The organism is Acidobacteriota bacterium (assembly GCA_016196035.1).
Lineage (GTDB): Bacteria > Acidobacteriota > Blastocatellia > RBC074 > RBC074 > JACPYM01.
In genome coordinates this window covers 115343-173013 of record JACPYM010000057.1, presented here as the reverse complement: position 1 = coordinate 173013, position 57671 = coordinate 115343, and the positions used below count along the sequence as shown (strand labels likewise).

At 57.7% G+C, this 57671-nt stretch carries 49 protein-coding genes (1 of these 49 cut by a window edge); 33 read left to right on the top strand and 16 right to left on the bottom strand.

What is annotated here, in order from left to right:
• Window positions 1–83: the 5' portion of a hypothetical protein gene (locus tag HY011_17520; protein ID MBI3424737.1), read on the bottom strand. 721 nt of this gene lie to the left of the window's left edge; only the first 83 of its 804 coding nucleotides appear in the window; it begins with the start codon at window positions 81–83; its stop codon lies off the left edge, out of view.
• Between the two features lie 381 nt (window positions 84–464).
• Between HY011_17520 and HY011_17515 the strand changes: the two genes are divergently transcribed.
• The 23 genes from HY011_17515 (at window position 465) to ettA (ending at window position 25493) form a co-directional block, all read left to right on the top strand.
• Window positions 465–701, top strand: coding sequence for a cbb3-type cytochrome oxidase assembly protein (locus HY011_17515; GenBank protein MBI3424736.1), 237 nt, complete (start codon window positions 465–467; stop codon window positions 699–701).
• Window positions 688–1182, top strand: coding sequence for a Rieske (2Fe-2S) protein (locus HY011_17510; GenBank protein MBI3424735.1), 495 nt, complete (start codon window positions 688–690; stop codon window positions 1180–1182). The genes HY011_17515 and HY011_17510 overlap by 14 nt, the downstream gene beginning before the upstream one ends.
• 7 nt (window positions 1183–1189) lie before the next feature.
• Window positions 1190–2581 (top strand): cytochrome b N-terminal domain-containing protein, encoded by a 1392-nt coding sequence (locus HY011_17505; protein ID MBI3424734.1) that lies wholly within the window; start codon window positions 1190–1192, stop codon window positions 2579–2581.
• Window positions 2582–2752: 171 nt separating this feature from the next.
• Window positions 2753–4603, top strand: coding sequence for a c-type cytochrome (locus HY011_17500; GenBank protein MBI3424733.1), 1851 nt, complete (start codon window positions 2753–2755; stop codon window positions 4601–4603).
• 256 nt (window positions 4604–4859) lie between these two features.
• Window positions 4860–6284, top strand: a complete 1425-nt coding sequence (locus tag HY011_17495) for a cbb3-type cytochrome c oxidase subunit I (GenBank protein ID MBI3424732.1) — start codon at window positions 4860–4862, stop codon at window positions 6282–6284.
• Window positions 6285–6357: 73 nt separating this feature from the next.
• Window positions 6358–7593, top strand: a complete 1236-nt coding sequence (locus tag HY011_17490; protein ID MBI3424731.1) for an FAD-dependent monooxygenase — start codon at window positions 6358–6360, stop codon at window positions 7591–7593.
• Window positions 7594–7641: 48 nt separating this feature from the next.
• A complete protein-coding gene (locus HY011_17485) occupies window positions 7642–8211 on the top strand; it encodes a cbb3-type cytochrome c oxidase subunit II (GenBank protein ID MBI3424730.1) in 570 nt (189 codons plus the stop codon).
• 153 nt (window positions 8212–8364) lie between these two features.
• Window positions 8365–8583, top strand: coding sequence for a hypothetical protein (locus HY011_17480; protein MBI3424729.1), 219 nt, complete (start codon window positions 8365–8367; stop codon window positions 8581–8583).
• Between the two features lie 140 nt (window positions 8584–8723).
• The gene (locus HY011_17475) at window positions 8724–9632 is read left to right on the top strand and encodes a DUF3034 family protein (protein MBI3424728.1); all 909 of its coding nucleotides are present in this window, start codon (window positions 8724–8726) and stop codon (window positions 9630–9632) included.
• Between the two features lie 135 nt (window positions 9633–9767).
• Entirely contained in the window at window positions 9768–10067 is a 300-nt protein-coding gene (locus HY011_17470; protein MBI3424727.1) for a hypothetical protein, read from the top strand.
• A 12-nt stretch (window positions 10068–10079) separates the two neighbouring features.
• Window positions 10080–10544: a hypothetical protein gene (locus HY011_17465; GenBank protein MBI3424726.1), complete on the top strand. Its 465-nt coding sequence runs from the start codon at window positions 10080–10082 to the stop codon at window positions 10542–10544.
• Between the two features lie 149 nt (window positions 10545–10693).
• Window positions 10694–11491, top strand: coding sequence for a polyphosphate kinase 2 (gene ppk2, locus HY011_17460; GenBank protein MBI3424725.1), 798 nt, complete (start codon window positions 10694–10696; stop codon window positions 11489–11491).
• A gap of 16 nt (window positions 11492–11507) precedes the next feature.
• Window positions 11508–12440, top strand: coding sequence for a DUF1566 domain-containing protein (locus tag HY011_17455; protein MBI3424724.1), 933 nt, complete (start codon window positions 11508–11510; stop codon window positions 12438–12440).
• Window positions 12441–12543: 103 nt separating this feature from the next.
• The gene (locus HY011_17450; GenBank protein ID MBI3424723.1) at window positions 12544–12990 is read left to right on the top strand and encodes a hypothetical protein; all 447 of its coding nucleotides are present in this window, start codon (window positions 12544–12546) and stop codon (window positions 12988–12990) included.
• Window positions 12977–14482, top strand: coding sequence for an FAD-dependent oxidoreductase (locus tag HY011_17445; protein MBI3424722.1), 1506 nt, complete (start codon window positions 12977–12979; stop codon window positions 14480–14482). The genes HY011_17450 and HY011_17445 overlap by 14 nt, the downstream gene beginning before the upstream one ends.
• 154 nt (window positions 14483–14636) lie before the next feature.
• The gene (locus HY011_17440) at window positions 14637–15392 is read left to right on the top strand and encodes a sulfite exporter TauE/SafE family protein (protein MBI3424721.1); all 756 of its coding nucleotides are present in this window, start codon (window positions 14637–14639) and stop codon (window positions 15390–15392) included.
• A gap of 111 nt (window positions 15393–15503) precedes the next feature.
• Window positions 15504–16817: a 4Fe-4S binding protein gene (locus tag HY011_17435; protein MBI3424720.1), complete on the top strand. Its 1314-nt coding sequence runs from the start codon at window positions 15504–15506 to the stop codon at window positions 16815–16817.
• Window positions 16818–16953: 136 nt separating this feature from the next.
• A complete protein-coding gene (locus HY011_17430; GenBank protein MBI3424719.1) occupies window positions 16954–17154 on the top strand; it encodes a hypothetical protein in 201 nt (66 codons plus the stop codon).
• A gap of 13 nt (window positions 17155–17167) precedes the next feature.
• Window positions 17168–19756: a heavy metal translocating P-type ATPase gene (locus HY011_17425; protein ID MBI3424718.1), complete on the top strand. Its 2589-nt coding sequence runs from the start codon at window positions 17168–17170 to the stop codon at window positions 19754–19756.
• Window positions 19757–19888: 132 nt separating this feature from the next.
• Complete coding sequence (locus HY011_17420) at window positions 19889–21151, top strand: Gfo/Idh/MocA family oxidoreductase (protein MBI3424717.1); 1263 nt, start codon at window positions 19889–19891, stop codon at window positions 21149–21151.
• Window positions 21152–21267: 116 nt separating this feature from the next.
• Window positions 21268–22665, top strand: a complete 1398-nt coding sequence (locus HY011_17415; protein ID MBI3424716.1) for a sulfatase-like hydrolase/transferase — start codon at window positions 21268–21270, stop codon at window positions 22663–22665.
• A 216-nt stretch (window positions 22666–22881) separates the two neighbouring features.
• Window positions 22882–23613 carry a TrmJ/YjtD family RNA methyltransferase gene (locus tag HY011_17410; protein ID MBI3424715.1) on the top strand — a complete coding sequence of 244 codons (732 nt, stop codon included), beginning with the start codon at window positions 22882–22884 and terminating at the stop codon, window positions 23611–23613.
• Between the two features lie 158 nt (window positions 23614–23771).
• Window positions 23772–25493 (top strand): energy-dependent translational throttle protein EttA, encoded by a 1722-nt coding sequence (gene ettA, locus HY011_17405; GenBank protein MBI3424714.1) that lies wholly within the window; start codon window positions 23772–23774, stop codon window positions 25491–25493.
• On the opposite strand, the gene HY011_17400 is transcribed toward ettA, so the two are convergent.
• The 7 genes from HY011_17400 to HY011_17370 form a co-directional block, all read right to left on the bottom strand.
• On the bottom strand, window positions 25486–26754 hold the full coding sequence (locus HY011_17400; protein ID MBI3424713.1) for a hypothetical protein: 1269 nt from the start codon (window positions 26752–26754) through the stop codon (window positions 25486–25488). The two genes, ettA and HY011_17400, sit on opposite strands and share 8 nt — an antisense overlap.
• Before the next feature lie 147 nt (window positions 26755–26901).
• A complete protein-coding gene (locus tag HY011_17395) occupies window positions 26902–29247 on the bottom strand; it encodes a hypothetical protein (GenBank protein MBI3424712.1) in 2346 nt (781 codons plus the stop codon).
• 100 nt (window positions 29248–29347) lie between these two features.
• Window positions 29348–30118, bottom strand: coding sequence for a hypothetical protein (locus tag HY011_17390; GenBank protein ID MBI3424711.1), 771 nt, complete (start codon window positions 30116–30118; stop codon window positions 29348–29350).
• Window positions 30119–30127: 9 nt separating this feature from the next.
• Window positions 30128–30568, bottom strand: a complete 441-nt coding sequence (locus HY011_17385) for a hypothetical protein (protein ID MBI3424710.1) — start codon at window positions 30566–30568, stop codon at window positions 30128–30130.
• A gap of 27 nt (window positions 30569–30595) precedes the next feature.
• Window positions 30596–31012: a hypothetical protein gene (locus tag HY011_17380; protein MBI3424709.1), complete on the bottom strand. Its 417-nt coding sequence runs from the start codon at window positions 31010–31012 to the stop codon at window positions 30596–30598.
• 63 nt (window positions 31013–31075) lie between these two features.
• Window positions 31076–31528, bottom strand: a complete 453-nt coding sequence (locus HY011_17375) for a hypothetical protein (GenBank protein ID MBI3424708.1) — start codon at window positions 31526–31528, stop codon at window positions 31076–31078.
• A gap of 81 nt (window positions 31529–31609) precedes the next feature.
• The gene (locus HY011_17370) at window positions 31610–32239 is read right to left on the bottom strand and encodes a hypothetical protein (GenBank protein MBI3424707.1); all 630 of its coding nucleotides are present in this window, start codon (window positions 32237–32239) and stop codon (window positions 31610–31612) included.
• 316 nt (window positions 32240–32555) lie between these two features.
• Here HY011_17370 and sulP point away from each other — a divergent pair, with 316 nt between their 5' ends.
• Window positions 32556–34232, top strand: coding sequence for a sulfate permease (gene sulP / locus HY011_17365; GenBank protein ID MBI3424706.1), 1677 nt, complete (start codon window positions 32556–32558; stop codon window positions 34230–34232).
• Here sulP and HY011_17360 read toward each other — a convergent pair.
• Window positions 34213–35427: an acyltransferase gene (locus tag HY011_17360; protein ID MBI3424705.1), complete on the bottom strand. Its 1215-nt coding sequence runs from the start codon at window positions 35425–35427 to the stop codon at window positions 34213–34215. The genes sulP and HY011_17360 overlap by 20 nt on opposite strands.
• Before the next feature lie 595 nt (window positions 35428–36022).
• Between HY011_17360 and HY011_17355 the strand changes: the two genes are divergently transcribed.
• Complete coding sequence (locus tag HY011_17355) at window positions 36023–36223, top strand: hypothetical protein (GenBank protein MBI3424704.1); 201 nt, start codon at window positions 36023–36025, stop codon at window positions 36221–36223.
• Window positions 36224–36230: 7 nt separating this feature from the next.
• Here HY011_17355 and HY011_17350 read toward each other — a convergent pair whose 3' ends face one another.
• The 7 genes from HY011_17350 to HY011_17320 all read right to left on the bottom strand — a co-directional run bounded on the left by HY011_17350 (window position 36231) and on the right by HY011_17320 (window position 44101).
• Window positions 36231–37061: a polyphosphate kinase 2 family protein gene (locus tag HY011_17350; GenBank protein ID MBI3424703.1), complete on the bottom strand. Its 831-nt coding sequence runs from the start codon at window positions 37059–37061 to the stop codon at window positions 36231–36233.
• A 77-nt stretch (window positions 37062–37138) separates the two neighbouring features.
• Window positions 37139–37996, bottom strand: a complete 858-nt coding sequence (locus HY011_17345) for a dienelactone hydrolase family protein (protein ID MBI3424702.1) — start codon at window positions 37994–37996, stop codon at window positions 37139–37141.
• An 82-nt stretch (window positions 37997–38078) separates the two neighbouring features.
• Window positions 38079–39401, bottom strand: coding sequence for a M20/M25/M40 family metallo-hydrolase (locus HY011_17340; GenBank protein ID MBI3424701.1), 1323 nt, complete (start codon window positions 39399–39401; stop codon window positions 38079–38081).
• A gap of 281 nt (window positions 39402–39682) precedes the next feature.
• Window positions 39683–41071 (bottom strand): hypothetical protein, encoded by a 1389-nt coding sequence (locus HY011_17335; GenBank protein MBI3424700.1) that lies wholly within the window; start codon window positions 41069–41071, stop codon window positions 39683–39685.
• 17 nt (window positions 41072–41088) lie between these two features.
• Window positions 41089–42039: an alpha/beta hydrolase gene (locus tag HY011_17330; GenBank protein ID MBI3424699.1), complete on the bottom strand. Its 951-nt coding sequence runs from the start codon at window positions 42037–42039 to the stop codon at window positions 41089–41091.
• Between the two features lie 130 nt (window positions 42040–42169).
• On the bottom strand, window positions 42170–42796 hold the full coding sequence (locus HY011_17325; GenBank protein MBI3424698.1) for a zinc ribbon domain-containing protein: 627 nt from the start codon (window positions 42794–42796) through the stop codon (window positions 42170–42172).
• 105 nt (window positions 42797–42901) lie between these two features.
• Window positions 42902–44101, bottom strand: coding sequence for an alanine--glyoxylate aminotransferase family protein (locus HY011_17320; GenBank protein ID MBI3424697.1), 1200 nt, complete (start codon window positions 44099–44101; stop codon window positions 42902–42904).
• 582 nt (window positions 44102–44683) lie between these two features.
• Between HY011_17320 and HY011_17315 the strand changes: the two genes are divergently transcribed.
• The 8 genes from HY011_17315 to HY011_17280 all read left to right on the top strand — a co-directional run bounded on the left by HY011_17315 (window position 44684) and on the right by HY011_17280 (window position 57556).
• Entirely contained in the window at window positions 44684–49369 is a 4686-nt protein-coding gene (locus tag HY011_17315; GenBank protein MBI3424696.1) for a response regulator, read from the top strand.
• 21 nt (window positions 49370–49390) lie between these two features.
• Entirely contained in the window at window positions 49391–50584 is a 1194-nt protein-coding gene (locus HY011_17310; GenBank protein ID MBI3424695.1) for a hypothetical protein, read from the top strand.
• A gap of 45 nt (window positions 50585–50629) precedes the next feature.
• Window positions 50630–50857, top strand: a complete 228-nt coding sequence (locus HY011_17305; protein MBI3424694.1) for a type II toxin-antitoxin system HicB family antitoxin — start codon at window positions 50630–50632, stop codon at window positions 50855–50857.
• On the top strand, window positions 50850–51071 hold the full coding sequence (locus HY011_17300; protein MBI3424693.1) for a type II toxin-antitoxin system HicA family toxin: 222 nt from the start codon (window positions 50850–50852) through the stop codon (window positions 51069–51071). The genes HY011_17305 and HY011_17300 overlap by 8 nt, the downstream gene beginning before the upstream one ends.
• A gap of 24 nt (window positions 51072–51095) precedes the next feature.
• Window positions 51096–51311 carry an addiction module protein gene (locus HY011_17295; protein MBI3424692.1) on the top strand — a complete coding sequence of 72 codons (216 nt, stop codon included), beginning with the start codon at window positions 51096–51098 and terminating at the stop codon, window positions 51309–51311.
• 624 nt (window positions 51312–51935) lie between these two features.
• Window positions 51936–53411, top strand: a complete 1476-nt coding sequence (locus HY011_17290) for a S8 family serine peptidase (protein MBI3424691.1) — start codon at window positions 51936–51938, stop codon at window positions 53409–53411.
• Between the two features lie 90 nt (window positions 53412–53501).
• The gene (locus HY011_17285; GenBank protein MBI3424690.1) at window positions 53502–56225 is read left to right on the top strand and encodes a glucosidase; all 2724 of its coding nucleotides are present in this window, start codon (window positions 53502–53504) and stop codon (window positions 56223–56225) included.
• A 263-nt stretch (window positions 56226–56488) separates the two neighbouring features.
• Window positions 56489–57556, top strand: a complete 1068-nt coding sequence (locus tag HY011_17280) for a hypothetical protein (protein ID MBI3424689.1) — start codon at window positions 56489–56491, stop codon at window positions 57554–57556.
• The last annotated feature ends 115 nt before the right edge of the window (window positions 57557–57671 follow it).

Below are 57671 nucleotides of genomic sequence, written 5' to 3'. Positions count from 1 at the left end.
GCGTGCGTGGATTTGGTGCGCAACGGCCAAGCATAAGCCAGCACAAAGAAGAATGCGGCCAGGCAAACCAAACGTTTTGTCATAAAGCACCTCCGTCTATCTGGAAAGGCGATTGAAATTGCGGAAACTTTCCGCCTTCCTTTCGCGCTAGTTCCCGTTGCGCTTTGAAGCAAAGCCTACGCCAGCCGCCCTCGCTGCAAAGTCGAGAAATTTCCCCAGTGCCCGTGGGTGCTTTTCCGCAAACTGTTGGTTAGGAGTAAAGGTGCGGCTACGGATACGCCCGGATTCTACGCAATTTGCCGCAGTGAAGGCCCGATTCTGCTTGGCATCGGAGTTGCTGAACGGTGGGGCAAGTGAGAAATAAGCTGCATTTCTCCTTGCTCGTTTTGCTGTTCTTCTAAGCCCATTCCCATCGGTCAGGCCGGTATATCACGGCTATGCATTGACCGAGTAACGGAGCCGTTATGATGTCAATGAGCCTGACGTGGATCGCAATCATCGCCAGCTTGCTGATGGGAGTGGGCGCTCTTTTGATCTTCATTCTCGCAGTCAAAAAAGATTATTTCCGCGATCTGGAGGAGACGAAATACCAGGTCTTCTGGTCCGACATCGAAGACTTGGTTGAGTCCGTAGAGCCGCAGTCTGCCCGGCCATCCGTACCAGAGCGTTTGTTACAGGAGGATCACGATGGCAGTGGGTAAGCCCGCCAAACACGCGGTCGAGGAATTGACCGAAGGCCAACAGAATAGACGCCGCATGCTGGCTTGGCTGAGCAGCGTGGGTCTCTTTGGTTCGGCCATCATCAGCGCAATCTCAAATCTCGTTTTCATCAAACCACGCGCCACCTACGGCGCACCCAATCGGTTCGGCATCGGCAAGCCGGATGATTTCCCGTCGGGCACGCGCATCGCGTTGGGCGAACACCGGGTGTGCATCGTGCGCGAAGGCGACAAACTGTGCGCCATCTCGACGACGTGCACGCATCTGGGCTGCATCATCGCGCCATCCGAAACAGGTTTTGCCTGTCCGTGCCACGGTTCGCGCTTCGATCAGGACGGCAATGTGACGGGCGGGCCTGCGCCGAAACCGCTGCCGTGGTATGCGCTGAGCCTCGCGCCGAATGGCGAATTGGAAGTGGACAAGGGCACCGAAGTGGGCGCCGGAACCTATCTGAAGGTGTAGGGCAACTATGAGCCAAGCGACGAAATTGCCGAAACCCGGCTTGCTGACGACGTTGAAAGAATTTCCCGGCAACGTATGGAGTTCAATCTTCCGCCATTCGTTGCCGAATAGCGATCTGGGTCGTTCGCAAACCAGTTTCACGAACTTCTTCCTGCACATCCACCCCGTCAAGGTCAATCGGAATACGCTCAAACCCTGGTACACGCTGGGGCTGGGGCTGATGTCCTTCTTCCTCTTCGTGATTTTGACGGTGAGCGGCATCCTGCTGATGTTCTATTACGTGCCTGCCACGACGCAGGCCTATGACCGTATGCTAGACCTGCGCGGCTCGGTCGCGTTCGGCACCTTCCTGCGCAACATGCACCGCTGGGGCGCGCATTTCATGGTGGCCATTGTTTTCCTGCACATGTGCCGCGTCTTCTTTACCGGCTCTTACAAGAAGCCCCGCGAATTCAATTGGGTCGTGGGCGTGATGCTGTTTTTGCTGACGCTGTTTTCCAGCTTCACCGGCTATTTGTTGCCGTGGGATCAACTGGCTTTTTGGGCGATTACGGTGGGCACGGCCATCGCCGGTTACGCGCCGGTTGTCGGGCAGGACATGAGATTCCTGCTGCTCGGTGATTACACCGTGGGGCAAGAGGCGCTGCTGCGTTTTTACGTGCTGCATATTGCGGTGTTGCCACTGCTGGTGACGGTGCTGGTTTCCATCCATTTCTGGCGCATCCGCAAAGACGGCGGTCTCTCGCGCCCAGCCGATGCCGATGCGCCGCCACAACCGGAAATTCCTAAGAAAGAAAACTTGGCGGAATGGCCGCGCGAATTGGAGCCGGTTGCCGTGACGGCTAGCGCTGCTCCCGCTGTCAACGGAGTCCCCGCGTTGGCCGTGGCCGCCAAGACGGTGGCGCCTGTCCTGCCCATTGAAAAGAAGCATTACGGCATTCAGGGCTTGGTGCGCGGGCCATTCACCAAAGTGGGCAACGTGCCGGAGAACTCGGTTTTCAGTTGGCCGAATTTGTTTATGGCGGAGTTATTCGTCCTCGTGCTGACGATTGCGGGTGTGTTGGTGGTGTCGCTGCTGTTTAACGCGCCGCTGGAAGAACCCGTCAATGTGTTGCATCCGCCCAATCCGGCCAAAGCGCCCTGGTACTTTCTGGGCTTGCAGGAGCAGGTGAGCTATTCGGCATTCTGGGGCGGAGTTGGCGTGCCTGGCTTGGAAGTTTTGATCCTGTTGCTCGCGCCCTATCTGGATCGCAGTAACAAAGGTGTGGGCAAGTGGTTTGCCAAAGAGCGGCTGTTGCCAAACACGCTCTTCCTGATTTTTGTGATCGTCAATATCGTGCTCATTATCATTGGCACTTTCTTCCGTGGGCCGAACTGGGAGTTCGTTTCACCGTGGTAAGAAGAAATAGTCAGTAGTCAGTAGTCAGTAATCAGTAGTCAGTAGTCAGTAGATTGTGGCGGGAATAGTTCTCGATCAGTTTGACTCTGACTAAGCAAGAAAATTGAAGGCAAATTTGGTTACTGACTACTGACTACTGACTACCGATTACCGATTACCGAGGATTGCATCATGCGACTGGCACTGGCCATTGCAGCGTTCGTTATTCTGATTATTCACGGCTTGGTCTTTTACGACCAGTTCTTCCACAAATGGGAGAGCTATCAAACCGCCTATTTCGATCAGGCGCGCGCGCTGGCCAAGACGGACACGGAACGCGCTGCTGTCAGCGGACGCAAACCGCGTATCGAGCAAACCATCGTCACCACTTTTGGCGAAAACCGCGTGGATCGTTGTTTGACTTGTCACATCGGCAGCGATGATCCGCGCTTCAAGGAGCACGCCCAGCCGTTGCGGTCGCATCCGTTTTCTGAAGCGTTGGGCGACCGCCTGCTCAATGGCAAGTGGGAGCGGCGGCATAAATTTTCTGACTTTGGCTGCACGGTCTGTCACGACGGGCAAGGGCGTGGCTTGGAAACCTTCTACGCGCATGGCGAAGACCATTACTGGAACGACCCGCTCTTGGGTTATGTGACGCAACACGACTGGCGGGCGGAGTTCAAAGACAAACTCAAAAGCACTGAGTTCATGCAAGCCAACTGCGCGCAGTGCCACACCGAAGAGAATTTCAAGAGTACGCCGCTGGTCGCCCAGGGCCGTCAACTCTTCTTCCGGAAAAACTGTTATGGCTGCCATCGCATTGAAGGGTTGTCGAGCGGCACGCTCGGCCCTGATTTGAGCGAAGTCGGCAAGAAATTCAAGCTGGATTATCTGTGGGAATCTATCGTTGATCCGCGCGCCAACAGCAAGACTTCGGTGATGCCGCAGTTCAAACTGAGTGAGGCCGAAATCCGCGCCTTGGTCACTTTTCTAAAGAGTCGCCGTGGGATCAATTACTCAGAGACCTCGCTCGACCGGTATCGCGCCACTTTGGCCGGTAAAAGTACCGTTGGCAAAGTGGCCCAACCAGGTCAACCGGGGGCTGCGGCCACGTCCGTTGCGACTGCTTCGTCCGTGGTTGCAACGGTCCCCACCGCAGCCCTGGGCGAAAAGCTCATCAACGACAAATCCTGTCTGGCTTGCCACAAGCTAGGCAATCAGGATGGCGGCGTGGCGCCGGACTTGTCCTTTGCCGGCTTGGTGCGCGACGAGCAATGGTTCATGGAGCATTTCCGCGATCCGCGCGCGCGCGTGGCCGATTCGATCATGCCCTCGTTTGGTTTCCCGGAGACCGACTTTCTGTCCATCACGGCTTACTTGAAGAGCCTGACGACTCCGCCGCCGTTCACCTCGCCCGCCGAGTTTTTCAAAGGGACGTGTGCGCGTTGCCACGGCGAAAAGGGCGACGGCAAAGGCGCCATCGCGGTTTATCTCGAGCCGTATCCGCGCGACCTGACCAAAGCCGGTTTCATGAACAGCAAGTCGGATGAACGGCTCATCACTTCGATCAAAGAAGGTGTCGCGGGGACTTCGATGGCGCCGTGGGGGCACGTGCTGAATGACGAGCAGGTGCGCAGTTTGTTGGCTTACATCCGGCAAACGTATGTGAAAGACAAGCAACGCCCACTGAAAGAGCGCGATGTCCCGAATACCAATCCGATTGCAATGTCGGCGGAATCGGTGACGCGGGGCGATCAAATCTTCCAGCAACGTTGCACGGGCTGTCACGGGAAGAAGGCGGATGGCAAGGGGCCGAACTCGCTCGACATCCTGCCGCGCCCGCGCAATCTGCACAATGCTGATTTCCTGAACGCCACGACCGACCGCCGTTTATTCGAATCCATTCTCTACGGCGTGCAGGGTACTGCGATGCCGCCGTGGGTTGATTACGGCTTGACCAAGAACGATGTGGGGAATCTGGTCAATTATCTGAGGAGCTTGAACCAAAATGCCCAAACTACAAAGACTGGAAACAAGCACTAGCCTAACCGTTTTCTTTCTCTTCTTCGGCATCGCGGCAATTGATGCTGTGGTAACGCGGAATTGGTTGCACATTCTTTTCTGGCTGGCAATCGGCATTGCTTTTGTGTGGTTAAGCCGTAGCAGGAAGAACGTTCCAACTCATCACCAATAATTTATGTACAGCAGGCTGGTAGCCTGCTGACAATTTCGGATTGCTTCAATGAGGAAGCCAGACAGCAGGCTGCCAGCCTGCCGTACATTTATCTGAGGAGACTTTATGCAAGCACAAGCCAGCATTGGCGCTGCGCCCATTTCCCAAGCGGTGCGGCACAACGAATCGCTGCACGAAGACACGACCGCAAAACTATTTCTCATCAGTTCGATTTCCTATTTCTTTATCGTGGGCATTATTGCGTTGGTCATTGCGGCCAAGTTTGTCTGGCCCGGGTTGATGGGGACGATCCCGTTGCTGACCTACGGGCGGCTGCGCCCTTTGCACGTCAACGGTATGCTGTTCGGCTGGCTGCTGGCGGCGGATATGGGGCTGATGTATTACGTCATCCCGCGTTTGTGCGGCGTCAAACTGTGGAGCGAGAAACTCGGCGCGGCGACGGCGGCGCTCTGGAATTTCATCATTCTAAGTGCCGTGGTGGTGTTGCTGTTGGGGTTCAATCAGGGACTGGAATACGCCGAACTGCCGACCTGGCTGGATGTGCTGGTAGTCGTGGCCTGGATTATGTTCGGCACGAATATCTTCATGACCGTCGCCACCCGCAAGTATCTACAAATGTACGTCACCATCTGGTATTGCCTGGGCACCATCTTGTGGACGGCGTTTGTTTACTTGGTTGGCAACTTCGCGACGCTCTTCACCACGGGCGTCAACCAGGCCAACCTGAACTGGATGTATGTGCACAACGCGGTCGGCTTGATCTTTACGCCGGTCGGCCTGGCCATCGCCTATTACTTCATTCCCAAAACCGCGAACACGCCGCTGCATAGCCACAAACTTTCGATGATCGGCTTCTGGTCGCTGGCATTTGTCTATGTCTGGACGGGCGCGCATCACATGCTTCACGGGCCGATTTCGCAATGGCTGCAAACGATCACGATTGCCTTTTCGGTGATGCTGCTGATTCCGGTGTGGGTCGTGGTCTACAACTTCTTTGCGACGATGAAGGGCCAGTGGCATCAACTGCGCGACAATGTGCCGCTGAAGTTCTTGATGTCGGGCGTGGTGTTTTACCTGCTGACCTGTTTCCAAGGGCCGATGCATAGTCTGCGCACGGTCAATGCCATCGTTTCCAAGACCGACTGGATTCCAGGCCACGCGCATATGGCCGTGCTGGGCGCGTTTTCGTTCTTCGCGATTGCCGGCTGCTATTACGTCGTGCCGCGCGCTTTCAAAACCAGCCTCTATTCCGAGGCGCTGGCCAATTGGAGTTTTTGGCTCTTCCTGATTGGCGGTCTGGGCTTCTTTGTGACGTTATGGCTGGGCGGATTCTGGCAAGGCTGGCAATGGAATAACCCGGCGATTCCGTTCATTGATACGGTTGTCGCCTTGCAACCGGTCTGGCTGGTGCGCTTCTTCTCTGGCATCTTGATGTTCGGCGGCATCACGACCTTTGCCTACAACATTCTGGCGACGATGATGAACAGCGGCGGCGAAGAGACGCGCCCGGCTATAGCCGCAGCCGCGTAGACGGAGAGGCGGGGAGCAGGGAAGCTCAGAGTTCGCTCAGTCCCTAACCCCTAGCCCCTTCCGAAGAGAAACCATGTCAATCATCGAAACCGACATCTTGATTGTGGGTGGCGGCGTGGCTGGTGCGGCGCTGGCCTGTGCATTACGGCATCAGAATTACCGCATCACGCTGGTGGAGCAACGCAAGGAGAAACTCGACACCGCGCGGGGCGACCACTTTCAACCGTACACGGTCGAGTTGCTGGCGCGTTGGGGTGTGCTGGACAAGTTTTTTGCGCGCGGCGCGGGCAAGCGCATTGCGCACGAGTTTCGCACCGCTGCGGGCGAGACTTTGCTGGCGGTGAAATATGATGAATTGCCGATTTCGTATCCGTACTTTTTGGTCTTTCATCACGACTTGATCGCCGAGTTGTTTCTGGAACTGGCGGCAGAGAATCCGAATTTTGTGAAGTTGCAGCCGGTCGTCGCGCGCCAGTTCGAGGCCGATGACAAAGGCATTCACGCGTTGACGGTGACGCTGCCCAATGGCGAGACCGCCACGATCAAGCCGCACCTCGTCATCGGCGCGGATGGGGCCAGTTCAAGCGTGCGCGCGGCGTTGCATTTCACGGCGCTTGAACATGCCTATCAACATCCGATGGTGGCGTTATTCGGGACACGCCCGGCGACGTTGAAACCGGATGATTATTTCTTTCGCTACGCCGGTCGCACCGGCATGCTGGTGATTCAACAACGCATGGATAACCGCATCAAGGTTACGTTGCCGGTGGGCGCTGAGGGCATCAGTTGGTGGAAGAAATCCACGCCGGCGGAACGCGCCCAGGTGTTGTCGGAACGGGCGCACATCCTGCGCGACTTCGACTCAGAGATTGCCGGGTTTTATCCCGTCAAGATGGTGCATTGCCACGAATATGTGAAAGGCAATGTGGCCTTGATCGGCGATGCCGCGCACGCCATTCACCCGGCGCGCGGACAGGGGCTGAACATGGGTTTGCAGAGCTTGCCCAAGTTGATCGAAGCGCTGCCGGCGCCGACCAAGATAGGCCATCCCGACATCTTGCGTTGGGATTTGCAGCTCTATCAAAACTTTCAGAAGCCGCTTTACGACCGCATCATCGCGCGCAACCACGAGGCGGCGCTGGCGATGGACGCTTCGGCGGAAGGCGATGTGGCCGCTTTGATGCGGCAGCAGGATGAACAGATTCGCCAGATTCACACGCAGCCTGAGTTGCGGCGGCTGCATTTGCTCGAAACGACTGGCTACCCGTTCGGCATTCCGGGCAAAGAGGAAATTGATTATCAGGCTTGAGCAATCAGGACACAGGTCCATTCGCAGTGCTTACTTTAGGAGAACGTCATGCTACATAAAGCTGATTACAGCGCAGTTGCTTTCGTCGTGGCCGCCTTGGGGCTGTTTTTCATCGGTGGCTTGCTGACGACCGTCGTGCCGCCCATTGTGGACAAAAGCTGGGCCAAGCCGTTTGAGAACAGTGATCCCAGCAAAGGCGTCACTGGCAAGCTCGAACCTTACACCGCTCAGCAGTTGAAAGGCCGCGCGGTTTATGTGCGCGAAGGTTGCTGGTATTGCCATACGCAACAGACGCGCACATTGCTGGCTGACACCAAACGTTCAGGGTGGAAAGGCGTAGATTCGCCGGTTTCGACGCCGGATGAATTCGTCTATGACAGTCCGCATCTGTTCGGCACCAAGCGTACAGGGCCTGATCTCTCGCGCGTGGGCGGCAAATACGATGAGCAATGGCATCGCACGCACTTCCGCAATCCGCGCGATCTGGTGCCGGGTTCGATCATGCCGCCCTTCCCCTGGATCGTGAATAACGAAGAAGAATTCCAGGCCCTGGTGACCTATTTGCAAACACTCGGACGCGCCAAGAATTGGCGGCCTGATAATGATTATGAGAAATAGGAGAAGCAGTAGTCAGTAGTCAGTAGTTGAATTCATTCTCAGTTTTCTTGCTGGTCATGTTTTCGTGACGGGCTGCTTAACTGCACAGCTACAATCTACTGACTACTGACTACCGACTACCGACTACCGACTACCGACTACCGACTACTTGTTATGCGCGATTACGTTTATCCCAGCGTCTTTCTTGCTTATTTCTTTTTCTTTCTCTGTCTTTGCGTGGCCCTCTATTTCTTTTTCCGTTCGTGGAGAGATGGTTATTGGGGGGATGATGCCGAAGAGGCGAAATACCGCATGCTGGAGCAGGGTGACGAGTCATTCAATTGGTCTGGCAACAGGCCAAGCAATTCGCAACTTAAGAAGGAGGGCAACTAACACGCATATAGTTTCTGTTCTGCGCCGGCTGTAACAAGCGGCGCTCCCTGTCCCGCCAACTGTCAGTTGGTGGCCGACAATACAACGACCCTAGCAATGAGCAGTTGGCCGGACGCTTCTCTCTAACGTGGAGGATCGTTATGAACCACAAAGCAAGCATTACCATGCCTGGTTCGGTCAGCTTACGCGCGCTGTTTTCAATTCTTTCTTTATTCATACCGCTCTTTGCCTTTACCAGCAGCGCGGCGGGCCAGGGGCTGAATTGGGAAGGCCAAACGGGTGCCTTCATTACACCGTTTGCCTATACCAGCAAATCATCAAACGACAACATTGGGCACCCGCAAGTCGCGTTTCACTTTCTCAACACGGGCAGCGTGATTGGCAACAACATGCAGGCTTCGATCACGGTTGGGTTTTTGGGACATGCCGAATTCGGTTATACCCGCTCATTCAACGCGGCGGGCAAAACGGCGGGGCTAAGCCCGCTGTTTGAGGGCGGCTTCAACACGGTGCACGGCAAGTTCAATTTCGTCCCCGAAAATGCCGCGAAGACGAAATGGGTGCCGGGCTTGGCGGCGGGCTTCGTGGCCCGCACGCAAGTGCGCCACGTGGGCGCGGTATTGAAAGCCAAAGACACCGCCAACGGTGATCTTTACCTGGTCGCCACCAAAACCGTGACGCAGGTCAAGGGGCTGCCGTTCCTGCTGAACTTCGGCGTCAAAGCGACCAACGCTTCGGTCTTTGGCATCGCGGGCAATGCGCCCGATTGGCAAGCCCGCGCGTTTGGCGCCGCCGCCATCGTGGTCAAAGGGCCGTCGAAGAGCACGTTGATTTTCGGTTCCGAATTCGCCCAGCAACCGCATTTCATCAAGGATCTGCCGGGCGCAACGGTGCCGACCACGCTGACCTATTTTGTGCGCATCGTGCCCAACGGCGAGGTGCCGTTCAATCTGGATTTCGGCGTGGCACAAGCGGTGGGCAAGATTGCTCCCGGTGTGGACCTCAAAGCCCGGAATCAACTTGCGATGGGCCTGAGCTATCGCTTCTGACACAGCATTGCTGTAACAAAGACGCAAGCTGTCACTTTCGGCGGGCGGTAGGGAAGACGCCTTGCCGCCCGTTTTTATAATGCCCTTGACTAAACTCAACGGAGGAGGCGGCGGCCTCGCGTTTTAGGAATCGTTATGAGTCAGAACAAAGAAGAGATCAAAGAATATGCCGAGGGGTGGATTACCGAACGCAAAGGCACCGACGTGCCGACCTTTCTCAGATTCGCCTATATCATCATCGCCGGTGGTTGCGCGGCTTATTTGGTGTTGTATATGAATGGCGAGACGGGACATGCCGAGCGCGGCCCCTTAGTGCAGGCGTTCAATAAGGTCTCCCAATCGGCCAACGGCTTGATGTATTGCATCGCGGCCCTGGTTGTCGTTTACGCCATCATTGTGGTCGGCTTCGCGTTCAAGAAATTCCGCGAAGACTAGCGGAGGTGGGCGATGGATAGACCCGCAGGGAAAGCCGGCCTCGCTGTGCCTGCCGCACACGCTTTCAATCATCAAGGTTGGGCGTGGTTGGCATTGGCTGGCGCTTTGACCGTGCATGTGGCGGATGAGGCGTTGACCGGCTTTCTGTCGGTTTACAACCCAACGGTTCTCGCGCTACGCGAGCGCTTGCTATATTTGCCTTTGCCCACGTTTCGCTTTGAGGTTTGGTTGAGGGGACTGATCGCAGGGAGCGCGTTGCTCTGGCTGGCGGCGCCTGCTGCTTTTGCCCAGCGCCGTTGGCTGACGCTTTTTTCGTATCCGTTTGCAGTGCTGATGTGCGGCAATGGTTTGCTGCATATCGCCGGTACGATTTATCAAGGGCGGCGGCTGCCAGGTGTTTATTCAGCCCCCTTGCTGCTAGCCGCGGCGGGTTATTTGCTCTGGGCTTTGCGTCACATCGAGCGAGGGTTGCATTGATGAACGGAAAAGTCAGGCGCACGGCTAAAACGCAATTACACGAAGTCCCCGCGCCTGCGACTGCTACGGCCCAGATTCTTGAATTCAAGCCTGAGAGCGAGCCTTTGCTGACGCGGGCTGACCTGCTTGATGTTCATGGGCCGAAGGCGATGCTGGAAGCGCTGCGGACGAAGCAATTCGATGTTCGCCGCTTCAAACAGGTCGTGAACTATGAGGCGGAACTCGAAAAGTTGCAGATCGAGTTGGTCAAGCTGCAACGCTGGGTGCAGGAGCGCCAACGCCGTCTCGCGATCATCTTTGAAGGCCGCGATGCCGCGGGCAAAGGCGGCACGATTCGCCGCTTCACCGAGCATCTGAACCCGCGCGCCATGCGCGTCGTCGCGTTGCCCAAACCCAGCGATGAAGAGATGGGGCAATGGTACTTTCAGCGTTACATGAAACAACTGCCGAACAAAGGCGAAATCGTGTTCTTTGACCGCAGTTGGTACAACCGCGCCGTCGTTGAGCCGGTCAATGGCTTTTGCTCGCACGAACAGTATGATCGCTTTATGCGTCAGGTGCCGGAGTTCGAGCACATGCTTTACGAAGACGGGATTTCCATCATCAAGTTTTGGTTTTCGATTTCCAAAGCCGAGCAACTCAAACGCTTCAAATCCCGCGACAAAAACCCCCTCAAACAATGGAAGCTCTCGCCCATTGATGCCAAAGCCCAGGAATTGTGGGAACCCTACACCAAATACAAAGAGTTGATGTTCAGCAAGACGCACACGTCGTTCAGCCCGTGGATCATCGTCAAGGCGAATAACAAGATGAAAGCGCGGCTCGAAAGCATCCGCTATGTGCTTTCGACGATTGATTACGCGGGCAAGGACAAGGCGGGCATCTCGCTCTTTGCCGATCCGAACATCGTCAGCCGCTTCCATCGTTCCGTCGTCAACCTCGATTGACCTTTTGCGAGGTGCGATGCCGCCACTGAATCGTCAACAAGTGCTGGGCTGGCTGGCCGCCTCGATCTCGACGGCGCTGGCGGGTTTTTGGGCCAGTTGGGGAGCCATCGAGAATTTTCACGAAGGTTGGTACCTGACGTCATTCTGGCGCAATGTCGCGCTGATGTTCGGACAATACCTGATGCCGATGCTGCTCTTCGTCTTGATCGGCGCGGCATCGGTACGCTGGCATAAAAGCGGCGCGGCGTCGCATCTGGCTGGTGCGCTGCTGGCCGCCTGGTTCTTTGGCTTCGATCATTCCGCGCCGCTGCTGTTCATCGTCACGCCGCTACTTCTGCTCGCCCTGCTGTATTGGTTCGGCCAACCTGAACCGCGCCAGTGGGCGCAGCGCCTGGTCGTGGGGCTGCCCGTGCTGATCGCGTTGGGTTGTATGGTGGAACCGGTCTGGCGCATCAGCGGGCGCGTCAACGATGGGAATTTCGGCGCGCGCTTGGTCGAAGGCAACGGCGTCAAACTCATCTGGGCGCCCGCTGGGCCGGGCTGGCCGTTGAACCAGGAACACGCCCACGAAACAGAAATGATGAACTGGGCCGAAGCCAAAGAGCGTTGTCTTTATCTCAATGCCGAGGGCACTGCATTAGCCACTGAACCGCAAAACATTTGGCGGCTGCCGACGGTAGACGAAGCCGTGCGATCAGCCGCGCGGCACGGACAAAATGCGGGCGGCATCTGGGACGCGCAGCAAACGAAGGCCAAATACCGGATTCGCCCTGACAAAGAAACGCCGTTATGGAACCCGCACTCAATGGTGATTTACTGGTGGACGGCGACGGAAATAGATGCGCAGCGCGCCTGGATGATCGTCTATCACGGCGAGGTTTTCCCCAGACAGAAACGCTTGGCCCCGGCATATTTCACGTTTCGTTGTGTAAAAAGCCCCGCCAGCTAACGCGAACCCGGCAAATTTCCGCAAACTGAACCTGGCATAGGAATTGAAGAAAGCCAGACGGCGGTCGTTTCAGACGCCCAATTTTCGCACGACAAACGAAATTATGACGCAAGACCGCTTAGAGTTTGAATTGGCTGATCCTGCAAGCACCGATTACTGGACCAAGATGGTCAAGTGTCAGGATGCTTGCCCCGTGCATACCAACGCCTGCGGTTATGTCACCGCCATTGCGGAAGGCCGCTACGAAGATGGATTTCGCATTGCCCGTGCAACCAATCCGTTCGTTTCGATTTGTGGACGGGTTTGCGGCGCGCCTTGCGAGGTGAATTGCCGGCGCGGTGACCTGGATGCGCCAATCACGATTCGCGCGCTCAAGCGCTTCGTCAATGAGCAATACGGCCCGGAAACTGGCAATTATCAGCTCTACCGCGAAGCGCATGATGCGCGAATGCTCCCACCCAATCGCGGCGATTTTGAGCGGGTCGCCGTGATTGGCGCGGGGGGTTTCGGGGCTTACGGTTGCGCACGATCTAACTTTGCTGGGATATAAAGTCACGGTCTATGAGGCCAGCGACGAACCCGGCGGCATGTTGACCGCCGGGGTGCCGATCTACCGCCTGCCGCGAGATCTGGTCAACGCCGAAATCAACGCCATCCTTTCACTCGGTGTTGAATTACGTTGCAATCAAAAACTAGGGCGCGATTTCACCATCGCCAGTCTGCGGCAGGAGGGTTACAAAGCCATCTTTCTGGGCGTAGGTTTGCCCAAAGGGCGCAAGTTGCCGTTGCCGGGTTCAGACTTAGAGATGGTCTATGACGGTCTGGAATTTCTGCGCGCATTCAACGAAGGCAAGCCGTATGAATTGGGCCAGCGCGTCGTCGTCATTGGCGGCGGCAATGTGGCCTTTGACGTCGCGCGTTCTGCCGTGCGGCGTGCGCGCGTGCCGATGGCCGATGCCGAATCGGACATGGAACGTAGCGAACGCATCATGCTGGATGTCGCACGTTCGGCGTTGCGGATGAGCGGTGATAAAGAGATTCACCTCGTGTGTTTGGAACAGCGCCAAGAGATGCCCGCCGATGAAGTCGAAATCCACGAAGGCGAGGAAGAGGGCATCAAGTTGCACGCGGCGCGTGGCCCGCGCGAGATTTTGAATGACGGTGAAGGTCGCGTCGCAGGGTTACGCACGGTCAAATGTACAGCGGTCTTTGATGACAACGGCAAGTTCAATCCGAAATATGACGAAAGCGTGATCGAAGACATCGCAGCCGACACCGTGCTCTTTGCCATCGGTCAAACTTCCGACCTTACATTTCTAAGTCCGGATGATGGTGTCGAGACCGAGCGCGGGTTGATCAAGGTTGACCTGGATACTTATCAAACCACCGCGCCTGATGTGTTTGCCTGCGGCGACATCGCACACGGCCCGCGCCTGTTCATTCACGCGATTGCGTCGGCGCAAATCGCGGCGCGTTCGATGCACGATTACCTGCGCCAGACGCGCACGGATGTCGTAGTGCGCAAACGTTGGACGCCCGCCGATTACACGATGGTGACGGGCTGGGAGCAGTTCAAGCGCCAGTTGCCGCCCGCGTTGGAAAGCGAGCAACGGGCGACCTCAAACAAGATCGTTGAACTGAATTTCCCCGAGGCCGAAGCCCGTAAACAGGCGGCGCGTTGTTTGCGCTGCAACATCAACACGGTCTTCGACACTTCGATTTGCATCGCCTGTAACGGTTGCGTGGATGTTTGCCCGGAAAACCTGATCAAGCTGGTTGGGTTACAACAACTGCGCTATGACGACAAGTTAATGCAACTGGCGGCGGAGACGGCGGGCCTTGCCCGGGAGGATTTGGCTGGTTACAGCGACACCGAGTTACAAGAACTTGGCGCGCTGATGTTGAAAGATGAATCCACGTGCATACGTTGTGCGATGTGCGCCTCGCGCTGCCCGACGCATGCGATTCAGATGAAGCGCTTCGAGTTTTACCGCGAATGCGTGAGCATTCCGGCGCTCAATCCGCGCATCCATTACCAATGACCTGGGTACGCAGGCATCCTTGCCTGCCATAAGAAAAGCGGCGAAGCCTTCCTTATTCCGTCTTTCGCATGGCAAGTGATAAGAAAAAAAGGAACGCTGCGCGGCTTTTTTTACAGCAGGCAAGGATGCCTGCGCTCCCAGGGGAAACCCGCTCATGTCCCTGACAGAGTTCAATCTGATTTTTACCCTTGGCTTGGTCAGTAGCCTGCATTGCGCGCAGATGTGTGGACCGATAGTGCTCGCACTCAGCCTCCCCTTGAGCACTGCGCAAAGACAGCAACATCTACTTGCACATCTCTCCTACAATATCGGCAGATTGGTGACTTATTCCATGCTCGGCGCCCTTGCAGGCCTGACCGGCCAGACTCTCGGAATTGCGGGAAAGCTCGCAGGCATTGAAAACACTGGGGCAATTCTCGCAGGCGGCTTGATGGTTTTGACCGGGCTGTTGATGCTCGACATCTTGCCAACTCGTCCGCTGCAACGTTTTGACCCATTGCGTTTGCTGATGCGCGTGTTCAAACCCATTGGCAGCCGCCTCGCTTCGACGTCTATCTCTAGCAAATTCACACTTGGAATGCTGTTAGGCTTCCTGCCTTGCGGCCTGATTTACGCCGCGCTTTTCAAAGCGATGGCTACGGGCACAGTGCTTGCAGGCTCTTTGACGATGTTGGCTTTTGGATTAGGAACTGCTGGCGCGTTACTGGCAATCGGTATGCTCTCATCCGCTTTCAGCGTCAAGCTGAGCGCCTCATTGAGTACTTGGGGTGTTAAAACGGCGGCCCTGAGCATTACGTTGTTGGGCGTGTTTCTAGTCTGGCGCGGCGTGACGTCCCAGGTATCGGCTTCGCAAAGAAGCATGCTGCCGACGGCGAACGCGAGTCGCGCCACGCCGCCACATTGCCATTGATGATGACTGCCCATAAACAAATTTATGATGAGTACGAGTGTGAACGAGGCTGTTGCTAACTCAACGGCAACTGCTACCCCAAACAAACCCGGAGCACCGGCCAAGCCTGCGATGCCCAAGCCGCAACTGAAACCGGCTGGCAAGCCGTTGCCGATTCACGACACCTATCATCGCAAACGCAAGCTGATCCAACTGGGCTGCTTTCTGATTTTCCTGGCGCTGCCGTTCTTGAACGTGATGCGCTTCGACATTCCGCGCCAGCGCTTTTACTTCGCCGGGTACGAACTGTGGATCAACGAGTTTGCGATCATCTTCTTTTCGCTGCTCTTTTTGCTGTATGTGATTGCGGCGGCTTCGATGCTGTACGGGCGAATCTATTGCGGTTATCTCTGCCCGCAAATGATTTTCAGCGAGGCTTCACTGAAGCTGGAAGAGCGTTTAGCCAAAGTCGTCAACAAACGCTTTATCAAACTCGACAAACAGATGCGCCAGCTTCTTTCCAGCGCCCTCTTTTATAGCGTGCTCTTGCTGGCCTCGGTCTTGCTGGCTTTTGTCTTCATCGCCTATTTTGTCGAGCCGCGCGATTTGTTGCAGCGGCTGCTGCGGCTCGACATCAAGACAGTAGGCGGCGTTGCGGGCGCTGTCACGACGCTGATTGCCTTTCTGGATTTCGCCTTTGTGCGCACGCACTTTTGCACGACGATTTGCCCGTATGGTTACTTGCAAGGGATGTTTGGCGACAAAGACACGCTGATCGTCGAATACCGTGACGACCGTCACGATTGCATTGAATGCAAGAAATGTGTGCGCGTTTGTCATATGGGCATAGACATCCGCAATTCGCCGTATCAGATCGAGTGCATCCATTGCGGCGAGTGCATTGACGCCTGCGATGACATCCTGGGGCGATTGGGCAAGCCGGGGCTGATTCAATACACCTGGGGCGAGCATGGCGAGTTGCTCAAGAACAAACAGAGCACTTGGCGTAAGCGGCTTGGGCTGCACGATGCCAAACGGTTCGGCGTGATGTTGATTCTGCTGTTTTATGCTTCAGGACTGTTTGTGGCGCTTTCCATGCGGCACAACGTGATGGTGCGGATTGCGCCCGTGCGGACGACCATGTTTCGCCTTGGGGCGGACGGTCGCGTTTACAACCAATTCCGTCTGACCATCGCCAATCGGCAAAACAAAACCGCCGAAGTCACGTTTACGCTGCGGGGCTTGCCGAATGCGCAACTGACGCTGCCGCAACCGTTGAAATTGCAACCGGCGGAAACGGTGCAACAGGAGTTTGAGATCGCGGCTGCGGAAAATAGCCTGCCCGCAGGCGTCAATTACTTCGAGATTGCGACCTCCGTGTCGCCTAACAATGAAAACGAGACGTTCAAGATGACCTTCATCACGCCGACCAAAAAGGCGCACTAACAACCGGGGTACGCGCGCATCCTTGCGCGCTGCGTCAAGTCAACTGTGTCAATGCTGAAAGGGAACCCTTCGGTATTTGTTGGGCTGACCTGACGCAGCGCGCCAGGATGCGCGCGTACCCAGGGAGGCAACAATTATGATCAATAAAACCGCTCAATTCTTTTCCCGCAATCAAGGCACAATCTTGAAGCTCTTGCTCAGCCTGATTGCCGTCATTTTCATCAGCATCCTCATTACCGCCTATATTGTCGCGCGGCGCGCCAATCCGATCTTCCTGGATGAACACGGCAAACCCGTCAACATCCAAACGGCCGAACAGCCAGCCAAGCCTTACTAACGACGGGAGCCAGATGATGGAAAAGACTTGCGACCTGTGCGAACTACACGTCGGACGCCACCCGTTTTCGCGCCGGTTTGAGGCCGCCGAAAAGACCTTTTGCTGTCTGGGCTGTCTGAACGTGTACGCCATCCTGCTGGAAAGCGGCGTGCTGGTATCTGGTGCGGACGTGCGCGAAACCGAATTGTTCAAACGCAGCCAGGCGCTGGGCCTGATTTCCAATGGCGAGCAAGGGGCGGCAAGGCCAACTCCCAAATTTGAGCTGCCGCCCGAAGCTCCGTTGCAGGAAGCCCTGTTACAGGTCAATGGAATGTGGTGCTCGTCCTGCGCCTGGTTGATTGAACACGCTCTGCTCAATGAGCGCGGCGTCGTGGCGGTGGAAGCGTTCTTCGCCTCCGATATGGTGAAGGTGCGCTACTGCCCGCAATATCTGCCGCCGGATCGTTTGCGCAAACGCATCGAACAACTCGGCTATCAAGCCAGCGCCTACACGGGCGATCAGGAAGCCGCGCACGCCGAACGGCGCGATTTGCTGTTGCGCCTGGGCATTGCGGGCTTTCTGGGCATGAACCTGATGACGCTGAGCATGGCGCTTTATGTTGGCTACTTTCAGGACATCTCCGAAAGTGTGCGCCGCTTTCTGCCGTTTTTGCTGTGGGCCTTGGCGACGCCGGTGATTTTTTATTCGGGCAAACCGATCCTGCGCGCGGCCTGGCGCGGCCTCGTCAATCGGACCGTGCGGATGGAAACGCTGCTGACCCTGGGCATTTTGGCGGCCTACATCTACAGCATCGTGCAGGCCTTCGCCGGATTGAGTGGCCAGCGCGCGCATATTTATTTCGACACGGCTTCGACGATTGTGACGCTGGTGTTGGTTGGCAAGGTCATCGAACGCAATGCCAAAGAGCGCACGACCCGCGCCATTGCGATGCTCTATCGCCTGATGCCCAAAAAAGTACGGCTCTGGGCCGCCGGGCGCGAACGTTTCGTCACCATCGAGGCGTTGGAAGTCGGTGACGAATTCGTCGTCAAAACAGGCGAACGCATTCCCGCCGACGGCATCGTCAGCGAGGGGCATTCGCACGCCGATGAAGCTTTACTGACCGGCGAGGCTGCGCCCATCCGCAAAGACCCCGGCAGCCAGGTCGTGGCGGGCAGCGTCAATCTCGGCAATGTGCTCCGCATCCGCGCCGCCAAAGTCGGCGCCGACACGACGCTGGCGCAAATCATCAAGCTGGTCGAACAGGCGCTCAGCAGCCGCTCTGAACTCGAACGCGCCGTGGATCGCATCTCGCGGTTGTTCGTCCCCGCCGTGATCGTCTTTGCGCTGCTGACCTTTGCGGTGTGCTGGTTGGGCGGGTTTACGCCTGCGGGCGAAGCGTTGATGCGCGCCATTACCGTGTTGGTGATTGCCTGCCCGTGCGCATTGGGCTTGGCGACGCCTTTGGCCGTGACGGCGGCCATTGGCGCGGCTTCGCGGCAGGGCATTCTCGTGAGCGACAGCCGCATGCTCGAAACTATGCGCCGCGTAGACACGGTGATCTTCGACAAAACCGGTACCGTGACGGACGGCGATTTTGTGCTGCTGGAGCATGCGCTTGTTTTGGGAGAAACCTCGCTTGAAGATCAGCGTGTCCAGTGCGGTACCGGGAGCGGTAGTGACCGGGTGAGATTGGCACTGAATGTCGCCCTGCAGCAGGTTGACCCGGTCGCTACCGCTCCCGGTACCGCACTGTTGGGAGATCCAAACGTCCTCCATGAAATTCACTTGCCGCTGTTGGCCGCGCTCGAACGTTTTTCCGAACATCCGCTCGGTCAAGCGGTCGTGAAATTTGCTGACGCACAAAACGCCACGCGCTATGACGCAACCTCAGTGGAAGTCAGGAAAGGTGCAGGCATTACGGGGCAGGTTGCCGGGCATCGTGTCTTCATTGGCAATCGCCGGCTGGCTGAGGCTGAGAGTTTGGCGTTGCCTGCCACTTGTGCACAGCGCGCCAGCGCTTGGGAAGCGCATGGCCGCACGGTGACCTATTACGGTTGGGATGGCGCGGTGAAAGGCTTGTTGGCCTTCGGTGATCGCATCAAAGCCGAAGCCGTCGAGGTCGTGCGGCAATTACAACAACGCGGCGTCAAGGTGCTGCTGGTTTCGGGCGATGCACCAGAGACAACGCAATGGGTGGCTGAAGCGATTCACGCCGATGACTTTCGCGCCAGCGCTTTGCCCGCAGACAAGGTCAAGGTAATTGCCGAATTGCAACGCGCCGGCAAAGTCGTCGCAATGATTGGCGATGGCGTCAATGATGCGCCCGCGTTAGCCCAAGCCGATTTGAGCATTGCGCTGGGATCGGGCACGGATTTGGCAATGCGCGCGTCTTCGGTCGTGCTGATGAGCCAGTCGTTGCAAAAGGTGCCCAGCGTTTTTGCCTTGGCCCAACGCACCTGGGGCATCGTGCGGCAAAATCTGTTCTGGGCTTTTCTCTACAACACGCTCGGCCTGAGTCTGGCGGTGACGGGGTTGCTCAATCCCATCCTCGCCGCCGGAGCGATGTTGCTATCAAGCTTGTCGGTGATCGGCAATACTTCGCGGCTGAATCGTTCCTAACGCGTTCGCCTCGTCTTATTGCTTTAAAGCAATGGACAATCCCGTCTGAACAAGGGAAAATGCCCGCCATCCGAAACATCCCGAACCTCTACTTCAACAAGTCCAGACTACAGGCTGGGAAAGGAACGACCAATGACCGAACCGAAAACTTCGCGCCGAAACTTTATCGCAACCAGTGCCACTGGCGGCACCGGCGCGCTGGCGCTGACGGCCGCCAGTTGGAACAACGTGCTCGGCGCCAATGACCGTGTGCGCCTGGGCGTCATCGGTACCGGCAATCGCGGCGGTGACGTGATGGGCTGGTTTCTCAAAGAGAAAGATTGCGATGTCGTCGCCATCTGCGATGTCTACGACCAAAATCTCAACGCCGCCAAAGAGAAAACCGAAGGCAAGGCCAAGACATTCACCGAATATCGCGCGCTGCTCGACAGCAAAGACGTTGACGCCGTGCTGATTGCCACGCCAGACCCCTGGCACGTCAAGATGGCGACCGATGCCTGCAAAGCTGGCAAGGACGTTTACATCGAAAAGCCGCTGACCTTCACCATCGAAGAAGGCCACGAGATGATCAAGGTGACCAAGGCCACCAATCGCATCGTCGAAGTCGGCCTGCAACAACGCAGCGGCGAGCATTACGCCGAAGCCAAACGCGAATACATTGACAAAGGCAAGCTCGGCAAAATCACACTTGTGCGTACCTGGTGGCATGGCAACGGCTATCACTTGCGCAAAGCCCCTTTCAAAGACAAACCGGCCGGGCTGGATTGGAAAGCCTTTTTGGGGCCGGTGAAAAGCCGCGAGTTTGACGCCCAGCAATTTTATAACTGGCGTGCCTATCTTGATTTCGGTGGCGGCCAGATTACTGATTTGTTCACGCACTGGATTGACGTGGTGCACTGGTTCGTCGGCGAAGACCTGCCCACGGTGGCGAATGCTTCGGGCGGCGTTTACAACTACAAAGACGGACGCACGGCGCCGGATACGATCTGCATCCAGTTGGAGTATCCCAGCCAATGGACATGTACGTTTGAAGCGACGCTGGTGCCGGGCGGCAGAGGCGCGGCGATTGAATTTATGGGCAGCGAAGGTAGTTTGTTGATTGATCGCGGCCAATATACTTACCAGCAACGACCTGAACGCCGCCAGGCCCCACCGCCGCCGGTCAATCGCAAAGCCGCGCTGGCGTTAGAGCCGCAGCACGTGCGCAACTTCCTCGATAGCGTGAAGGCGCGCAAGCTGCCCAACTCGGATGTGGTCAGCGGCCATCGTTCGGCGTTGGCTTCACACCTGGGCAAGATGGCGTATATGCAGAAGAAGCGCGTCACCTTCAATCCGGCCAGTGAACGCGATTACGTCTTGCCGGGCACGCAAGCGCCGGTGAAGGCGGCGGTGTAACGCGCTATATTTTTGGTGAAAGCGAGCCGTCCAGCATGAGTGCCTGGAGTTCAAGCTTTAGACTGAACTCCAGGCACTCATGCTGGACGATTTGCATTACCTCGAGTGTTCATTCAATGAAGAAATTGGTTCGTAAATTACGCTGGCTGACCTTTGCCACCCTTTGCCTTTGCGCCCCACTAACAGAAGCGCAAACCAAAAAGAACACTCCACTCACGCCGCCGAATATTGTCATCCTCCTCGCCGATGATTTGGGTTACGGCGATTTGGGCTGTTACGGCCATCCGCAGATTCGCACGCCGTATCTGGATATTCTGGCGAAAGAGGGATTACGGCTGACGAGTTATTACAGCGGCGCGCCGGTCTGTTCGCCCTCACGCGCTGCCCTGCTGACTGGGCGTATCCCGCAACGCGATGGCATCGGCGACTGGATTCCTGAAAACAGCGGCATCTTTTTGCCCAAAGAAACCGCCACACTTGCCAAAGAATTGCAACGCGCCAATTACGCGACGGCGATGATGGGCAAGTGGCATCTCAACAGCAAAATGGATGGTTCGGAACCGACGCCGGGCGAGCACGGCTTTCAATACTGGTTCGCCACGCAAAACAATGCCTTGCCGACGCACGAGAACCCGGTGAATTTCTTTCGCAATGGGCAACCGGTTGGGCCGTTGAAAGGCTATTCCAGCACGCTGATCGTTGACGAAGCGCTTGAATGGTTGAAACAACGCAAAGCCGACCAGCCGTTTTTTTTGTATGTGCCCTTTCACGCGCCCCACGAGTTGGTGGCGAGCGCCAGCACGTTCTTTCTGGAATACGCCAAAGGCCGAAGCGCCGATGAAGCGCAGTATTTCGGCAACGTGGCGCAACTCGATTATGAAATCGGGCGCTTGTTGCAAATGCTCGATCAGTTGAAGGTGGCGGAAAACACGCTGGTCATTTTCGCCAGCGATAACGGGCCTGAAACGCTGAACCGTTACAAAACGGCGACCCGTTCTTACGGCACGGCGGGCCAGCTCAATGGCAAAAAGCTGCGCGGCATGAAATTGCATTTGTATGAAGGCGGCCTTCGCGTACCCGCCATCCTGCGCTGGCCCGCCGTGATCAAGCCGGGCCGCGTGAGCGATGCGCCCGTCTCGGCAATGGATGTGATGCCGACGTTGCGGGCGTTGGTGGGGCTAAGTGAACCCGAGCTTCCGTTGGATGGCGAATCAATCGCGGCGTTGTTGCAGAGTGAGAAACACCTGCGGCAACGGCCTATCTATTGGCAATACGATCAGGCCATCAAGAGCCAGACGGACAAGTTCTTGCCGAAAATGGCGTTACGCGCGGGCGATTTCAAATTGCTGGTTGCCAGCGATTTCAAAACGGTTGAGCTTTATAACGTCAAGCTTGATCCCGCCGAAACCAATGAACTTAGCGCGCGCGAATTGCCGCGCGTCAGAGACATGGTCGAAAAAGTCAAACTCACCCATAGTCAAATCGCGGCGCTGAAATATGCGCCGAAGAACTGAGTGAACCTGTGGCGTGTACAGGAGGCTGCCAGCCTCCTGTTGTTGGGCCTGTGAGGCTGTGCGCGAGATGTGGCTCTTGCTATCGGCGTCCGCGCAAGTTATCCCGGCGTTCTTCTTCCAGGTGGCGCTGTGCGCGAGATGTGGCTCTTGCTATCGGCAGTCAGCAGGCTGGCAGCCTGCTGTACATTTAGTTCGCAACCACGGTAATTCTCTTTGATGCCACCACCAGAATGCAGAATCGTCCTCGTTCGTCCGCGCGATCCCCGCAACATCGGCGCGGTGGCGCGGGCCATGAAAAACTTCGGCTTTGGCGATCTGTGGGTCGTCACGCCGCATCCGCCTACTTGGAGCGAGATTGTTTCTGCCCCCCACGCCGAAGACGTGCTGACCAGCGCCCACGTCGTACCTGTGCTGGCTGAAGCTATTGCCGATTGCAATCTGGTCGTGGGCACGGGCGACCCCACGCGCACCAACGAGGAACGCCCCTTAGCGACACCCGCCGAATTGAGCCTGCAACTGCAACAAGCCAGCTATCGTCTCGCCCTGGTGTTCGGCCCGGAAAAGCATGGCCTGACCAACGAAGATTTGTGCCATTGCCATCAACTGCTGACGATTCCCACACAGCCGAATTGCCCTTCGATGAATCTGGGGCAGGCGGTTGCTGTTTGTTTGTACGAACTGATCCGCGAGCCAGCCCCAGTGCCGCCGCCACCGTCAGAACAGGCTACGTCACGCGCGAGCGAAGTTTCGATGGAATTGGCGTTGGACCTGATGCGGCGCGTGGATTTTGTCTTGCCCGGCAATGAGCCGGATTTGGTGCGGCGTGTGCGGGGCGCGCTGTTGAAATACCGGCTGTCGAGCTACGATACCAATATGCTGTGCGGGATTTTGCGGAAGATCAATGACAACATTTCTTCCACGAAGACACACGAAGAGGACACGAAGTGAAGGTAAGGAAGAGATTACGGAACAGACGGAAATAACGGAACAGACGGAAGAAGAACGGAACTAAACCGGAAGCGTTCTGTTTGTTCCGTTATTTCCGTCTGTTCCGTTATCTCTCTTCATCTTCCCATACAAGTTACAAAAGGATTCATTTCGATTTCATGAGCAACGAAGCAAACAAAGTTATCTACTCAATGGTCGGCGTCAGCAAGTTCTATGACAAAAAAGCCGTCCTCAAAGACATCTATCTCGGTTACTTTTACGGCGCGAAAATCGGCGTGCTGGGCCTTAACGGCTCCGGCAAATCGTCGCTGCTGCGCATCCTGGCGGGCCTTGATCAGGATTTTCAGGGCCAGACCGTGTTGTCGCCCGGTTACACCATCGGCTTTCTGGAACAGGAACCCAAGCTCGACGAAAGCAAAACCGTCAAACAGATTGTCGAAGAAGGCGTGCAGGAAGTCGTGGATTTGCTCAAAGAATACGACGACATCAACGCCAAATTCGCCGAGCCGCTCGACGACGACGCGATGAACAAGCTGCTCGCACGCCAGGGCGAAGTGCAGGACAAACTCGATGCCGCCAATGCCTGGGATTTGGACAGCCGCCTGGATTTGGCGATGGATGCGTTGCGCTGCCCGCCGGGCGATACGCCGATCAAGGTGTTATCGGGCGGTGAACGCCGCCGCGTGGCATTATGCCGCTTGTTACTCAAACAACCCGATATTTTGTTACTCGACGAACCAACCAACCACCTGGACGCCGAGACGGTGGGATGGCTTGAGTTACATTTACAAAAATACCCGGGCACGGTCATCGCGGTAACACACGATCGTTACTTTTTGGATAACGTCGCGGGCTGGATTCTCGAACTGGATCGCGGGCAGGGCATCCCCTGGGAAGGGAATTACACGTCCTGGTTGCAGCAGAAACAGGAACGCTTGCGCCGCGAAGAAAAATCGGAAGGCGCGCGGCAAAAGACCTTAGAGCGCGAATTGGAGTGGGTGCGCATGTCACCGAAAGCGCGCCACGCCAAGAGCAAAGCGCGCATCAAGGCTTATGAATCGCTGCTCGCACAGGAGAACGAGAAGCGCGCCGACGAACTGGAAATCTTCATCCCCGCCGGGCCGCGCCTCGGCGATGTGGTGATCGAAGCCGACAACGTCAGCAAGGCCTATGGCGAGAACCTGCTGTTCGAGGGCCTGTCATTCAGTCTCCCGCCCGGCGGCATCGTCGGCGTGATCGGGCCGAATGGCGCGGGCAAAACTACCCTCTTTCGATTGATCACCAGTCAAGAACAACCCGACAGCGGCACGTTCAAAACCGGCGCGACGGTCAAGCTGGGTTATGTTGATCAATCGCGCGACTCGCTCAACGCTGACAAATCCATCTGGGAAGAAATCAGCGACGGCCAGGACACGATCCTGCTCGGCACGCGACAGGTCAATTCGCGGGCTTACGTCGCGCGCTTGAATTTTTCCGGCAGCGACCAGCAAAAAAAGGTCGGCACGCTGTCAGGCGGCGAACGCAACCGCGTGCATTTGGCTAAGATTTTGAAATCCGGCGCAAACGTGTTGCTGCTGGACGAACCGACCAACGATCTGGACGTGAACACGATGCGCGCGTTGGAAGAGGCACTGGAAAACTTCGCCGGCTGCGCCGTCGTCATCAGCCACGACCGCTGGTTCCTAGATCGCATCGCCACGCACATGCTGGCGTTCGAGGGCGACAGCCGTGTGGTTTGGTTCGATGGCAATTACAGCGAGTACGAAGCGGATCGAAAGCTGCGCTTGGGACACGCTGCCGATCAGCCGCATCGGATCAAGTATCGAAATCTGACGCGCGCCTTCCAAAGACGCTGCGCGTCGCGGCGCAAAGTTACCTGACTACGCTAAACCGCAAACTCCGCCGCCCCGTCTCACTCAACATCGTTCCGCTTTTATCCAACGCCACCACCCGCCATTGCAACGCGCGCTGCCTCGCCTTGCTCTTTAACCACGAAGGCGCGCGATAGCTCAGCGCGTTCGCTTGCAACAATGCCGAATGCAGCAGCGCGCCCGCTTCGTCTTCGATCTCCAACCGATACACCGCCGCGCCCGCCAGCGCCGACCAGACGAAATCCACCGGCTGATTCAGCGGCAAGGTTGCGCCATCGCGCGGCAACAGCGGCGCAAAATTAGACGTTTGATGCGCCGCGACGGCTTGTGTGTGATCGCCGCCACCCACGACGTAGCGCAGCACCGGCAAGGGGAAGCCCGCCACCGCGCCGCTGTGGACGACGCCCACGCCCGCGCCCGCCGCCGCCAGATCGGAATCGTTCTCGCGGTCGTCCGAAGCTTCGACGCGCAGCAAGATCAGGTATTGCCCTTCGGCTTGCGCGGGTAGCTTGGCCGGGTCGGGGCCGGGCAGCACGAACTTGCCGCCGGGCGGCAGGAAGATGTTGAAGCGCGCGAGTTGGCGGTAGCGTTTCTGCGAGCCGCGTTCTTCGATGGGCAGCGCGGCTTCGGTCAGCAGGTCGCGGCGTTCGGGTAATTCTTCGCCGGGCTGAACGATCTCCCAACGCCCGACCAAACGGCCCGTGCCGGTGTAAGTGAGCTCGGCGCGAATCGGCGGCAACTTGCCGTTGGGTTCGACAAACAGCACCTGCGGTTCGCTGCCGCTGCCGGTCAGGCCGGTGGTCTTGCCAAAGCCCATGCGCACATCGGTCAGCGAAAAGGGCACGCCCGCGCCGTTGCCGGTCAGCCGCAACGTAACAAACGTGTATTGATCCGGCCCGCCGTTCTGATTGACGAAGCGCCGCACGTAGTAAAACCGGGCGTCTTCGCCGCGTGCGGCGGCCTGGTAAGCCTTGCGCGCGATGGCCGCCGGGACGGAGACGATGTCGGTGTAGCCGTTGTTGCCGCTCAGCCGCGCCTGGTTATAGCGCACGGGCAACGAGCCGTAGATGGTTTGCGGCGCACAACGCATGCCCAGGTCGGGCGCGGCGGGGGCCAGTTCGCCGCACCATTGCGATTCGATAGGGCGGTAATTGTCCAGATTGCCATAGGTCAGAAAGTACGTCGTCGCGCCCTGGCTGTATACATTGACGTTGGACGGACTGACTTTGATTTCCTGTTGCGCGGAACTTGTTACTGTAAAAGTAACCAAAAGAAAGAATGTCGTTAATAACTTCTGCATAGATAACTCCGGGCCAACGGTACGGTACTGCGCGCGTCAGCAAGCGGGGCTGTCAACTGACACCCGCGGAGCAGCAGGCAGCGGCTCCGCTTACTGACGCGCGCGGTACCGTGCCAATCAGAAAAAGATGAAATTCAATCCTGTGTTAAATGTGTTCAATCGCGTCAGCGAGTTAAACTTGAACACGGAATCCAGTGTCCGCGCATAACGATTCGCGTAACGAACAAAGTAATTGACCTGGTATTTCCTGAACCGGTTCTGATGCTCGCGTGTCAGCCGGTAAGCCCATTGCAGGTCGAATTCCAGGTTGCGGTTGCGTTGGGTACGCACCAGATTGCCCGCGCCGATGGTCGAAAAGGTCGCGTTCCAGGTTTGGCGTGTGGTCATTTGCCAGTTGGTGTTAATGCCGAAGCGCAAGGTGCGATTGGTTTGGGCTTGTTCGCGGTTGTTGGCGTCTTCAAAATTCACGTCGAAATTCACTTGCAGCGTTGGGCGCGGCGTCCAGCCGATGCCGACGACGTGGGCAAAGTTTTGCAGATCGCTGCGTTCGCGGCCCACGGCGCGGTTGTCGGTCAGCGAGTGATTGAGTTGATAGGTCGCGCGCCAGTTGGTGAATTGCCATTCGGCGGCGATGGTTTGCACGTAGTTCGCTTGATTGGGCAACGCGCCAAAGTTATCGAAGCCACTGGCAGTGGGCGGTTGATTGCCCGTGTGGGCGCGAATGCGGGTGAAGGTGTAGCCCAGGCGCGGCAGCAACAGCACCGGCGCGAATTGCGGTTTGTCCGACGAGGACGATTGCTGCGCGGGTGTTTTGGCAAGCACGGACAGCGGCACGCTGATAGCGAAGGCGTCGGTGCCGGTCAGCGTTTTCAACAGCGTGGGGATGCCCGCCAGGTTGTCGTGGAAGTTGGTGTGCGCGGCGCTGAAATTGAGTTCGCCGTAAGAGCCGGTCAATTCGGCTTGCGTGTTGAAACGGTCGGCCTGGGTTTGCGCGCCGATGCTGCGGTAGAGCGGGTCTACGCGCTCGTGGCGCACGTTGAGCGTGAGGTTGAGCTTGCGAATTTGCGCGGCGTCAACCGGTTGCGTTTGACCGTCGCCTGCTTGAACGGGCGGTTTGCGGAAGCTGAACTCTTTGAGCAAGTCAACGCTCAGGTCGGCGTAGCGCGCGTTGCGGGTTTTGATGTTCACCGCGACGACGCGCGCGCCCTGGTTGAGCAGCGGGTCGTCGGGATTGTTAAAACGGCTGCGCGTGAAACCGCCGTCGAAACGAATCCGCTGTGTCTTGTCGCTGAATTTCATGCGCGCGGTGCCGCCCTGGCTGCGTTCGAGGTCGTTGACATTGCCCTGGTTGAAATTGGCGCGCGGTTGCGAATAGGCGCTGAGTGCGCCGATTTCAAAGCGCAACGCGCCGGGCCGGGTGGGCACGACCTCGAAGCCGAGCGTGCCGCTGTAAAACTGATGGCGCGTGTTCGCAAGGCCGGAGAAATTGCTCCAGCCGACGATGTTGGTCGAGTTCATCGCGGCCAGCGTCACGTCGAAGCGTTTGGCGAAGGGAATCGTCAGCGTCAGACCGCGGCTGTTGAAGTTGTTGATCAGATGTCGCTGCGCGCCGTAGCTGGCGTGGCCCAGCACCAGCTTCGACGTGCCGTATTGAAACTGCATCTGGTAATTCGACAGGTCAATGTAAGGCGCTTGCTGGCCCAGTTGGCCGAAGCGCAGGGCTTCGCCGCGAAAGCTGGAGCCGACCATGTCGTACTGAGTCTGGACGCCGAACAGGCCGCGTTTCATGTCGGAGCGGAAACTGCCGCCCAGCGTGAAATCGTTGAAGGTCGCGCGTTGCGGGCGATTCGTGGCAGGGAAATGCGTCTCGGCGAATTGCGCTTTCAGGCCGAGGTTGAATTGCGGAACCCATTCAAACTTGTCGAAGCCGAAGGGGCGCGGCGTGGGCGTGGGCGTGGGCGTGGGCGTGGGCGTGGTGCCAGCATTGCCTGCGTTGCCATTGGCAGTTGACGCCTGCGTGTTGTCTGTCGCGGGCGCGCTGGCGTTGGGCGCGACGCCTGGCGCGTTGGCGTTGGGCACAGCGGGCGCAGCGGCTTCGCGGCTGACCACGCGCAGGGTAAAGCGCGCGAGTTCACGCCATTCGTCGGTGGTTGTGACCAGATGTAGCGTCACCTGCGTTTCGCCGCTGGGCAGCGGCACGGCGCGCGGTTCGTAACGCAGCGTTTGCGCTCCAATCAACATCAGGTTGGTTACGTCAATTGCGCCGATGAGCACGGCAGAGCGGCCTTCGTTGGGCGCGAGCGGGCGGCTCAGCTTCCATTCCAGCGGCGTGTCGGGGTTGACCGCCTGGCTGGTGAAGCTGGCCGTGACAGTCAATTCCTGGACACGCGCGGCCACGCCAGGGCGCGTGCTGGCGGCGCACCAACAAAGCATTGAGATTAGGATGAGTGCTCGCGTTTGCATCGTTGCGCTCACCTGGGCCCTCTGGGTACGCACCGCTTCCAGCGTGCGGGCGTGGCGTTAGACCGATGGAGGCGGTGCGTACCCAAGAGGGGCCAGGTTCTTACTTCACCGTCACGACTTGCCCGACAAAGGTGATGCTGGCGGTCAGCGCCACCGCCGCCGTAGTCGCGGCGACATTGGCCGGGCGGATCAGCGCGATGACGGCTTGGGTTTGATTGGCGCTGGCCGTGGTCGTGCCGCCGACCTGCTGGCCGTTGGCGTAGCCCACGTCGAGCTTGAGCGAAAAGCCGTTGATGCCGGCGACACTGGGGGCGGGTGAGCGCGTCGTCCAGCGCACCTCGAAACAATCCTTGTTCGCGCCGCCGAGACAGTTGGCGAGTTTGGTGACGCTCGTCACTTCGACCAGGCGGCCCGACGGATGTGTCGGGGGAGGGGTGCTTTGGCCCAGCGTGAAGGTGATGTTGTGCGTTGCCGTGCTCGGCGTATGGAAGGTGGTGTGCAGTGTGGTCTTGATATTGGCGGCGGGGAATTGGTCGCCTTCGACGGGGACGATGGCTTCGCGCAAATTGCCGGTGACATTGTTGAGGTTGCCATCGCGCACTTTGCCGCCTTCGTAATTCACCCGCACCGTGAGGTCGAAATTCACCAGTTGGGTGAGCGTCGGGACGTTCGCCGACCATTTGACGCGCACGCCCTGGCCCGGCGCCATCGCCGCGCTGGTGATGGTGATGGTGGGCGCGCCCACGATGGGGGTGATGCCCAGGTCGGGATTGATTTGGACGTTGGGCTGGACTTGCGCTACGGCCATGATCGCGAGCGCGCTGAGCGCCGCGCAGACGCCACAACTAAACCGAAAGAACTGACAGATCATAATTGCTCCTTATTTGGTGGTGCTGACGTTGAGTTCGACGCCGCCAAAACTGCCTTTGCCGGCATTGACGCCGTATTCACCCCGGCGAATGGTCAAGCTCTTGAAGCCGAGCTTTTGCGCGATGGCGTCGTCCACTTGAATGTCGCGGTCAACACTGAAGGTCGCACTGCCATCGGGCAGCTTGCCTTGAAACACACAATCCAGTTTCTGGTCATTGATGGGCGAAGCCACGCCGCCGACCGAGAGCGCCGTCGCCGCGCCGAGGCCGAGCTTGATTTCACAAATGCCGCGCCCGGGGCCGCACTTCCCATTGGGTTGCCGTTTGCCGAAGGTGAAGGTGAGCGACACCGAGAATTTGGCGGCGCTGGCCGAACGGCTGGCCGCGAGGCCCAGCAGGTTGAGCGCGACGAAGGTCACGAGCGCGCTGAGCAAGATCTTTCTGCGAATCATAATTTTTCTCCTTGTGGTCGAATCAACTTAAAAATTGCCGGTGGCGCCCGCCGTCGCCAGCACTTGCGAAGCACTGTTGCGCGCCAGGATTTTGATTTTGAAGCCCGCGCCGACTGGGGCCAGCTTGACCGTGACCGTGCGCGCGTCGGCGCTCGCCGTGGCCTCGGCTTTGTTCTTGGAAGCCGGGTTGCCGTTGGTCGCGTCCACGAAGATGCGGAATTGGGCGATTTGCTGGGCCGCCGGCGCATTGTTCACCGTCCAGTTGAGCCTGACGCAAACCTTGTCTGCCGCGCCCTGGCAAGGGCTGCCCAAATCTTGGGATGTGATGGTCAGGTGCAGTGCGATTGGGGCAACCTCCTTTTTGTTTTGCCCCAAGCCGGGCAACGCGAAGAGCGCCAGCGCGAAGCTGGCGCTGCAAACCAAAGCCGTCATTTGACGAAGCATCGTTCCTCCTGTTTGAAACGGATGGCCGCGCCACCGCAGATGCAGCAGCGCGGCCTCAGCCGGTTAGAAACTCTGCGTCTTGTTCGATGTCGAGGTCAGCACTTTTTGCCCTTCGATGTCGCGGGTGAAAAGCTTGACCGTCACGTCGGCGCTCCTGACCTGGCCCGTGCAGTTGCCGCCCTGGAAGAAGCCGAGTTTGGTGCTGCGCGCGGTGTTGTCGCTGATGTTGACGGTCTTGGTGCAAGAGCCGTTTTGCGTGGTCAGCTTGCCGCCCACTTCAAACGTCATCACTTGCGGATTGGCAGGCGGCGCGATGACACTCCATTTCACCTCGACACAATTGACTTCCACGCCGCAGCCGCTAGGCAGCAGTGTGACGCTGGTGATGGCGACCTTGGTCGCGAGGGGCGCGACTTGTTGTTTTTTGGCCTGCGCGGCGCTGTTGGATGGCTGGGCCAGCGCGCAGAACGCGAACAGAACCGCCAGCGTGATGAACGGGAGAATACGACGAGTCATAAGAGTAGCTCCTTGAATAAGTGATTGATTGGTTGTCGCGCCGGAAGCCGTGGCCGCCGGTCAGCGAAGAAATTGGCGCACTTACCTTTTCGCGCGGGCGTCAAATTCGACCGTCACGGCCAGGTCGCCCAGCCCTGCGCCGCCCCCGACGACACCCGGCACGGCGATCTTGCCCGGCTCCTTCTGGCTTTCGTCAATGAGGTCGCGCGCTGGGAATTGGGTGAACCCGATCAGAATCGCAATGATCGAATCGCCTTGAATGACAGCCTTTTTGCCGCTGAGTTGACCGATGGGCGTTGCGAGCGATGCGGTGGTGAGTTGGACTTCACGAGTGATGCGCTTGCCGTTTTTCAACGCAATCTCAAAGGGCAGATTGAAGGTCAGCAGCCCACTGCCGCTGTCGAAGCTGAAGCGGCCCGGCCCTTTGATACGCGCGGTGCCTTCGGTGCCTTTGTCGCCGCGAAAGTTCCAGACGTGATCGGTGCTGATCTGGCCGCTGGCGGCCTCGGCGACATTCGCGGTGAAATTCAAATTGCCACGCGCCTGCTCGATGATGTCCCAGCCGCCGTTGGTGTTCTTTTTGCAGAGTTTCAAAATCACGCCCGTGGTGATTTGGCGTTCGGCAAAGAGGGCGCGCGCCGTCAAGGCCGTCACTGCGGTGCAAACGATGAGTGCGGCCCAAAGCGCGCGGTTGGTAGCGGTGAACTTCATAGCGGATTCCTCCTGAAAGTGTTGCCTGAAAGCGTTGCCTGATGGTTAATGGGCCGGTCATTCAAGGCCCTGCGCTGCTCTTGCGCCCGTTGTGGCGGGCGGGAAGAGCGTTCCTGACGACGGGCGCAAGATACGTGGAAGGCCCGCTTGAAGTCTTAAAAGCCGGCTGAATTGCCTTTGAATTCCTGATAAAAGAAATTTGAAAGAATCTTCAAAGCGATTGGTTGCGTCCACGGAACGGGCTTGCCGAGGCGGGTGGCAACGCGCACAATCATGTTTCATTCATCAATTCACCCCTTGGAAAAACAATCCGAACATGCACTCCCGACTGGAGCCAAAACTGCTTACCGTTTGGCGCGAAGGCTATACGCGCCAGCAATTTCTCGCTGACCTGATCGCGGGCGTGATCGTCGGCATCGTCGCGCTGCCGCTCGCCATTGCCTTTGGGATTGCTTCAGGCGTAAAGCCGGAGCAGGGGCTGTATACGGCTGTCGTGGCTGGTTTGGCCATTGGCGCGTTGAGCGGCTCGCGGGCGCAAATCAGCGGGCCGACCGGCGCTTTCGTCGTCATCATCTATGGCATCGTGCAGCAATATGGCTACGACGGGTTGGCCGTGGCGACGATGATTGCGGGCGTGTTGCTGATCGTGATGGGGCTGGCCAGGATGGGCGCGTTCCTGAAATTCATCCCGTACCCGGTCACGGTGGGGTTCACCAGCGGCATTGCGCTGATCATTCTGTCCAGCCAGATCCGCGATTTCTTCGGTCTGCGTATGGATAAAGTTCCCGCCGAGTTTGTCGAAAAGTGGATCGAGTTGATTCGACACGCGGCGACTTGCAATCCCTACGCACTGGGCGTCGGCGTGTTGTCCCTGTTGATCGTTTTTTTATGGCCGCGTGTGACGCCCAAGCTGCCCGGCTCGCTGGTCGCCATTGTCGTGGCGACGTTGTTGGTGCATTTGCTGCATTTGGAGGTCGAAACCATCGGCTCGCGTTTTGGCAGCGTGCCGAACATGCTGCCTGCGCCGCATCTGCCTACGATCACCTGGCCGCTGGTGCAAAAGATGGTTCAACCGGCGATTACGATTGCGTTGCTGGCCGCCATCGAATCGTTGCTGGCCGCCGTCGTCGCCGACGGGATGCTCGGCACGCGGCACCGCTCGAACATGGAATTGATCGCGCAAGGCGTAGGCAATTTGATTTCGCCGATTTTTCAGGGCATCCCCGCGACCGGCGCGATTGCGCGCACCGCCACCAACATCAAGAGCGGCGGGCGCACGCCGGTTGCGGCGATCATTCATGCCGTGGTCTTACTGCTGATCATGCTCTTCTTTGGCAAGTGGGCGGCCTTGATTCCGATGGCGACGCTGGCGGCGATTCTGGTGTTCGTGGCCTACAACATGAGCGAGTACCACGTCTTTCTGAAACTGTTGCGCGCGCCGAAAAGTGACGTGGCCGTCTTGTTAGTGACGTTCTTTTTGACGGTGTTGATTGATCTGACGGTGGCAATTCAGGTGGGGGTTGTGCTGGCGGCCTTTCTTTTCATGCAACGGATGTCGGATGTGACGGAGGTGAGTATGATCACGCAAAACCTGCGTGATGAAGAAGAGGAAGTGGACAGCGCCCGTTCGATTGCCAAACGCCAAGTGCCGCCGGGCGTCGAAGTCTTCGAAATTTACGGCTCACTCTTTTTCGGCGCCATCGAACGGTTTAAGGATTCGATGCGCCGTGTAGAAAAGACGCCGCGCGTGCTAATTTTGCGTATGCGCCTGGTGCCTTCGATTGATGCGACCGGCTTGCAGGTGTTGGAAGACGTGCTCACACGCACGCAAAATGAAGGCGGAACGTTATTGCTCTCCGGTGTCGCCGAACAACCCCTGCGCGCGATGGAGCAAACAGGGTTGCTCGCCAAGCTGGGCCGTGAGAACGTGATGGAAAACATTGATGTCGCGCTGGCCCGCGCGCATGTCTTGCTCAAATCCGTTTCGGCTTAGCCGTGGTCGCCAGGCTCCAGCGCATAAATGGTTTCTCGGTTACCACAAACCACCAACTGCACAGGAGGAAGACCAACGGGCATACCAGCAGACATTGCAGCATGAAATCCGCCCAGAAAGGCCGCCCCGCAATCATCAGGAAACCCGTTTTTGATAACAGCGCCGACACAATCGGCACGTGGTAAAGATAAAACGTGTAGCACATCCCGCCGATGATCACGATCCAGCGTTGCCGGATGAACGCATTCGACAGCTTGCCGAGGAAGCAGCCCAGATACAGCGCCAGCACCAGCAACGGCAGGGCAAAGTAAAACTGGCCGTAGGGATTCAGCACCGCCACGATTCCCGCGCCCGCCGCCAGCGTCAACAAATCACCCGCCCACAAACGATGTTCGGCGCGAAACCAGCCGTTCAGGTAAAGGTCAGCCAGCAAAAAACCGACCAGGAAGTAGTGCGCGAAATTCGCCAGCGAAAGAATCAGGGGCATCGAACCTGACGGATAGATGACGTGTTGCGAAAGCCAGCCACCACCCGCGATCAGCGCGAGCAAGAGGCTGCGCCGGAACGCGGCATTGCTGAGCTTGAAAACTTTCACCAGCAGCGGCACCAGCAGGTAAAACTGAATCTCGATTTCCAGCGACCACGCGACGCTGTTGATCGTGCTGTGCGCGCCGTAGATCAAACCGTGCGCGTAAAACAAACTCGCCAGCAGGTGCGGGAAGAGTTCCTGCGGATTGAGGTGCCGGGCTTGCCACTGAAAGAAAAAGAAGATCAGCAGGCAGATGGCATAGGGCGGTTCGATGCGCGTGACGCGGCGCAGATAATAGTTCTTCAAACTCGGCGCGGGGCGCTTTTCAAAGCTGCGTTTGGCAAAGGGCAGGGCGAGGATGAAACCGCTGATGGCAAAAAACAGATTGACGCCGAAATGGCCGCTGTACGCCAGCGGCACCAACCATGATTGCGAACTCGCCGCCGCCCAGGCCGATTGCGAATGGACTTCAACGCCGCTGCGCCCGCTCTCGCGCAGATAGATGGACATCGTGTGATGCAACAGCACCGCCGCGATGGCCAGAAAGCGCAAGCCGTCAATTTCCGGGATCAATGCGCCGCCCGACGTGACGCGCGAAAGCTTTTGCGCCAGCCATTCACTGAACGAGGGCGCAGGGGCCAGTATGAGGGTTTCAGATTCGGTCATCGAACGGTCTTGGCACACGCGCAGGCTTGGCCTGGCGTTCCCAATTACTGCCTTTCTGAGTGGTTGGTGCGCAAAAAAGAGGCGCGAGCGTAACAGCAAGCTGGCAGGATGACAAATCTAGCCAAGCGAACGTGGCTTTAGATCGGTTTTCACATCAGTGTATGGGAAAAGCCGCGCAGCGAGACGGTACCGCGCGCGTCAGCAAGCGGCGCGTCAAGCTTACGCCATTGGCCGAATCGCCCAGGCTCCGCTTGCTCACGCGCGCGGTACCGTCCCGGCACAACGCGCTCCCGTATACGCAATTGCAAACTGATCTAGTTTGAGCTTTTCTACACCTGGAACCTTGGAGAGGCTTATTGGGTGTCATTGGCGAGAGCAATTGGTGTATCGCTTTTTCTCACCACTGTCCTAAAACATCCCACTCTGGCGGACGCCCATCCAGCTAACTCATTTCATCAGCCCGTCCGCGCGAGGTTCGCGCCTGGCACGTTGGTTGTAACGCTTGTGGTGTAAAGATCACTATGAGGCGCAGCAGCCGTTACGTTTGAGCGAATGCTTCGTCGCTGACTGCGGTTGGCTGAACTGGGAGAATTGAATGACCCGAGAAGATGTATTGAAAACGGCAGCCAGTGTCTGGCTGCAAATCTGCCCTCAATGCCACCAGCGTTGGTTTATCGGCGCCGCCCAGGCCGCTGACCCTTATCGTTGCAAATCCTGCGGCTGCGACTTCGTGATTGGGTATGAACACTTGCCGCCGCTGAATGACGACAAAAAAACCGCGTTGGTGAAACACTGAGTCAGCCTTACTTCGCTGGGTGGCGGAATTCATCAATCAACGCCTTTTCGCGTTGCCCGATTTTAGCCAGCCGTTCCAGCCATTGTTTCTGATAGGGCTGGAGCGCGCTGACAATCGCCTCGGCCACGGCCAGATTGCGAAACCATTTCTTGTTGGCCGGCACGACATACCAGGGCGCCTGCGGCGTGCCGCACTGATTCAACGCATCTTCATACGCGCGGGTATAGGCGTTCCAGAGTTCGCGCTCCTGCCAATCTCCCGCTGATAGCTTCCAGTATTTTTCCGGCTCCTGTTCGCGCGCCAAGAGGCGTTGCTCTTGCTCAGCTTTGCTGATGTGCAAATAAAATTTCAGGATGATGGTGTTGGCATCCGCCGCCAACTGCTCGAAGTGGTTAATGTGCGCGAAACGTTTGCGCCACACCTTCGGCGGCACATAGTTGTGCACGCGCACGACCAGCACGTCTTCGTAATGCGAACGGTTGAAGATCGTGATCTCGCCCCGGCCCGGTGTTTGTTGATGCACGCGCCAAAGAAAATCGTGCGCCAGTTCTTTTTCCGTCGGCACTTTGAAAGACGCGACGTTGCAGCCGAGCGAATTCAATGGCCCCATCACGGCCTTGATCGTACCGTCTTTTCCGCTGGTGTCACGCCCTTGCAAAACGATCAACACCGAATGCTGCCCGGCGGCATAGAGCAGTTCCTGCAAGCGCGTCAGCGCGGCGCTCAGCTTGGCTAACCGCGCCTCGCCCTCTTCGCGTTTCAACCCCGCGTCAAAATCGGGGTCAATGTCTTTTAGCTTGATGGGCTTGGCGCCCGTGAGTTTGTGTGCGTAAGTCATAGTAGTCGGTAGTCGGTAGTCGGTAGTCGGTTGCCGGTTACTTGCTGACAACCGACAACTGACTACCGGCAACTGTTTTAAGCAACGCCGTTTTGCTTGAACCAGGCGAGCAGACGCTTCCAGCCGTCTTCCGCCGCCGCCTTGGTGTAGCTGGGACGATAGTCGGCGTGAAAGCCATGCGGAGCATCGGGGTAGACAATGATTTCGGAAGGCTTTTTGGCGGCCTTCAGCTCCGCTTTCATCTTGTCTACATCGGCAAGCGGAATGCCAGTGTCTTTGCCGCCGTACAGACCGAGTACCGGCGCGTGCAGTTGCGCGACCACTTCAGTCGGATGTTTTGGTTGCAACGCACTGGCGCGATCCGGCGGAGGTGGCGTCAGACGGCCATACCAGGCGACGCCCGCTTTGAGCTTCGGATTGTGCGATGAATAAAGCCAGACGATGCGCCCGCCCCAGCAAAATCCAGTAATCGCTAGCTTGTTGCCGCCGCCGTTTTTCAGTGCCCAAGCCGCCGCCGCGTCCAGATCAGACATCACTTGATCGTCGGGCACCTTGGCTACAATCGGCATAATCTGGTTCATCGGAATGTTCGAGACATTGCCCTGCCGGGCATAAAGTTCCGGCGCGATGGCCAGATAGCCCAGTTTGGCGAAGCGGCGGCAGATGTCTTTGATGTGTTCGTGCACGCCGAAAATCTCCTGCACGACCAAGACGGTTGGGCAATTTTTCTTTTTTTCGGGCAGCGCGCGATAGGCCGGAATCTCGCCGTCTTTGACAGGGATTTTGACTTCGCCTGCGATTAAGCCCGTTGCATCGGTCTTGATTGTCGTGGCCTCTTGAATGGGCTGCATCGCCAACGCATAGCCCGCCGTCAGCGAGGTCACGACGAAGCCGCGCCGCGTGACCTCGCCCGCTGATGGAAACAAACTTTTCATCTGTTCATCTTGCAAGAAATCGTTTTGCATAGTTCTCCTTTGGTTGAATCTGCAATCTGCAATCTCAAATCCTAAATCCAATTCAACGTGGTAACGCCTCCGGCAAATTCGCCAACGCATAGGCCAGCACCGCCATCACAGCGGCATTCTCCGCTAATGCGCGCGGCTGCACTTTGTCAAAGGTATCCGCCGGAGTGTGGTGATAGGTGAAATAACTGCGCAGGTCCTGCAACGGCGTAAAGCCCGGCACACCTACGTCTTCAAGCGGCGCAATGTCCGCGCCCACGGATTGATTCGTCCAGCGCACCACACTCGCGCCCGCTGCTTGCAACACCTCAGCAATCGGTTGTAATGGCGGCAGCGCCTCCGGTTTGACGTGCGCCATGAATCCCGTCGGATGACCAGCGCCGTTGTCGCATTCAAGCACAGCGAAATGTTTCGCCACACTCGCTTGGTAGTCCTGAAAATAAGTTCTACCACCTGCACCACCATTTTCCTCATTCATCCACGCCACCACGCGAATCGTGCGTTTGGGTTGCAGCTTGAGTTGGTTGATCAAATTGGCAGCTTGCATTGCCACAGCCACACCCGCCGCATCGTCAATCGCGCCCGTACCCAAATCCCATGAATCGAGATGGCCCGAAACGATGACGATCTCGTCGGGTTTCTCGCTGCCTTTCAAATCGGCAATGACATTGGCGCTCTCGGCGTCGGGCAACCTCTGCGGCGTCAGCGTCAGGCGCATTTTCACTTCGCCCTGCCTGGCGAGATGTGCAATCAACTCGGCGTCTTCGGCAGTCACCGCTGCGCCCGGAATCGGCGGCGCATCTGCGGCATAATTTAGCGCGCCCGTATGCGGCAAGCGCCACGCACCCCCGCCTGCCGAACGATTCAAGGCCGCGACCGCGCCCAATCGGGCCGCCGCGCTCGCGCCGCCGCCACGATAGGCCACAGCTTGGACATATGCTTCATCACCCATGCCTTGCGCGGCCATTTGTTCATCAAACTTCTTGTTGAAGAGCACGATCTTGCCTTGCACGCGCTCGCGGCCCAGCGCATTCAACTCGGCGTAGTCTTTAACCACAACGACCGGCGCGACCAAACCCGTCGCGGGTGTAGCCACGCTGCCGCCCAGAGCGGTCAGCACGATCTTTTGTGTCGTGCCGGGAGCCATGCCTTTGAATTCGACCAACTCGCCGGTTTCGACGCCACGCACCCAATGGGGCACCATCACCTTTTCGAGCGTGACTTCCAAGCCCAGCTTGCGTAGTTCTTCGGCGACGTATTTGACCGCCTGCGCCGCTTGCGGCGAACCGCTCAAGCGCGGGCCGATGTTGTTGCACAACGCCGCGACCTGTCTGAGCGCGTAATCATTGCTGAGCGCGGCCTGTTGCAACTGCTTCATCTCGTCGAGCAGTTGCGGCGAATAGTTGTACGCCGGTGGCGCGGCCCGGCGTTGCAGCGCCGCGACCGTCAGCCCCAGACCGCCAACGGCTGCGAGCAGTAAAAACGCGAAACGGATTGTTGTTGGCATGGCGCGGATATTACGCGAGTAACCGGCAGAGGACAATTGCCGGCCAAGGGGCACACACGGCAACGGGCGCTCCGGTAACACGGCGAGCTACAGCCTGAATTCACGGCTAAACCCGTACAGCAGACTGCCAGTCTGCTGTACCACTGCGCCACTCACTTTTCGGCGGGCGCTTTGCTCACACGCAGAATGAGTTGGATCAACGGATCATCTGAATTGTTCACGATTGTAAGCGCCGCTTCGACCGCGCCACGATTGTCATTCATCACATAGCCGCCGGTCAGCATTTTGAAGTGCGCGTACCACTCAGGAAAAGTATTGAAAGGTCGGCGACTGGCGCTCAGCAAATTCAGATAGTCCTGCAAAACCTGATTGAGCAAGGGGCCAGGCGGAAGCCACCGAAAAGCTTCGTCATAGAGCAATAGTTTCTGATGATGGAAATCGCTGGCTGAAACATTCTCTTCCTGTTCCCAGTGCGCCAGCTCCTCAAAGAATTCCTGAAAGGCTTGGATCTGCTCTGGCGTATTTAGCGCGGGGCGTTGAATAACACGAACCTCTTTTGGCGGGCCGTTGTACCCAATACGCGACATAAAACGCCCTGTTGTAATATCCCAAATCTGCTGCCGCAATTTCGCGGCTTTTGGCATTTGCCAGTGGCGAGTCGCTTGCGCTTTGCCGCCCAATGAACTCGGTTTGACTTCGTCTGCCGTAATCTCTTCGATCTTGTACTCATCGAGCGCGATCAGTTGATTGAAATTGCGGATGGCTTCGGGCAACGGCGCGGGCTTGCCGTTGGCGGTGAGCGCGTTGTCGGCGCAGCGCGGCCCGTTGAGATGCTCGAGCAAGTAGCGGCGCACGCGCGCAAACACTTCCGGGCCGCGCTTGGTGTATTGCGTGCAGAAGATGCCGAGCGTTTGCAGTTCTGCTACTGAGACCAGCGTGCCGCCCGTCGAAAAGGCGCGATCATCCTGCCGCACGTCATCGAGCGCCGTCAGAAAGACATCCAGCAAGCGCTCGCTGCGTTCGGGCGTGGTGCCGAACAACCGAATCAAGCGTGCGGCGGGTGCGACCTGCGCGGGATGATTGACCTGGCGCAAGTAGCTTTCGAGAAACGCGAGGTCTTCGCCTCGCTCTTGTTGCCGCGCGTTGAAACTGCGCTTCGCCACGGCCATCAGCATTTGGTAGAACACATCCACGTTCGGCGCGGCGGCCTCTTCGCATTTGGTGATGGGCAATTCGAGCGCGTCCATCTCGCGCATCAGGGCGAGCGCGCGGGCCGGATCAATCTCCAGCAACGCCTGAATGACTGTGCATTGCAGCGAGAGGCGATCCATCCCCAGTTCAGCAATGGTTTTGTTGAACGTGATGGCCGAGAGCGATTCGTTCGTTCCCGGTTGTGTGAGCTTGTACGGCAGTTGCGCCTGACGCGCGAGGACGAAGGCTTCCGCCAGCACTTCGACCTGCCAGTCCCTGTCGTTCTTGATGCGATTGGCGGCGAGGCGCGTCATCTCGCTCGCCGCCAATTCCGGCGGAGCTGAGCGCATTTCATCAAGCAGCGCGACTAACTCCGCCGGTCGGCTTTTTTTGGCGGGGCCTCGGCTTTCTTGGTGGCGGTGAAAAAACCGCGTGCGCGCAACCAGTTCTCCAACAGCTTCGGCCAGGTGCTGAGCGCGGGATCAGTGGGGGCCAAGCCGACGCCGTGCCGCCCGTGTTCATAGAAATGCGCTTCATACGGTACTTTGTTTTTGCGCAAGGCGTCGGCAAACATCTGGCTGTTCTCGACCGGCACGGCGGCGTCGTCTACGGTATGAAAGAGGAAGGTCGGCGGCGTCTTGGCAGTCACCTGTTTTTCATTCGACATCAGGTCAACCAACTCGGCGGAAGGGTTCTCGCCCAGCAGGTTCTTGCGCGAACCCATGTGCGCAAACGGCGGCTGCAAGGTGATCACCGGGTAGCAAAGGATGGCCACATCCGGGCGGCTGCTGACGCGGTCAATGGTGTCAGGCGCACTGGCGTTGCCGTCATCAAAATGCGTCGCGGCGGTTGAACTTAAATGGCCGCCCGCCGAAAAACCCATCACGCCGATGCGGTTGGGATCAACTTTCCAGTCCGCCGCTTTGGCGCGCACGGTGCGGATGGCGCGTTGCACGTCCCACAGCATCGCCGGATGGTTGTAACGCGGCCCCAAGCGATATTTCAGCACAAAGGCCGAGACGCCGATGCTGTTGAGCCAGACCGCGATGTCGTGGCCTTCGTGCGCCGCCAAATGCGCGTAGCCGCCGCCCGGACAAACGACGATGGCCGCGCCGTTGGCACGGTCAGCGGGCGCGGGGTAATGCTGGATGCTCGGCACGTCTTCGGGTTGCGCGCCTTTCGCGCCGGGCGCGCCATTGGGCCAGAGCGGTAAGGCGGGCGGTTGATTTATTAGTGGCGGCTGTTGCCGCACTTCACGTCCGGCAACAGTGATGACGAACAAGCCCAACAAGACAACACACAGCAACGACAGTTTCATGATGTTCCTCACGTATTGAAAATTTGAGATTTGAGATTGAACAGCCGGGTGCCAGCATAATCGCAATGCGCCAATCCTGCCATAACAGCCTGCCATAACAGAACGACAAAACCGGCTGCGGCAAGACGCCTTACTGATTATGCAGCCGCCGCGTCTCGTCTTCGGTCACGCTGCTTGGTGCTGTGCCCAGCAGATTGGTGTTCGGCGAGTTCGCTGGCGGGGCTGCGTGCGGTGCTTGGTAACCCGGCTGCGGCGCATACGATTGTTGTCCTGGTTGTTGCACCGGCATCTGAACAGGTTGTTGCATGGGCGGTTGCAGATATTGCTGCACGGGTGGCGCGTGGGGCGGCAGCGGCACGTTCATTGGCATCTGCTGCATCTGCATTTGCGCGTGCCATTGTTGCTGATCCAACAAGCGTTGCTGATTGCGGAAGTGAATCACGGCCCAGGGAATGCCGACGCACATAAAGATTCCCGCCACTGGCACCAGCGCATCGGCGAAACCGATCATGTCACTCATGATTGCTAAAAAGCCCGGCAGAAAGACGAGGCAGAGGATGGACAACACCATCTTTTGCTTAGGCGTATAACCCGCCGTGATTTGCGCGATTTGGGAAACGGGCGAAGGGGTGCCGGGCGTGAGTTGTGCGGTGCCGCCCGTCGAGACGTAAGACGAAACTTGCGTCAGTCCCAGCCCGCATTGGCGGCAGAATTTGGTGGTTTCGGGATTGGGTGCGCCGCAACGTGGACAAAACATGATTCAGACCTCAGATGTAGTACAGCGGATTGTCAGTCCGCTATAGCGTTGGTCAGCACGCAACTGGCCGAAGCTGCCAGCGGACTAACAGTCCGCTGTACTTATTCAGTTGGCCGCGTAAAACGCCGCCGCCGCGCTCACGCCGGAATCTTTGGGCTGGAAGCCTTCCGCTTTGAGCGCCTTTTCCAAGGCGGCCAGCACGAGCAATACGTTGTTGGCATTGCTGCCGGTTCCCATCAAACCGATGCGCCAGAGCTTGCCTTTGAAAACACCCAGGCCGCCGCCAATCTCGATGTTGAATTCGTTGAGCAAGCGTGCCCGCACGCGCGCATCGTCCACACCGTCAGGAATGCGCACGGTATTGAGCGTCCACAGGCGGTGTTCGGGCGCGACTTGCATTTGCAGGCCCATCGCTTCGACACCGGCAACCAGTGCGCGATGATTGCGTTCGTGGCGTTGCGCGCGCGCTTCCAAGCCTTCTTCGGCGACGATGCGCAAGGCTTCGTGCAAGGCGTAATTCATCGAAATCGGCGCGGTGTGATGATAGGCGCGCTGGCCTGCGCCCTCGGCCCAATAGCTGGTCAGCAAGCCCAAGTCCAGATACCAACTGACGGGCTTGGTCGCGCGCGTTCTGATCTTCTCGACGGCGCGCTCGCTGAAGGTGACAGGCGCGAGGCCGGGCGGGCAGGAAAGCGCCTTTTGCGTGCCGGCGTAACAGGCGTCTACGCGATGGCGGTCAACGCCAATGGAATGCGCGCCGATGCTGGTGACGGAATCAATCAGCAAGAAGCCGTCACGTTCGTCGGCGATTTCGCGCAAGGGGGCAAGCTGTTGCAACACGCCGGTCGAGGTTTCGGCCTGCACGGCAAACAGCACGCGGGAGTTGGAAGAACGCCAAGCCGCGCGAGCCTTTTCGATGTCCACCGGGCCGCCCCATTCACATTCGACGCGGACGGGAACCGCGCCGACGCGCAACGCCATCTCGTGCATGCGTTCGCCGAAATAGCCATTGATGCAGATGACGATCTCTTCGCCGGGTTCCAGCAGGTTGGCGACGGCGGCTTCCATCCCGGCGGAGCCGGTGCCGGAAATCGGGATGGTCAAGCGGTTGTTGGTCTCAAACGCGTAACGCAACAACTGTTGCACCTCGTCCATCGTGCGCACAAAGAATGGGTCAAGGTGGCCAGTCAGCGGCGCGCTCAGCACACGCAACACGCGGTCATCCACGGGTGACGGGCCAGGGCCTAACAACAAACGGGGCGGCGGCGTGCACGGCCCAATGACAGGGGCGTCAGCGAAACTCATAACAGGGATGATGCTCCTAAAGGGTTGGAAAATTAAGATTGCTCCGAAAACAGCGCCAAATTATCATCATCGCGGATGGCTTGCCAGCCCATTGGCAGTTAGGCAAACAGAAAAGTAGATTTTGCGGCTTGGGCGACAGGTCTTGGCTTTCCATAGCTATTTGCAGTAGTATTCGCGGCCTAGAAGCATCCTGTTCTCTCAATTCCGGTGCTGGCCGAAACGATGGCTCAGCCGCTTTGCATCTCCCCTCCGATGTGCCGCGCAGTCAAACGGCACGATGCAAACGGCAAAAAACAGGTGCTTGGTGACCTTTCTTTTACGGTGTTTCTAACCGGTTCCTTCTCATACGGCTGCAACTGGTGATTGGTGCAAGGCTGGCGTGTTATGCATACGCGTGGCCATTGGCTTGATTTGTACAGCAGGCTGTCAGCCTGCTGCTGGTGTGGCGAAATGATATTCACGGCCACTCCGTCAATGGCTAAGCCGCAGCAGGCTCACCCGCCTGCTGTACCTTGAAACATGATTCCTTTCCGGCTGACAACCCAACTTCGGCAACACCCGTGGCGCTACGGTGCAGCAGCCGTGTGCCTGTTCTGGCTGTTGACGCTAAATGGCGCGGCTCCGGCCTTAAACAACGGGCGCGGCGTTTCGCAATACCGCTGGGACGTTTGGCAAAAAGAAGATGGGTTGCCGCAAAACTCCGTCACGACGATTTTGCAAACACGGGATGGTTATCTGTGGCTCGGTACGTTGGAAGGGTTAGTGCGGTTTGACGGGCAGCGCTTTGTCATCTTCGACCGGCAGAACACAGCGGAACTCAGCGACAACAACATCTTCGCCCTGCACGAAACACGCGATGGCAGTTTGTGGATCGGCACCGATGGCGGCGGGCTGGTGCAATACAAGGACGGCAAGTTCACGCGCTATTCGACTCAGCACGGTTTGCCGCACAACAAGATCAAAGCGCTGGCCGAAGATCAGCAAGGCGTGCTCTGGATCGGTACTGAGAGCGGGCTGGCGCAATTCAAGGACGGCAAGTTTACCAGCTACGTGATTCAGACCGGTTCGGCGCGTGTGGGCGTAACGGCTTTGTGCGCGACACGGGATGGCAGTCTCTGGGTTGGTACTGATGGCGGCGGTTTGAACCGGTTCAAGGACGGTACGCTAAAAAGTTTTACGACCAAGAGCGGCCTCGCCAACGACCGCGTCTTCACCTTGTACGAAACGCGCGATGGTGCGCTATGGATCGGCACCGATGGCGGGTTGACGGTGTTGCGCGACGGGCGTTTCACCAACTTCACCAAGAAAGACGGCCTGCCCAACGAAACGATCTGGGCGATTCGCGAAGCGCGCGATGGCGGTTTGTGGATCGGCACCGATGGCGGCGGCCTGAGTCGCTTTCGCGATGGCAAGTTCACCGCTTACACGCGGGCGCAGGGACTGTCGCAAGATGTGGTCTGGGCGCTGTATGAAGACCGCGAAGGCTCGCTCTGGGTCGGCACCGAAGGCGGCGGGCTGAACCGTTTGGCCGAGCGGCGCATCGGCCTGTTCGACGCCAACAACGGTCTGTTGCACAACGCCGTCTGGTCTGTATACGAAGACCGCGAGCAAACGCTGTGGATCGGCACCGAGGCCGGGTTGAATCGTTTGAAGGACGGCCAATTCACCGGCTTCACGACGGCCAAAGACGGCATCGCACCGGGCCGCGTCTGGTCAATCTATCAAGACCGCAACAGCACATTATGGATCGGCACTGATAATGGTTTGAGCCGTTACCGCGAGGGCAAATGGACGACCTACACCAGCAAACAGGGACTGCCCGCCAATGCCGTCACCGCGCTGACCGAAGACTGGACGGGCAATCTCTGGATCGGCACCGATGGCGGCGGACTGGCGCGGTTGGATAACGGGCGCTTTGTCATTTTCAACACGCAGGATGGCTTGGCCGACAACCACATCAAAGCGCTGTTGGAAGATCAAGCGGGCAATCTGTGGCTGGGGACTGAGAGCGGGCTGTCGCGGTGGAATAATGGCCGTTTCATCAATTATCGCGCGCCCGAAGCGATGCCTTACGGCGTGATTCGCGCCTTGCACGAAGACCGCGATGGCAGCCTGTGGATCGGCACGCGCGGCGGTGGCTTGATTCGCTTTCGCGACGGCCAATTCAAAGCCGTCACCTCGCGCGCTGGTTTATTCAACGATGTCGTCTATCAAATTCTCGAAGACGACCAGCAGAATTTCTGGCTCAGTTGCACCAAGGGCATCTTCCGCGTCAGCAAACGCCAGTTGAATGACTTCCTGGACGGCAAGCTCAACGCCGTGACTTCTGCGCCCTTTGGCACCGCCGACGGCGTCAAGAGCAACGAATGCAATGGCGGCAGCCAGCCCGCCGGTTGGCGCGGGCGCGATGGCCGCCTGTGGTTCCCAACGATTAAAGGCTTGGTCGTCATTGATCCCGAACAACTCAAACGCAACGACCTGCCGCCGCCCGTCTTGATCGAACAGGCGTTGGTCAATGGCCGCCCGGTCAATCATTCGCAAGTCAGTTCGCTGCCGCGCGGACGGGGCGATCTGGAATTTCATTTCACCGCGCTCAGCTTTCTTGATCCCGAAAAGATTCGCTTCCGCTACCGGCTCGAAGGTTACAACGACACCTGGATCGAAGCCGAGAATCGGCGCGCGGCGTTTTATACCAACCTGCCGCCGGGCAATTACCGCTTCCACGTCGTCGCCGCCAACAGCGATGGCGTCTGGAACAATGTCGGCGCGACTTGGAAATTTGAATTGCAGCCGCATTTCTATCAGAGCTATTGGTTCTATGCGTTCTGCGCATTGTTGATTCTCGCGGCGGGGTACTTCGCCATGCACTGGCGTGGCAAACAACTCGAACGCCGCAACCAGGTGCTGGAAGCCGCCATCGCCGACCGCACCGCCGAAGTCGTCTTGCAAAACCAGGAACTCGCGCACGCCAACATCGAGTTGCGCCGCCTGAAAGACACCGCCGAAAGCGTCGCGCACACCAAGAGCGAATTCCTGGCGAACATGAGCCACGAGATTCGCACGCCCATGAACGCCATCATCGGCATGACCGGCCTGTTGCTAGACACGCCGCTCAATCAAGAGCAACGCGATTACGGCGAGACGATTCGCCTCGCGGGTGAAACGCTGCTCAACACCGTCAACGAGATTCTGGATTTTTCCAAACTCGAATCGGGCAAGCTGACGCTCGAACTGCAACCCAGCGACGTGCGCGAAGGCGTCGAGGACGCGCTGGAATTGCTCGCCAACGAAGCCAATGAAAAGGGCCTGGAACTGGTGCTGCTGTTTGATCCGTACACGCCGACGACCTACATCACCGACGGCACGCGCTTGCGGCAAATCCTGGTCAACCTGATCGGCAACGCGGTCAAGTTCACGCATCAGGGCGAAATCGTCGTGTCGGTCAACGCCGAGACGCTCAGCGAGAACAAATACGAAGTGCGGTTCTCGGTCAAAGACACCGGCATCGGCATTCCGCAAGAACAGATGGACAAGCTGTTCCAAGCCTTCAGCCAGGTGGATGCCTCGATCACGCGGCGTTACGGCGGTACGGGCCTGGGTCTGGCAATCAGCAAACGGCTGGTTGAATTACTAGGCGGCAACATCTGGGTTGAGAGCGAAGAGGGCGAAGGTTCCAACTTCCATTTTACGTTGGTTGCCGAAGCCGCGCCCGCCGCCTGGCAAAGCAAATCCGTCGCGTTGATTCGGCACGAGGCCGACGCGCTGGCGGGCAAACGCGTGCTGATCGTGGATGAGAACGCCGCCGTGCGGTTGGCGCTGACCTGGCAATTGCAAACCTGGAAGCTGCGTCCTTTCGCCACCGCTTCGACCACTGAAGCGTTGAGCTGGTTACGGCGCGGCGACAACTACGATTTGGCGATCATTGACAGCCGCATCAGCGTGTTGGGCGAAACCGCCAGCACGACCGAATTTGCGCGCAACCTGCGCCTGGGGCGGCCCGCGTTGCCTATCGTTTTGCTGGCCCCGCTCGGTAAACGCGACAAAGTCACCAGCCCGGAACTCTTTGCCGCCTTCGTCAACAAACCGCTCAAGCCCGCGCAACTGCATCACGTCCTCAATTCCATTTTCGGCGGCGAACTCAAAGAAGCCGCGCCCGCGCCCGCCTTGCCGCAACTGACCAGCGAATTCGCCAAACGCTACCCGCTGCGCATCCTGTTGGCCGAAGACAACGTGGTCAACCAGAAGATGGAAATCCGCCTGCTCGAAAAGATGGGCTACCGCGTCGGCCTCGCCTCCAACGGCCTCGAAGTGCTGGACGCGCTCGAACGCCAGCCTTACGACGTGGTGCTGATGGATTTGCAGATGCCCGAAATGGACGGCCTCGAAGCCACGCGCCGCATCCTCAGCCGTTGGCCGCAAGAACATCGCCCGCGCATCGTCGGCGTCACCGCCAACGTCATCAGCGAAGACCGCGCCGCCGCCATCAACGCCGGCATGGACGAATACATCAGCAAACCAATCCGCGTCGAAGAGTTGCAAGCCGTGCTCGCCCGCTGCGCGCAACTGACGCCGAACGGCAAAGCCAAAGCCGACAGCCCGCTCGCGCTGCCGCCTGCTACGTCAGGCCGCGGCTATCTGGCTGCTGTGCCAGCCAAAGGCGTCCCCACCAATGGACACGCCAAAGCCGACACCACACCCATGCCCGCCAGCGAACTCTACCGCGAACTCGCACTTGATTCTTTCCGCGAGACAGGCCGCCAGGCTTTGAAACCCCTGGAAGCTGCCAGCGAACCCGCTCCTGCCGTCTCCGCTGCTACCCTCAAAGTCCTGACGCCCAATTTTGACGCCAGGCCCACCGACGCCACCGGCACTGACACCCGCCCCGATGAGCGTGTGGACTACGACCTGATCGCCCGCGTCCACGAGATGCGCGAAGAGAGCGGCGACCAATTCGTCAACGAACTCCTAGCGCTCTTCCTGCACGACATCCCCGCCCGCATCGAAGCCGTCCGCACCGCCCTCGCCGCCGACGATGCCAAAGCCCTGATCCGCGCCGCCCACAGCCTGAACGGCGGCAGCGCCAGCGTCGGGGCCCGCGTGATGAGTGAGTTGGCGGCGGACTTGGAACGTTTGGGACGGCGTGGTGAATTGGCCGACGCGCCCGTGTTGTTAGCGCAGTTGGAGGCCGAGTTCGCGAGCGTGCGGACGACGTTGCAGCCGTTGCGGGTGACGGAGGAGTTGGAGGCGAAGGAACGGATGAGCGGGTAACATAGAAAGGCTGGAGAAATAATGAAACAAGTAAAACAAGCTGAAAAAAAAGCAAAATCTGTGAAAGCTTCTACGACCACAAAGAAGCCAGTTGATGTGCAGACTAAAGTTACATCAGATGCTTTGCCTCGAAGAACACTGGCTGATTCGTTGAAAGTGGCACAAGTAATAAGAGATAACTACGGGACCAAAGCAACTTGGCCTGAAATTGCGGCTGGACTGGACGTTGCAGAAACGAACCCTCAAAACAAATACCCATTATGGGCTGCTGTTGCATATGGTCTTGTTGTGAAACAGGACGATAAAAATTACTTACTTAGTGAGACTGGAAGAAAAATTTTAGCTCCGACATATGAAGGGGAGAAAGAAGAAGGCATAAAAAAAGCTTTATTTACCCCTTCCGTTCTCAGCCGGTTTTTCACTGATTACAATGGCTCGACCATACCTACTGGCGAATTATTTCTAAATGTATTGGAGACTAGGTATGGAATACCTCGCGAAAGAACGACAGAGGCTATCGAAATCATAAGGGAAAATGCCCGTTTTGCAGGCGCGCTTGTTACGCGATCAGACGGAAAAGAACTGCTAAATTTTTCAGACATGGCATTTCCTGTTGGTGCGAAGAGCAATTTAACAGATGATGATCTGAGCGGCGATGGAAAGGTAAATGGTAGTGCTAACGAAACTACTCAGGCTTTATCGGATCATGAAGAAGACTGGGAAAAAATATGTTTTGTGATCACGCCAATTGGTTTGGAAGAGTCTATCGAGCGGAAACACTCAGACGCTATTCTAAAGCACTTATTAGAGCCAGTATTGTTTGAATTTGGTCTTCGTCCGATTCGTGCCGACAAAATAGCCAAACCCGGACTTATCACCAAGCAAGTCATTGAATACATCGCATACTCACGCCTTTGTATAGCCGATTTATCCTTTAACAACCCGAACGCTTTTTATGAACTGGGTGTTAGACAGGCATTCAAGCTCTCTGCAATTCAAATTATTCGAAAAGGAGATAAGATTCCTTTCGATGTGTCTCAAGGTCGAACAATAATCATAGACACCTCTGATCCCTATACGATTTTGGACAGATTTGAGAGTGCTAGAAAAGAACTCAAAGAGCACGTTTACAATACCATCAAAGGTAATGAGAAACATGATGACAATCCGATTGAGTTATTCCTCCCCGGACTGAGGGTTTCAATATCGAGATAGATAAGTTCCGGATGTAATTTGGCTACATGATTTTTAGGAGAGATTATGAAACAGTTACGACAATATACCGCCATTATTGAAGGCGAAGGCGAAGGCTACGTTTCCCTTTGCCCTGAACTCGACATAGCCAGCCAAGGCGATACTGTCGAAGAGGCCAGGCGCAATTTGGCCGAAGCCCTCGAGTTATTCTTTGAAGCCGCCGACCCGTCAGAAGTGCAAAGCCGCTTGCGCTCAGAGGTCTTTGTCACGCGTGTGGAGGTGGCCGTTGGGTAAGCTGCGCGTTCTCTCTGGCCGCGATGTTTGCAGCATTCTCGCTCAACACGGCTTCACCCAAGTGCGCCAGCGCGGCAGTCACATCATCATGCAATTGAAGGCGGCTGGTACGACAGTTACGGTGCCGGTTCCCGATTACAAGGAAGTGCGCCTTGGCACTTTACAATCCATCATCCGGCAATCGGGGTTGCCACGCATACTTTTTGAAGAATAAGAACCCGCACAAGGAGAACCGTTTATGACAAACCATTTGCCCCCGGAACTGTTGCAACTGAGCGTCGCCGAACGCATCCAGCTTGCCGAAGATTTGTGGGATAGCGTCGCCCAAGACGCCGCCCAGTTGCCCATTTCTGAAGCGCAACGGAAAGAGCTTGAACGCCGCTTGGCCCGCTTTGCCGAAGACCCTGCCACACGACCGTGGGAAATTGTGAAGCAAGAATTATCGAATCGCTGAAGACCTGCGCCAGCCCTGAAAGGGCGACATTCAATAGCCGGTGGCAGCGCCACCGGAAGCCGCACCGAAATTACGCCCGACCCTGAAGGGGTCGCATTCATCATCCCAATCCAACCCAATCAGAGTTGCAGTTTGTTATTCCGTCCTCCCGTGGGCATTGCCTTGTCATTGCCCAGGTCTTTGCACGAATTCAGCCCGCGAATGCGGGCGGCAGCATAAAGCCTGGGGTGCAGGCGCAGCCGGAACCCCAGGCTGGCGTCACGTGAAGCCACAGAGCCCACGGAGTGGGCGGCAGACCTGCGCGCTGCTCACGGTCTGTCGCCCGCCTGCGCGGGCTGGGCGCACTCGCCAATGTTCCCAGGGTTCCGCGCTGCAGCGCTCCACCCTGGGCTTTACGCCGCCGCCCGCGTCCGCGGGCTGAATCCGGCTCGCACGTTTCGCGCAAAGACCTGGGCAATGACAAGGGGATTGCCCACGGCTATTGAAATTGCCCCTTTCAGGGACGGGGCGGCAAAAAGCAGCGCTTCACTTCAGCGGGAATATCGTTCAGCCATTTCGGGATTACTCACACGCAACGCGCGGCACGATTGCCGTGCAAACTTTGAACCAAGAGCGTGAACCCCGATGACCACTGCCGCAACCGCAATTGCCTTTCAACCACACGAACACAACCATCAACCCAATCGCTTTGGCGTCATCCCGACGCCGGTGCGGCTGAATGCCGTGCCCGAATTCACCGGCAAGGGCGTGACCATCGCCTTCCTCGACGCCGGGTTTTATCCGCATCCTGACCTGACGCAACCGGTCAATCGCATCGCGGCTTACTTCGACATAGTGACGCTGGATCAGGTGTTGAATAGCGAAGGCGAGCCGGAAGCGACGGCGTGGCACGGCACTCAAACGTCGGTGACGGCGGCGGGGAACGGTTTTTTGTCGAACGGCGTCTATCGCGGACTGGCTTCGGACGCGCGCGTCGTGCTGGTCAAGGTGGGCGAGGACGGCCGCATCAAAGATGAAAATGTCGCGCGGGGCATTCGCTGGGTGATTGCCAATCGCGAGCGCTACGACATACGCATCCTCAGCATCTCGCTCGGTGGCGATGAAGATGTGCCGCACCGCGACAGCATTGTTGACCAGGCGGCGGAAGAGGCCGTAGCGGCGGGCATCGTCGTGATCGCGGCGGCGGGGAATTCGGGTTGCAGCGAAAACTATCTGACTGCGCCACCGGCCAATTCGCCCTCGGTCATCGCGGTCGGCGGTTACAACGATCACAACCAGCTTGAGCCTGAGCGCCTTGAGCCGTACTGCTCGAATTACGGCGTGACGGCGGACGGCATCGTCAAACCTGAAATCATCGCGCCCGCCATGTGGGTGGCCGCGCCCGTGTTGCCGAATACGCCCAGCTATCGGCAGGCCGTAGCGTTGGATCGGTTGGTCAATGCGCCTGATTACGCTTTGCGGTCGTTGGCGCGTGAGATGGGCGAAGTGGCTGGCTTGCCGTCTGAGCTTGGTGATGACGAGCCGTTGACGCTTCGCGCCGCCATCGAAACGGCGCTGCAAGCCAACAAATTCATCTCGACGCATTACCAGCACGTAGACGGGACTTCGTTCGCCGCGCCGATTGCGGCGTCAGTGGTGGCGCAGATGTTGGAAGCCAATCCCGCGCTAACTCCGGCGGCGGTGCGGCACATCCTGGTTTCGACGGCGGATCGTTTGGTTGAACAGCCGTTGTTGCGGCAAGGCTACGGCGTATTGAATGCGCGGCGCGCGGTCGAGCAGGCCTTGCGCGAGGAACACAGCGATAGCTTTGGGCAATTGGGTGCGCCGCGCGTCGAAGCAGGCAAGCTGGTCTTCACGCATCACGACGACGAGGCGCGCAGTGTGGCGCTGGCGGGTGATTTCAACGATTGGAACTGGGCGCGGCAGCGTTGCGCGCGGGATGGCGACGGCATCTGGCGCACGGAATTGCCGTTGCTGGTGGCGGGCCGCTATCGCTACAAATTCGTGATTGACGGTGTGCGCTGGCAGGACGATCCGGGCAATGGAATGAAAGAGCCGGATGAATATGGCGGGTTCAATTCGATTTTGCACATAGCGTGAAGCAAGAACCGCTATTAACACAGGGCTTTTGCAAAGCCGTCAGCAAGAGAGTTTACGTTTCTATTGGGAATATCCGCCCGGCTTGTTGGGATGTATGAGTGCGAAAAGCATTCGACGCAAGCAACGAAGGAGTGTCATTTGAAGCATCAAGCAGAAGAGCGAGCACAGCAATTGAAACCATTGGTTACGGCAGAGGAACAACGTCTCGCCGAATCACGCGAACGCACCAAGCACTGGAAACGTTGGGGCCCTTATCTGAGCGAACGCGCCTGGGGCACTGTGCGCGAGGACTATTCGCCGCACGGTTCGGCCTGGGATTACTTCCCGCACGAGCACGCGCGCTCAAAGGCGTATCGCTGGGGCGAAGACGGCCTCGGCGGCATCAGCGACCGCCAGCAGCATCTCTGTTTCGCGCTGGCACTGTGGAATGGCCGCGATCCGTTTTTGAAAGAACGGTTGTTCGGCTTGACCGGTTCGCAGGGCAATCACGGCGAAGATGTCAAAGAGTATTACTGGTATCTGGACGCCACGCCGACGCATTCGTACATGAAGTTTTTGTACAAGTACCCGCAGGCCGAGTTTCCCTATCAACAATTGGTGGAAGAGAATCAGCGGCGCGGGCGCGAGGCGTTGGAATTCGAGTTGCTGGATACGGGCGTGTTTGCCGATGACAAGTATTTCGATGTGTTTGTCGAATACGCCAAGGCTGCGCCGGAAGATATTTTGATCAAACTTACGGTGGTGAATCGCGGGCCGGAAGCGGCGACCCTGGAGCTATTGCCCACGTTGTGGTTTCGCAACACTTGGCCGTGGGGCGGCCCTGAACCACGGCCTTTGCTGAAAGAAGTGGGTGAGGGCGTCATTGAAGCGGAGCACGACTATTTGGGGCGGCGCCGCTTGTATTGCGAAGGTGCGACGGAGTTGTTGTTCACTGAGAACGAGACAAACAAAGCGAGGCTTTTCAATGCGCTGAATGCTGTGCCCTTTGTCAAAGACGGCATCAGCGATTTCATCGTGCATGGCAACCACGAAGCCGTGAATCCTGAACGCAGCGGCACAAAAGCGGCGGCGCGATATTCATTGACGTTGCAACCCGGCGAAACGCGGACGGTTCGCTTGCGACTCAGTGATGACCTGAACATACAAACACCGTTTGGCAATGTGTTCGAGCGAACCTTTGCCGCCCGGTTGCAAGAAGCAGACGAGTTTTACGCACAGCTTGCGCCTGCCGATTTGTCTGCGGATGCCCGCAATGTGCAGCGGCAGGCATTCGCGGGGCTGATGTGGAGCAAGCAATTTTATCATTACGATCTGAGCCGTTGGTTGAATGGCGACCCGGCGCAACCCGCGCCGCCAACTGAACGTTGGAATGGGCGCAACAGCGATTGGTCGCATCTGTACAACGCCGACGTGATCTCCATGCCCGACAAATGGGAGTATCCCTGGTATGCCGCGTGGGACTTGGCGTTTCATACCTTGCCGATTGCGCTGGCCGATGCGGACTTTGCCAAAGAGCAACTCATCCTAATGCTGCGCGAATGGTATATGCACCCGAACGGGCAGATACCGGCGTATGAATGGGCGTTTGGCGATGTGAATCCGCCGGTGCATGCTTGGGCGGCCTGGCGCGTTTACAAGATTGATCAGAAGCGCACGGGCGTGGCTGACCGCAAGTTTTTGGAGCGCGTCTTTCATAAACTGCTGCTCAATTTCAACTGGTGGGTCAATCGCAAAGACGCCGAAGGCAAGAACATCTTTCAGGGCGGCTTTCTGGGTCTGGATAACATCGGCGTGTTTGACCGCAGCGCGGCATTGCCGACAGGCGGGCATCTGCATCAATCGGATGCGACAAGTTGGATGGGCATGTATTGCCTGAATATGCTGACCATTGCGTTGGAATTGGCGGGTGAGAATCCGGCCTATGAAGACGTGGCGAGCAAGTTCTTCGAGCATTTCGTCTACATCTGTCACGCGATGAATCACGCGGGTTGCGATGACGTGCAGTTGTGGGACGAGGAACACGGCTTTTATTACGACGTGTTGCACATGCCGGACGGCGGGCATTGGCCGATGCGCATTCGTTCAATGGTCGGGCTGGTGCCGCTGTTTGCGGTGGAGACGCTGAACTCGGAACTGATTGATAAGTTGCCGGGCTTCAAGAAACGCATGCAATGGTTCATCGAAAACCGCCCGGAGTTCGGTCAGCACGTAGAGATTCAGCAAACGGCAGATGGGCAGACACGGTGGTTTTTGTCGCTGGTCAATCGTGACCGCTTGCGGCGCGTGTTGCATTTCATGTTGGATGAGGAAGAGTTCCTTTCGCCACACGGCATTCGCGCCGTCTCACGGCATCACAAAGACAATCCGTATGTGATTCAAGTCAACGGCCACGAGCATCGCGTGGATTACGAACCGGCAGAATCTTCGACGGGGTTGTTCGGCGGCAACTCGAATTGGCGCGGGCCGATTTGGTTCCCAGTCAATTACCTGCTGGTCGAGTCGTTGCAGAAATTCCACTACTTTCTGGGCGATGACTATCAGGTGGAGTTCCCCGCGCGTTCGGGCACGCAGTTGAATCTGTGGGATGTCGCGGGCGAGTTGTCGCGGCGCATGACACGCATCTTTTTACGCGATGAAGCCGGACAACGCCCTGTGTTTGGCGGGACTGAGAAGTTCCAGCACGATCTGCACTGGCGCGATTACGTGCTGTTTTACGAATACTTCCACGGCGATAACGGCGCGGGCATTGGTGCAAGCCACCAGACGGGCTGGACGGCATTGGTGGCGAAGTTGATTCAACAGAGCGGGGAATGAGCGCTCAATGTGATTAAGGCAAGAAAATGGCGTAGGGGCAGACCTGTGTGTCTGCCCCGGTGGCACTTGCCATCTTCGCTTTCGTCTGACGCGACCGGGGCAGACACACAGGTCTGCCCCTACGTTGACCGCCGTCTTTGGCCCCCAGTGTTGGGCGCTGGCGCATCGCCCAACACTTTCCGAGAAAAATTGACAGCGGCGATTGTGAGACCTAGAGTAACCGCGCGGTTGTCCTGATTCCGCAACCTTCGATTCCTTTGCTTGTGAGTTCAAAGCAACTCCACCGACCGACGCCAAAAAAAGGAGGCCTAATGAAACTCGGATGTCACCTTTGCTGTTCGCTTTGGTTGACTCTGTTGTTCGCCGACGCACGGCTGAACGCTGTCGGCGCTGCGCCGCAACCGACCACCTACGCCGCTAAAAAAATACAACCCAAGCCGAACCCAACCAAAAAGAAAATAGTTCGAAAAGTAAGCAAGCGAGTACAAGCCGCCCAGTCTCATTGCGGTGATAATCCGCCCACGAATCCTTCCCACTGCACGATCAATGAAAGATTCGAGGCGGGTTGTACGCTACCGTTCCAAAATGAAGTGAGTCACGAAGTTGATGCGCAATGTCCCATTGAAGGCTGCGCCACCAGAGCGTCCGACAAGGCACAAAACAGGATCAAGAATAATTTGTGCGCGACCGGCACGCCCGTACAACTGAGCTTCGCTTCCTTTGACAAGTTGCAACGAGCCGTTGACCGGTTGGTGCTCAGCCACCAAATCAGTTATGGATCAACCGGGCCGCCGCAACCGAGTGATCGGGCGAAGTTGCACGGAATTGCAACGCAGGATGCGAACGGGAGCGCCATCACGTTGAGCGAAGGCGATCTGGTCACGTTGGAGGCATTTGTTTTGGACGCCAAGCACGATGATACCTTCCCGTTCGGCTTTGGCGGGGAGGGCGTCAACTGCAAAAACTCGTTGTTGGAGTGGAACGATATTCACGTTGCGCTCGGTCAAACCGCCACGTCACGCGAATGTTCGAGCGTCACGGCGGAAATCATCCCGCACTTCCGCCCGGCGGTCTGGGAGCGTTTCGATTCCAATACTTGCACCAAGCCGCACGTGACAAAACCGCTGCCCGTCAAAGGCTTGCGCGTGCGCCTCACCGGCCAACTTTTCTTCGATGGCAGTCATAAGCCTACGCCGTGCAATGCCACGCCCGGCAGCGGGAACCCTTTGCGCAGAGCCGTGTGGGAAATCCATCCGGTTTACAAGATAGAGGTTTTTGATGGCGGAAGTTTAATTTCATTTGAGGATTGGGCGGCAAGGCAGAGCCCCTAAGATTTGCATGTCTGTTGTTATAGATGACTCTTTTATACGACCGAACTCCGGATCAAGGCGGCGTCAGCTTTTTGACTTTCGTCGCTGTTCACGCTTCATCTGAACGGCGACCGGA

Bases quoted from the DNA above. Each gene is read 5' to 3' on its own strand.
- HY011_17515 (MBI3424736.1), top strand. From the start codon at position 465: ATGATGTCAATGAGCCTGACGTGGATCGCAATCATCGCCAGCTTGCTG.
- HY011_17510 (MBI3424735.1), top strand. From the start codon at position 688: ATGGCAGTGGGTAAGCCCGCCAAACACGCGGTCGAGGAATTGACCGAA.
- HY011_17505 (MBI3424734.1), top strand. From the start codon at position 1,190: ATGAGCCAAGCGACGAAATTGCCGAAACCCGGCTTGCTGACGACGTTG.
- HY011_17500 (MBI3424733.1), top strand. From the start codon at position 2,753: ATGCGACTGGCACTGGCCATTGCAGCGTTCGTTATTCTGATTATTCAC.
- HY011_17495 (MBI3424732.1), top strand. From the start codon at position 4,860: ATGCAAGCACAAGCCAGCATTGGCGCTGCGCCCATTTCCCAAGCGGTG.
- HY011_17490 (MBI3424731.1), top strand. From the start codon at position 6,358: ATGTCAATCATCGAAACCGACATCTTGATTGTGGGTGGCGGCGTGGCT.
- HY011_17485 (MBI3424730.1), top strand. From the start codon at position 7,642: ATGCTACATAAAGCTGATTACAGCGCAGTTGCTTTCGTCGTGGCCGCC.
- HY011_17480 (MBI3424729.1), top strand. From the start codon at position 8,365: ATGCGCGATTACGTTTATCCCAGCGTCTTTCTTGCTTATTTCTTTTTC.
- HY011_17475 (MBI3424728.1), top strand. From the start codon at position 8,724: ATGAACCACAAAGCAAGCATTACCATGCCTGGTTCGGTCAGCTTACGC.
- HY011_17470 (MBI3424727.1), top strand. From the start codon at position 9,768: ATGAGTCAGAACAAAGAAGAGATCAAAGAATATGCCGAGGGGTGGATT.
- HY011_17465 (MBI3424726.1), top strand. From the start codon at position 10,080: ATGGATAGACCCGCAGGGAAAGCCGGCCTCGCTGTGCCTGCCGCACAC.
- ppk2 (MBI3424725.1), top strand. From the start codon at position 10,694: ATGCTGGAAGCGCTGCGGACGAAGCAATTCGATGTTCGCCGCTTCAAA.
- HY011_17455 (MBI3424724.1), top strand. From the start codon at position 11,508: ATGCCGCCACTGAATCGTCAACAAGTGCTGGGCTGGCTGGCCGCCTCG.
- HY011_17450 (MBI3424723.1), top strand. From the start codon at position 12,544: ATGACGCAAGACCGCTTAGAGTTTGAATTGGCTGATCCTGCAAGCACC.
- HY011_17440 (MBI3424721.1), top strand. From the start codon at position 14,637: ATGTCCCTGACAGAGTTCAATCTGATTTTTACCCTTGGCTTGGTCAGT.
- HY011_17435 (MBI3424720.1), top strand. From the start codon at position 15,504: ATGCCCAAGCCGCAACTGAAACCGGCTGGCAAGCCGTTGCCGATTCAC.
- HY011_17430 (MBI3424719.1), top strand. From the start codon at position 16,954: ATGATCAATAAAACCGCTCAATTCTTTTCCCGCAATCAAGGCACAATC.
- HY011_17425 (MBI3424718.1), top strand. From the start codon at position 17,168: ATGATGGAAAAGACTTGCGACCTGTGCGAACTACACGTCGGACGCCAC.
- HY011_17420 (MBI3424717.1), top strand. From the start codon at position 19,889: ATGACCGAACCGAAAACTTCGCGCCGAAACTTTATCGCAACCAGTGCC.
- HY011_17415 (MBI3424716.1), top strand. From the start codon at position 21,268: ATGAAGAAATTGGTTCGTAAATTACGCTGGCTGACCTTTGCCACCCTT.
- HY011_17410 (MBI3424715.1), top strand. From the start codon at position 22,882: ATGCCACCACCAGAATGCAGAATCGTCCTCGTTCGTCCGCGCGATCCC.
- ettA (MBI3424714.1), top strand. From the start codon at position 23,772: ATGAGCAACGAAGCAAACAAAGTTATCTACTCAATGGTCGGCGTCAGC.
- HY011_17395 (MBI3424712.1), bottom strand. From the start codon at position 29,247: ATGCAAACGCGAGCACTCATCCTAATCTCAATGCTTTGTTGGTGCGCC.
- HY011_17390 (MBI3424711.1), bottom strand. From the start codon at position 30,118: ATGATCTGTCAGTTCTTTCGGTTTAGTTGTGGCGTCTGCGCGGCGCTC.
- HY011_17385 (MBI3424710.1), bottom strand. From the start codon at position 30,568: ATGATTCGCAGAAAGATCTTGCTCAGCGCGCTCGTGACCTTCGTCGCG.
- HY011_17380 (MBI3424709.1), bottom strand. From the start codon at position 31,012: ATGCTTCGTCAAATGACGGCTTTGGTTTGCAGCGCCAGCTTCGCGCTG.
- HY011_17375 (MBI3424708.1), bottom strand. From the start codon at position 31,528: ATGACTCGTCGTATTCTCCCGTTCATCACGCTGGCGGTTCTGTTCGCG.
- HY011_17370 (MBI3424707.1), bottom strand. From the start codon at position 32,239: ATGAAGTTCACCGCTACCAACCGCGCGCTTTGGGCCGCACTCATCGTT.
- sulP (MBI3424706.1), top strand. From the start codon at position 32,556: ATGCACTCCCGACTGGAGCCAAAACTGCTTACCGTTTGGCGCGAAGGC.
- HY011_17360 (MBI3424705.1), bottom strand. From the start codon at position 35,427: ATGACCGAATCTGAAACCCTCATACTGGCCCCTGCGCCCTCGTTCAGT.
- HY011_17355 (MBI3424704.1), top strand. From the start codon at position 36,023: ATGACCCGAGAAGATGTATTGAAAACGGCAGCCAGTGTCTGGCTGCAA.
- HY011_17350 (MBI3424703.1), bottom strand. From the start codon at position 37,061: ATGACTTACGCACACAAACTCACGGGCGCCAAGCCCATCAAGCTAAAA.
- HY011_17345 (MBI3424702.1), bottom strand. From the start codon at position 37,996: ATGAAAAGTTTGTTTCCATCAGCGGGCGAGGTCACGCGGCGCGGCTTC.
- HY011_17340 (MBI3424701.1), bottom strand. From the start codon at position 39,401: ATGAAGCAGTTGCAACAGGCCGCGCTCAGCAATGATTACGCGCTCAGA.
- HY011_17335 (MBI3424700.1), bottom strand. From the start codon at position 41,071: ATGCGCTCAGCTCCGCCGGAATTGGCGGCGAGCGAGATGACGCGCCTC.
- HY011_17330 (MBI3424699.1), bottom strand. From the start codon at position 42,039: ATGAAACTGTCGTTGCTGTGTGTTGTCTTGTTGGGCTTGTTCGTCATC.
- HY011_17325 (MBI3424698.1), bottom strand. From the start codon at position 42,796: ATGTTTTGTCCACGTTGCGGCGCACCCAATCCCGAAACCACCAAATTC.
- HY011_17320 (MBI3424697.1), bottom strand. From the start codon at position 44,101: ATGAGTTTCGCTGACGCCCCTGTCATTGGGCCGTGCACGCCGCCGCCC.
- HY011_17310 (MBI3424695.1), top strand. From the start codon at position 49,391: ATGAAACAAGTAAAACAAGCTGAAAAAAAAGCAAAATCTGTGAAAGCT.
- HY011_17305 (MBI3424694.1), top strand. From the start codon at position 50,630: ATGAAACAGTTACGACAATATACCGCCATTATTGAAGGCGAAGGCGAA.
- HY011_17295 (MBI3424692.1), top strand. From the start codon at position 51,096: ATGACAAACCATTTGCCCCCGGAACTGTTGCAACTGAGCGTCGCCGAA.
- HY011_17290 (MBI3424691.1), top strand. From the start codon at position 51,936: ATGACCACTGCCGCAACCGCAATTGCCTTTCAACCACACGAACACAAC.
- HY011_17285 (MBI3424690.1), top strand. From the start codon at position 53,502: ATGTATGAGTGCGAAAAGCATTCGACGCAAGCAACGAAGGAGTGTCAT.